The organism is Pantoea rodasii (genome assembly GCF_002095465.1).
Lineage (GTDB): Bacteria > Pseudomonadota > Gammaproteobacteria > Enterobacterales > Enterobacteriaceae > Pantoea > Pantoea rodasii.
Genome location: NZ_MLFP01000005.1, coordinates 57,672 through 115,342, shown reverse-complemented (window position 1 = coordinate 115,342; position 57,671 = coordinate 57,672). Strand labels below are relative to the sequence as shown.

Genomic DNA, 57,671 nt, shown 5'->3' with positions numbered 1-57,671 from the left:
AGCTCGCATCTGCGGTGACACATTCAGCCACTCACGCGTACGTGGCCCAATCGCGCCATCATCAGCTAATCCTTGCCAGTGCTGGAAGCGTTTGACGCCTTCAACTAGCGCGGCGTCATACACATTGTCACCCGCAGGCGCTGGATTCGCCGCCACGTTGCCGGTTGCAACAGGTGCCTGTGCCGATAAGTCGCTCACGCTGGCCGCTGACGGGCTTATCGCAATTGGCTGGTTACTTTGACTGACCGGCACCGGTGCCGTAGGAACCGCATCATCCGCGGGGGTCGGCGTTGTGCTGTGCGTCGCGGTTAACATGCCGGTACGCTGCAAAATCTCTCTTAATGCGGGCACATCATTACTGATTTGCCCCGGGCGCAGCGTGCCACTGTCGCGCAGCTGCGGCCACGCTCGGTTATCGGTCAATAAGGCTTTGAGTGCACTGTGCATCGGCGCATATTGAGGATGCTGCGGCGCCAGCGAGACGACAAACGCGCGGCTACCGCCCCCGTTTACCGCGTTCTCCCACTGATTGATCGCCGCTAATGCTGGCATCGTCAATTTATAAGGCACGTTGCTGTAGAGCCAGGTTTCACCCTGCGTCGGCACATTAGCGACAAATTGCAGATAACCCAGCATGGCATCGCTGAGGACAATATCGCGCGCCAGCCCTTTAATCTCTGGATTGGTGAGCAGTTCAACCCAGCGGGTAAACTGCGGCTGTACGCCTGACAATGCGACTTCCGCCAGCTGTTGCTGGAAAGCCTGCACGGCTTGCGAGTCTTGCCATAACGGCGCCATATTACGCGAGGCATAAATGCCCGCCAGGCCTGGCAAATAGAAAGGCTGTTCGCTGGGGCTAAACGCCTGCTGAATTTGATGCTGGCTCGCCGCTACTGACATGGTGCTATGCGACGTTCCGGGCATTGCGGCAATGATCGCGGCATGGCTGATAGCCAGCGGCGACAATACCAGTGAAACACTGAGTGCTAATAGTGCACGATTAATTCTGCTTCTTTTGTTCAGCCACATCCCTGCCCCCTTCTCACCTAAGACACCGCGCCCTGTTATCGCCGTGTACAGCCTTACTCTTATTGTTGAGTATACAAATAAAAAACGGCATCTGCCTCAGAGTGCAGATGCCGCTTACAGATTAAACGGTACGCTGTTTTTTAACCAGATTGCGCGTTACGTATTTTCTGTTTCTAAATCGATATCGCTGGTTTCACGTTTTGCTGGCGCAGTATCTGCTGAGAAGCCACGCAGACCGACCACATGCACGTGTTCCGTATTGTTAAACACTTTACGTACCAATTTGTAAGTGGTGCCTTTTTCCGGGCTGATGTTCTCTGGTGCAGCAATCACCAGCTGCATTTCCAGACGCTCACACAGCTCGAACAGCGTAGCGATAGAGCGAGCATCAAGACGCGCCGCCTCATCGAGGAACAGCAGACGACATGGCGAAATATCTTTGCCACGCAGACGACGCGATTCCTCTTCCCAGCTTTGTACCACCATCACCAGAATCGACATGCCGGTACCAATGGCTTCACCGGTCGACAAAGCACCACTCTCGGCACGCAACCAGCCATCGGAGCCACGGTTGACTTCCACTTCCATCTCAAGATAGTTGCGGTAGTCGAGCAGCTCTTCACCGATGGTTTGCGGTGTACGCTGTCCCATATCGATTTGCGGATTCAGACGCTGATACAGTTTTGCCAACGCTTCTGAGAACGTCAGACGATTGCTGGTAAACAGATCCTGATGCGCTTCATGCTGTTCCGATAGCGTATCCAGCAGCGTGGAGTGCGCTTCGCGAACGTTGACGTTGAGACGCACACTGCGTACCTGTCCAAAACTCACGGCCTGCAAGCCCTGGTTCAGCTGACGAATACGGTTCTGCTCACGTTGAATGGTCTTGCGAATAATATTCGCCGCGCTGCGTGAACTGATCGCCAGGGTTTGCTCGCGGGCCGTCAGCTCTTCCGTCAGACGATTCAGCTCGATCTCCATCTGTTCGATGGCTTCGACCGGATCATCAGTACGGATGATGTCCTGACGGATGCGCTCGCGCAGATGCTGGTATACCGCAATAAAGAACTGCACCTTGCGCTCAGGACGTTTCGGATCTTCCGACATGCGCAATACATCACGCAGATGTTCGTTATCCGCCACCGCCAGACGCAGCGCGCCTAACGCCTTATCCGACATTGAACGCAGCTCGTCACCGCCGAGATAGGCCATCTCACGACGATGCAGCCGACGTTCCATGCCGTTCTCTTTCACCAGACGCAGCACCGTGCACCAGCCGGCTTTCGCACTGACCACCTGTTCACGGTTCTGATGATAATCGCGCTCCAGCTTACGCAGATTTTTCTGCAGGCTGTCCATTTCGGCTTCGCAGAACGTCAGCTGTTTCTCCAACTGATTACGGCGGGCGCGGTTGTGGCTTAATGCGGTATAGAGTTCATCACGTCGGGCACGTGCACGCTCTTCGGCGCTGGCATCGGCATGCACGCCGATGTCCTGCATCTCTTGTTGCAACTCTTTCAGCATGTCGCGCTTGGCATCATAGGAACTTTTCAGCGATGCCAGCACTTGCGAATATTGCGTCAGCTGCGCCTGGTGCTCACGCAGACGTTCACGCGCACGGCTACGTTCGCCTTCCGCCTGCTCCAGACGCTGGCGCAGTTTCTCATTCAGATCGCTGTTACCGGTCAGCATGCCGGCAGAGTCTTCATAGCTGAAGTGAGCGCGGCGCTGTACCACTTCCGTCAGGGCAAAGGCTTGCTGACGCGCATCGCGCTGCTGCAGCTGCGCTTGCTGATAATCACGTTCCAGCTGGTCGTGCTGCTGTGGATCGCTCTGCAGCACGGACACCAGCGGCTCCAGCTTGCTGATTTTCGCGCCATGCTGATGCAGGAAGCGCGCCGCTTCCTGGGCTTCTTCAACGCGTTCACGGATCTCTTCGCAGCGATCGCCCAGCGAATCATCCAACAGCAGGTTCACACGCGGCAGCAGACGGTTCAGTTGGCTAACGCCCTCTTTCGCCTGTTCAAACTGCGCACGCTGCTGCTGGTTATCGTTTTCATGCTGCGCCAGACCCCGTTCCAGCTCGCCACGGCGGCTGTTCAGCTGGCGGATCAGCGCTTCTGGATCTTCATCAAAGGCCACAGCCAAATGACTGCCGATAAAACGGCTGAAGGATTGATGCAAACGCTGGGTTTTCTGCACGTCGAACGATAGCGTGGCAAAGCGTTCTGCCAACTGCTCGCGCTCATTGTTGAGCAGCTCCAGCTGATTTTCACGCGCAGCGCGGCCAAACAGCGGCACTTTCGGGAAGCGGGAGTAGCGCCATTGACGCTCAGCCACTTTCACCACCACCGCGCCTTCCAGCTCATCAACGCTGAACACGCTGTCATCAAACGCCTGCGGATCCCCTTCAATCAGGTAGAGATCTTCCGGGCAATCATCAAGGCCGTCCAGCAGATCGCGTACCAATGATAAATCCGGGACGACGATGGCATGGCGTGAAGGACCATACAGCGCCGAGAAGTACGGGGCGTCATCCAGCGTGACGTCATCGTAGATTTCCGACAGCAGCACGCCACCAAAACGCTCGGCGAGTTGCGTCAGGCGTGCATCTTCCGCGCCGCCAGGCTGACTTAAACGCTCAATCTGCTGCTCAACTTCCCGTTTACGGGCCGCCACATTGTCACGTTCAACGGTGGTTTCACGCTCACGTTCCAGCAGCTGCTGCATGAATTCGGTGATCTGCTGGCTGTTGCCCAGCGCTTGTCCGGTCTGCTCGCTGAGCTGCGTCAGGATCTCCTGCGCGGCCAGCCAATGTGGTGCACGTGCGGTCAGAGCGGTAATGCGTTCACGCAGCTGTTCCAGCTCCTGGCGCATCAGCATGCGACGCTCACCGGCGTCAGACACGCCTTCGTTTAGCTGTTCAATCTGTGCTTCCAGCTCACGCTGCAGCCCTTCCAGCGCGTCAGCATCGTACTGCTGGCCCTGACGTTTGCAGAAGTCAGCCAGGAGACGTTCGGCATCGTGCTGCTCGCGCAGGCGGGTTTCCAGTTCATTGAGACGCAGACGCAGCGAAGAGAGCTGATCGGCATGATGGCGCTGGTTGGCGGCATCACGCAGTAAGTCACGTCCCACTTGCCACGCATCCTGACGGCTCACTTCACCGGCGATGCTAGTGACCAGGGCGAGCGCCTGCTCGAACTGGCTGTGTGCCGCTTCGGCCACACTCAGTTTTGTTCCAGACGCAGCAGCTGTTCGGTGGCCTCTTCTTCACGCGCCTGGAAAGTTTCCTGCCATTCGGCGGCGTTCTGAATGCTTAAATCCGGCAACTGGCACTGCGCTCGCGCTTTTTCCAGCGCCTGCAGCGCTTGCTGATATTGGATGGCACGAGTTTGCTGCACATCAAGCGCCTGCTGGAAATCGGCCAGCTGGCTTTTCAGCTCATCGACTTCAATTTCAGCGGCTTCAGATCGCGCTTCGTTCTCTTCCTGCACTTCGCGGGCTTCCGCCACCACTTCGTTCTGTTCTTCCAGACGATAGGTCAGCTCTTCAAGATCGGCATCATAACGCGTGATCTTCTCCTGCTGACGCATGGCGGTTTGCACCAGATTCAGGTGATCGCTGGCGCCCTGGTAATCGGTTTCCAGATCGCTTTCTGCACCGGTGTGCTCAGAAAGTTCACGCGCCATTTCGATGTGACGATACTGCTCAGAAGCCAGCTGATTGCGGCTGGTGAACAGTTCGTTACGCAGCTGCAGCGCGCCATCGAGATGAATACGGCGCTCGTTGGCGTGACGCATGTAATCTGCCGACACATAACTGGTCGCTTCAGAGATCAAATGCTTGAAGAGATCGCGATCGGACTGCGTAACGCGAATGGCTTCCAGCGTCATGCGGTTCTCACGCAGCGCCGCTTCCATATCCTGGAAGGCTTTACGCACGCCGCCGTTTTCCGGCAACAGATAATCGCGCAGTGAACGGGTGATGGCGCTGGAGATACCGCCGTACAGCGAGGCTTCAATCAGACGATAGAACTTGCTGCGATCGCTGGCAGTGCGCAGACGACGCGGCACCACACCCAGCTCAAACAGGACGGCGTGGTAATCAGTAACAGAGTTGTACTGACGGAACTGCACGCCTTCCTGCGCTTCAACACGATCTTTCACTTCCGCCAGCGGCAATACACGCGCCTGACGGCTGTTGAGAATTTCGGTCAGCATATCGGTGGGCTGCGAATCGGTCGGCAGGCCATGGATACTGAAAGGTTTAATATCGACTTTTTTATCGCGACCGGCCACTTGCTGCAGACGCACGCCGACCACCACGCGCTGATGGCGTGAGTTAACCACATCCAGCACCGCATAACAGACGCCCGCACGCAGCTTACCGTGCAGACCTTTATCGCGGGAACCCGACGTCGCGCCAGCCTCGGTGGTGTTACGGAAGTGCAGCAGGGTTAAATCGGGGATCAGCGCCGTGACGAATGCCGCCATGGTAGTGGATTTACCCGCACCGTTACCGCCTGAAAGCGTGGTCACCAACTCATCGAGATCAAAAGTACGGGCAAAGAAGCCGTTCCAGTTGATCAGCGTTAGCGAACGAAATTTACCGCGTTCAATCATTCCTGTTCATCCTCCGCGTTATCACTCGCATCGCTTTCAATGTCATTCTCGTTGTCCGCCTCGTCACTCTCATTGGCCGCCGGCTTGCTTTCCAGCGTCATGGCCTCGCCATCGCGGATCAGTCGCAGCTGCGCTTCACGCGCATCATCGCCGCTACGGACATCCGCACCAAAGCGGAACACCGATTCCATAATGCGGAATTTGCTGCTGTCGTTGCCCATGTACCACACCATGCCTAAGCGGCGCAGGCGGCTGAGTGAAGCACGCATTTTTTCCTGCAGCTTGGCGCGATCCACGTCAGAACCGGTTGAGCGCTGATTCACCAGCTTGAGCAGTTTGCTCTCATCGGCCAGCGACAGCAGTTCGTCATAGAGTTCCTGCTGGGTGAAAATCCCCTCGTTCGCCAGACGTTCCGGGCTGAGGTAGAGATAACACAGGATTTTTCCGACCATCATGTCCAGTTCGGAAAGCACCGAACGAGGAATCAACGTAGTGGAGCGCGGGCGCAGATAGAAAAAGCCTTCTGGCGCACGCATCAGTTCAACGTTATAGCGCGCGTAGAACTCTTCCAGGTACTCCTGGTAATCCATCAGAAAAGCGTGATTATCCAGCTCTTCGATACCAATGTGGCGGCCCGCGCGTAACTGGCTATCGAGCGCCGGGAAAATCGGGTTTGCCAGTGCCAACGCCAGTTTGACGGGCATCACTTGTTCAATATTTGTCGATGACATGTGCCTGCACCTTGGCTCCGTAATCATTAATGGTCTGCCATTCTGCCGGCAGACCGGCTAAATCAGCTTCCGCCACACCCAGTCGCACGGCTTGATCGATGACGATACGCGCCAGATCAAAGTGGCGTGCTCGCGGATATTGCGACAGGTAGTCGCGCATTACCGCAGCAAGATGTAACGGTTTTGTTCTAACTTATAAACCAGCAGCGCCTCTTCAATCATCGCTGCGAGCTGTTCGCGAATTTCATTAAACTCTTCGTATTCCATCTCTGGCGGCAGTTCACCCATCACCTCGTCATTACGCAGCGTCATCTCTTCATCGCGCATGTCGTAAAGACGATCGGCATTGGCATAGGTCAGCGCCCAGGGTTGATCGAAGTAGTTCTGCACCGACAGACGTAAACGCTGGGCAAACACGCGATTCTTGTCCATGTCGATGGCGGTACGGATAAATTTGTGGACGTGCCGGTCGTAACCAATCCACAGGTCGATCGCCTGCTGGCCCCAACTGATGATGCGATCCAGTTTGTTTTGCAGATCAAACACCAGCTTATCGACAAAACCTAAATCCGGGCTGCTGAGCGTGGCATCCTGAATACGTAACAGATTGGCCTGCAACTTATCGCCTGCCGCTTCCAGCGTGTCCTGCAATTCGCGCAGCGTGCCGGAAGTCTCCGACAGCAACATCTCACAGCTGGAGATCGCTGCACGCCAGTCTTTGTTAAGCAGATCGGCAATATCGGTTTTCACCGTTTGCTGCTGCTCATCCATCAGACGCTGCGTCATATCGATGCTATCGAAAATCTCCGCCACTGAGTATTTCAACGGGGCGAAGACGTTGCGATGCCAGTGGAATTCGTCACCGTCTTCTTCGGCGGCATCTGCCGCACGTTTCAATTCCTGCGCCACAATTGACAACTGCATCGACAGACGCAGCGTGGAAAACTCCCGCTGGCGGATGTAGTAATCGGTGATGCCAATGGCAAGCGGCGTCAGGCGATAAATCGCATGACCTTCCGTTAACTCGCTGGTAAAGCGGTTGAGCAGACGCTGGCGCACCATGTCATTGATGGCGTTATTCGCACGCACCTGAACGGTTTCGTGGGTTTGTTCAAAGGCTTTACTGACATGACGGAAAGCGTCGATCAGTTCACCTTCACTCATCTCACCGTCCATACGCTCACCATTCAGGGTGGCGATAGCCAGTAAAAAGGCCAGACGCTCTACCGGCAACGCAAGTGAAAAGTCATTCTTGCGCGCCCATGCCACCAATTCGGGGACCGTCTGGGAAAATTCGCTCATAGTTGATCCTTCTACCTGGGTTTGCGCGCGGTCACGTGGATATAGCGCCCTAAACTTAAAAAGGGCTCCTGACGACAGTAGCGCCGTTCCATCTCAATTATCTCTTCAACGCTCTTTACGACGCCGGGCGGTGGCGGTTTCATGTAGTCACAAAACACGCGTATTCCGGCTCGCTGCTCAATTTCAAAGCCCGCATTATCCAGCCAGCGATTGACGTCCAAAGGATCGCGAGGGAAATCCGGCGACAGCGTGCGCTTTTTGCGTTTGGTCATATTGGCACGCAGATAACCGAAATTGCCGAGTTGCAGTGTGCGGAATGTCAGGGCATGTGCGTTGTAAAACATCAACGACAGCACACCACCGGGCTTCAGCGTATGCCACAGCGCTTGCAGCACCGCTTCGGGTTCTGCTACCCACTCCAACACAGCGTGAAACAATACCAGATCAACTGGCTGATCCAAATGTTCGCCAACCTGCTGCGCGCTAATTTGTTTGAATTGCATGTTGTGGCTCACACCCTCAGTGTGCGCGTGCGCCTCGGCCAGTTTCAACATCTCAGCGGAGAGATCGCACAACAGCACCTGATGGCCGCGCGCGGCTAATCCCGCTGAGATTTGTCCTACGCCGCCGCCTGCATCCAACACGGAGAGTGATCCCTCAGGTAACGTCGGCAATAGCGCATCAAGCTCGTCCCACAGGATCGCCTGACGCACCAGCCCTTTTCGGGTGCCATAAATGTTCTGCGAGAATTTGTCCGCCAGATCGTCAAAGTTACGATCCTGCATGATGATGGCTCCACTGTGCTGCATTCAACTTGTGCTATTTTGTCACAGGCTCAACAAGAATGAACCTTTCACGCCACAGTAACTGTCTGGCTGCTGTTTTTTCGGACAAAAGAGGCAATATTCGATGTTTTTTACGTTAAAAAAAGTAATCGGCGGGATGCTGTTACCTTTGCCACTGCTGTTAATGATGATGGCAGCAGGACTTTTGTTGCTCTGGTTCAGCCGCTGGCAAAAAAGCGGCAAAATAGTCATCTCTGTAAGCTGGCTTTTGTTGCTGTTGTTGAGCCTGCAGCCGATTGCCGATCGTCTGCTGCTGCCACTGGACAGCCACTATCCCACCTGGAACGGCAACGAACCGGTGGATTATATCGTGGTGCTGGGCGGTGGCTATACCTTCAATCCGAATTGGGCGCCGAGTTCCAATTTAATTAATAACAGCCTGCCGCGCGTGGCAGAAGGCGTGCGCCAGTGGCGACGCTATCCGCAGGCCAGGCTGATTTTTACCGGTGCCGCTGCCGGAAGTAATCCACGCAGCAGCGCCAGCGTAGCCGCAGAAGTAGCGGAAAGTCTCGGCGTGCCGCGCACGGCGATGATTTTGCTGGATCAACCGCGTGATACGCGTCAGGAAGCGCAGGCGGTAAAACAGGCGATTGGTCAACATCCGTTTTTACTGGTGACGTCAGCGAACCACCTGCCACGGGCGATGCACTTTTTCCAGAGTGCCGGGATGAACCCACTGGCTGCGCCAGCCAATCAACTGGCGATTACCTCACCGTTGAACGCCTGGGAGCGGGCGATACCCTCGCCGGTGTGGCTGAGCCACAGTGAACGCGCCATCTATGAAACGCTGGGTCAAACCTGGCAACGGCTGCACGGTGACGCCCCTGCCTCAGCCGAGCCAGGGGAGTAGCTGACTACGCGCGTGATCAAAGCGCGGACGGTCAAACTGTCCGCTGCTCACCAACGTATCGACACAATCCCACAGCTGGTATAACCATCGCCGCCAGATAAAACCTTCGGCTACCGGTGCGCGCTGCAGGTAATGATGCAACAGAGAAGCCTCTGCGCCGCTGTCCGCCAGCCTGATTAACTCATACTCACGTGGCGCCCACAGAATATTGCCCGGCTGCATCATCGCCACCAGCTGATCACTGCGCGCGTCTTTCAGCATGCTGGATAAGCGCAAATTGCCGTGCATCAGCACGCAGGGATCGTCAAAACCGTTGAACAGTTGCGTCAACTGCTGCCGGCTGCGGTATAAAATCTGTCGATCTTCCAGCGTAAAAAAGGGCGGTGACAGATAGCCCAGCGTGGCCCACAGCACTTCGACGCGCTGGTGATACCAGGCTGGCCAGTTGTTTTCCTGCACGCTATCCACTCGTCCCACCAGCCCGTGACTGTCGATACGATGCCAGCCGAGAACGCCTTCCACAATCTGTTCACACAGTTGCTCCCAGCGCATTGCGGTGCGGGTGGGCGCTTCGGCCGAGACGCCATTAAAGCGCGCCATCAGCAACATCTCATGCGCCGGCTGCTGCTGACTGAGGACCAAACCAAATACCGCAGGCACGGCCACTAAGCCATCATGGCTCAGCATAGTGAGTTTCCTGGCTTCCAATGCGGCGCGACCTTGATGACGGAAATACTTCGCCACCAGCGGCATGGGTTTGCCGTCGTTGTCATAGAGCGCGTACAGTCGCGATTGCGCCTGCTCGCTGATGGTTTCGAGGCGGCTGATACCTTCACCCAGTACCAACGCCAGTCTGAACGGAGCTGTTCCATGCGTTATCCTCCGCAGTCATGTGACTTCACTATCCTGGAGGTCATGGTGGCGCGAAACTTAGCGCCAGATCAAACTTTATGGCCAGCGCGAGCGGCTGGCCGGTCGGGCATTACCCCTGCATGGCCGCACGGACCCGAATCAGGTCCTCCGGTGTGTCCACGCCAACGCTCGGCACGGTTTGCGCCACGGCAACATGGATCTTCTCGCCGTACCACAATACGCGGAGTTGCTCGAGCAACTCAATATGCTCCAGCGGGCAAGGTTCCCAAGCAATATAACGACGGATAAAACCGGCGCGATAAGCATAAATTCCAATGTGGCGCAGCAGGGTGTCGCCAATCTGTTCACGTGATTGCGCATAGCGTTCGCGATCCCACGGAATGGTGGCGCGTGAGAAGTAAAGCGCATAGCCTTTCGCGTCCATCACCACTTTTACCGCATTGGGATTGAAGGCCTCTTCCGCATCGGCGATCGGCACAGCCAGTGTCGCCATCCCCGCATCGGCCTGCGCCAGATTGCTCGCCACCTGACGCACGATTTCTGCCGGAATCATCGGCTCGTCGCCCTGCACGTTGACGATAATGGTGTCATCGGAAAAATTATATTTCTCGATAACTTCAGCCAAACGCTCGGTACCTGACTGGTGGTCAGCACGCGTCATGCAGACTTCTCCGCCTGCTGCGGTAACCGCCGCCGCAACCTCAGGGTGATCGGTGGCCACAATCACGCGGTCGGCCCCCGACTCACGCGCGCGCTCCATCACGTGTATCACCATCGGTTTACCGTGAATATCAACCAGCGGTTTGCCAGGCAGACGCGTTGATGCGTAACGCGCCGGAATAATGGCGACGAAACTCATGGATGAATCTCTTCAACAGACAGCGTACGCGCTTCCACTTCCAGCAGTACCGGAATGCCGTCGCGTACTGGGTAAGCCAGGCCATCTGGTTTACAAATCAGCTCCTGCTGCTCTTTATTGAAATACAGTTTTCCGTTGCAAACCGGACAGGCAACAATCTCAAGTAAACGGTGATCCATAATTTTCTCCTTTCAGCACCGATTTGTCAGGCGCTTAGCATACCATAGCGTGTTCTGAGGCAGTGCGCCGGACACGGCAATATTGCGCTGAACTCAGTCAGTCACCACCCAATGCGGTGACCAGGCGGCAAGCAACTCGGCGGGGGCATTTTCAATCATCACCTCACTGGCACCCTGCCACTGCGCAAAACGATTAATCGCTTTTTGCACATCATTGAGGAATGCATTGCTGACACGCGTCCCCGGTTCCAGCCAAAAAGCACGGATGATGAGCTGTTGCGCCTGGCGATCCACTTTGGCATCGACACGCCCCTTCAGGGCACCCCGGTGCAAAAGCGGCAGGACAAAATAACCATAGACGCGCTTTTCGGCCGGCGTATAGCACTCAATGCGGTAATCGAAATTGAACAGTTCCCGTGCGCGACGGCGATCCCACACCACCGGATCAAAGGGTGACAGCAGCGCGGTATGTGTCGCGGTCGGGATCTTTTCCAACTGCGGTAACAAGCTGGCGTGCAACCACATCTCCCCTAACTGCTCCACTTCAACGCGCACGATGTCACCACGCGCTTCGGCATCGCTGATCCAGGATTGCAGCGGCACACGCTTCAGGCGATAGTAATCGGCCAGCCAGCCGGCACGAAAAATACCGAGACTGCGCGCACTGTGCTCTAGCATCGCCAGCACCGCATCCGCTTCACTGAGTGCATGTTGCCCGTCATCCCAATCTGGCATCACACGGCTGCGTAAATCATAGACTCGCTGGAAGTTACGGCGTTCAACTACCATGAGTTCGCCCGCGCTGAACAGATTTTCCAGATGGCGCTTATGCGGTTTCCATGCCCACCAGCCGGGTTGCGTCTGTCGATCATTGGCGAAATCGGCGGCGCGCACCGGGCCATTCTCGGCAATATGATTAAGCAGATCAGCGATTTCTTGCTGATGCTCTTCTACCCACTGTTGATTGTATTTCCAGCCCAGCCGCTGAGGCTCCAGCATGCGATGGCGCAGCAGTGGGTAATCTTCAAACGGAATAAAGCAGGCTTCATGCGCCCAATACTCAAATAGCGCACCGGATGACAGCGTCTGCTCGAGCCATTCAATCGGATAGGCGCCAAGGCGGCTGAATAACACCAGATAGGGACTGCGCGCGACCACGTTGATGGTATCGATTTGCAGCAGCGACATCTGACGCACGCAGGCGTGAATATCAGCAAAGCGCGCGCGGCGGCTCGCGGGACGTAATAATCCCTGAGCAGCCAGATGCAGATGGCGAGCGTGTTGTAGTGAAAGGGAAGACGTGATGGCCATAACTCGATTCCCTTAGACAGGTTTAGCGCGAACGACCGTCGCGTGCGGTATGGGGGAGTTGGGACAAGTCGTCAAGTAACGCGTCCAGCGATGCGCCTGATAAATCGGCATCCACCGGCAAATACCACCAATTATCGCGGGCAAAACTGCGGCATTTCACCGCATCTTTCTCGGTCATCAACAGGCACTGATGGGTTTGCGTCAACCGTTGCAGTTCTTCTTCGCTGTAAGCATGGTGATCGGCGAACGCGATTTCAGCCACTGGCTTCACCCCTTGCTGCTTCAAGGTATTGAAGAATCGCGGTGGATGGCCAATCCCGGCCATCGCGACCATTTCCGGCAGCTGTTCAAGGTTCGCAGTCTCACCGCTCACCAAATTAACCGCCTTGCCAGGCCGTAATGTCATGGCGATCTCACCCGCTTGCGCTTCACCGCCGTTCACGACAATGGCATTGACGCTTTGCAGGCGTGAAGCACGCTCACGCATTGGACCCGCGGGTAACCACCAGCCATTACCGAAGCGACGCACGCCATCCACCACCACAATTTCGCGATCGCGCTGCAACGCGTAGTGTTGCAGCCCATCGTCGGTGATGATCACGTCCAGATCCTGCGCGGCCAGTAAACCTTCTACCGCCATCCGCCGCTTTGGTGCGACGGCAACGGGCACCTGTGTCCGCTGCGCAATCAGCACAGGCTCGTCGCCAGCCTGACTGGTGGGCGTATCTGCCGTGACTAGCAGTGGATAGCGTTCTGCTTTACCACCATAACCGCGTGACACCACACCAACGCGCAGGCCGCGCTGTTGCAGCGCCTGAACCAGCCAAATCACCACCGGAGTTTTACCGTTACCGCCGGCAGTCAGATTACCCACCACTATCACCGGGCAAGGCGCACGCCAGCTTTTACGCCAGCCGCGCTGATAACTGAGCCGAATCAAGCAGCTGATCGCCCCATACAGCAGGCTGAGTGGCCACAACAGTAGCCACAACGGCGAGCGCCCGCTCCAGATGCGATCAATCATTGACCAAACTGCAGCTTGTGAAGTTGTGCGTAAGCGCCCTTCTCGGCCAGCAACACACTGTGCGTTCCGCGCTCGATGATACGGCCATCTTCCACCACCACAATCTCATCGGCTTTTTCAATGGTCGACAAGCGGTGCGCAATGACCAGCGAGGTGCGGTTTTCTGCAACTCATCCAATGCCGCCTGAATCGCGCGCTCGGATTCAGTATCCAGTGCCGAAGTGGCTTCATCGAGGATCAGGATTGGGCAATCACGCAGCAGTGCGCGTGCGATAGCAATACGCTGGCGTTGGCCACCTGAAAGCAATACGCCGTTTTCACCGATCACGGTATCCAGCCCGTTATCCATCTTCTTGATGAAGTCCATGGCATGGGCCATGGTGGCAGCCTGTTCAATCTGCTCGCGGGTGTATTCACCATTGCGTGCATAAGCAATGTTATTGGCAATGGTGTCATTGAACAGATGGACATTCTGGGACACCAGTGCCACCTGGTTACGCAGCGAACGCAGGGTGTATTCGCGCAGGTCGTGACCATCCAGCAGAATCTCACCGGAATCGATGTCGTAAAAGCGCGTCAGGAGGCTCGCCATGGTGGATTTACCCGAACCTGAGCGTCCCACCAATGCCACGGTTTTGCCCTCGGGCAGTGACAGATTAATATCACGCAGCGCCGGGACATCACGTCCAGGATAGGTAAAGGTTACATTGCGGAATTCCACGTCGCCTTTCGCACGTGCGATTTCACGCTTACCGTTGTCAACTTCCTGCTCGCTATCCAGAATGGAGAACAAGGTTTGGCAAGCCGCCATACCGCGCTGGAACTGGGCATTGACGTTGGTCAGTGACTTCAGCGGACGCATCAGGGCAATCATCGATGAAAACACAACGGTGATCGTACCGGCGGTCAGCGTTTCCATCACGCTTGGGAAACTGGCGGCATAAAGCACGAACGCCAGGGCCAAAGACGCAATCAGTTGAATCACAGGATCGGAAATTGAAGAAGCCGAGACCAGTTTCATGCCCTGCTGGCGCATTTTGTTGCTCACCTGCGCAAAGCGGCCGGCTTCAACATCCTGACCACCAAAGATCAGGACTTCTTTATGCCCTTTCAGCATCTGCTCAGCACTGGTAGTGACTTGTCCCATGGTGTTCTGCATGTTTTTGCTGATGCTGCGGAAGCGTTTGGACACCGTGCGGATAGCAAAAGAAACAATCGGTGCCAGCACAATCAGAATCAGCGACAGCTGCCAGCTGTAGTAGAACATCATGATGAACAGGCCAATGATGGAAGCACCTTCGCGCACCACCGTGACCAGCGCACTGGATGAGGAGGAAGCAACCTGCTCAGAATCGTAGGTAATGCGTGACAGCAAAGTACCGGTAGATTGCTGATCAAAGAACGCCACCGGCATGCCCATCATATGGCCAAACAGACGACGACGCATATTCATGACCACGTTGCCGGAGACCCACGAGATGCAATAACTGGAAATATAGCTGGTCACGCCACGCACCAGCATCAGGCCAATGACCACCAGTGGCATCCAAAGCATGACGGATCGATCGGCCTTGCCGAAGCCATCATCCAGTAAAGGTTTCAACAGCGACAGCATTAAGGTATCGCCAGCCGCATTGAGAATCAGCGCCACCGCAGATACAAACAGTCCTGCTTTGTGCGGCGCAATCATCGGCCAGAGTCGGCGGAACGTTTGCCACGTTGAGAGATCTTTGTCTTGATGCATTATTTATTCACGCTGTTTGAAATAGCCGCTCATTCTACCTGGATTCACGTTTGACGCCAAACCACTGATGATACCAGCGAGGTTTTATTTGCTCTCTCAACCCTTTAATTTGCCATTCACCCTGCCGAACGCCAATATGAATCTGCCCCGATTGTGCAGTGTCATACCAGATATAACCCTGCTGGCGATAACGATCCACCACCGCTGGGGCCGGCATGCGCCACGCATTGTAGCGTGCGACTGACGCCATCGCGCCCTTCCCTGCAACACTACGTAACAGTAATGGTCCAGATGAAGTCCGGCTGCCATGGTGAGGAACCTGTATCAGGGTGCTCGAAAGCTGTGCTTTTTCCAGGGCGACCAACTTTCTTTCCGCCTCTAACTCAATATCCCCGGTGAGCAGCAGGCTGACAGTGCCATCATCAACCCGCACGACACAGGAGTCATTATTTTGTCCTTGCGTGTTTCCCGCAGGCGGCCAAAGTGCCGTAAAGGTCAACTTGCCCCACTGCCATTTCTCGCCTCGCTGACAGGTAGATGCCCTGGTTTAGCCAACGCGCTACGGATCACCATGTTGGGATTGGCCTGGTGAAGAGAATCTACGCCTCCCTGATGATCCAGATGCTTGTGGCTGACGATAATCGAGCTCAAATTTCTTCCCTGATAATGCAGCCACGGCAGGATGACGCGCGCCCCTGCGTCGTCCTGGTTCCAGCGGGGCCCCGCGTCATATAACACCACCTCACGCCCCTGTGTAATGGCGATGGCTAATCCATGACCAACATCAATCATGTCAATTTGCCAGTCATCTTGTTCCGCCTGACTACGCCAGATAAAAATGGCCAGCGCACAACCACAGCAGGGCATCAGGGTGTAATAAATAACGCCACTGCGCCACAGCAGCAACCCGCCCCAAATGAATGCGATAGCAGGAACCGCGTCATTTAGCGGCCACCAGCCTGCAGGTAAGCGCGCGAGTCCTTGCATCACTTGGCTTACGGAGAGATCGGCCAGCCACCATAATCCCGTGGCGATGGGCATGACTGGCAGCAATAGTGCCAACAATATCAAAGGCACGGTAATCAATGAGACCACCGGTACTGCAAGGAGGTTCGCCAGTAACGCGCTCAGGCTTATTCCCTGAAACAAGAAAATCTGCAAGGGCGCCATCAGGATCATCATGCCTGCCTGCAAATGCAATAATCTCAACGGCAACCAACGCCAGGCTTTGCCATATCGCGCAGGCAGTGCAAACCATTGAAACCAGATGATCAACATCGCGACCGCCAGCGCTGACAGCCAAAAGCTTTCTGACAGCACGGTGAGAGGATCCAGCCATAACAATCCTCCCATGCACAGCGTCCAGACCTGCCAACCCGTTAATTGCCAGCCTGCAATGCGAATCATCATCCAGATCAGCAGCGCCACCATGCTCGCTGAGCCGGCGCATGGCTGCCAGAAAGCCAGCAATAGACCGCTGCCGTCACAACGCTGCCCACCAGAGGAAATATATAGCCAATGTAGCGAGCAGGAAGCAGCCATTGCAGGCCGCGCGCTATCATCCATCCGATGCTGGCCGCTAACGCAATGTGCATACCTGAAATCGCCATCAAATGTGCGGTCCCGGTTTCACGCAACAGTTGACGCTGCGGCTTGGTCATATTCTCCCGTTCACCAAATGCGAGCGCCTGCAAAATGGCGGATTGCTGAAGTGGCTCCAGAAGCGGCTGATGATAGCTGATTAACCGATCGCGCAAGTTACACTGCACCGATTCAACCTGTTGATGGATCACCCGTCCCTGTAAAGGCGTGTGGTTAGCCAGCGCAAAACGTTGCGCATCAAACCCTCCTTCATTGAGTCGGCCATGTACAGCTCGCAGGCGTAATGTCATTTTCCAGCGCTGCCCGGCACAGTATTTCAACTCAGTCGATCCCGTGTTAACGCTGACAAAAAGCGGAGGGAACTGATATTTCTCGCCGACACGGATAATTTGCGCCGTGAATTGCTGCTGCTTTTCTCTGACCTCGGTAATTCGCACTGTCATTTCAGTGGGTGCCGCTGAAAGTCGCTCTATGGAGTTCTGCATCTGACTTGCTTCAGCCAGTGCCCACGTCAGAAGCAGAATTCCCATGCTGGTGACACGTATCACTTGATGGGGGATCAGTCCAATAACGACGGCTGCCAGCGCCATGGCCGCTATGAATGCGGCAGTGGGTATTTGTGGTAATAATCCCAATGGTAAGGTAGCCAAAATCATCATTCTGGCGACGATAATCCCTGTTATACGCATCAACTCTCTCCCGTAAGGGTTAGAGTTTGCTTGCTGTTAACGTTAAAAGCTTTCAGGCGAAGTGCATTCTGGCAGGTGGGTTACATTAATTCAGCGGGATTTGCACGCTGGCAAATCAATTTGGAATGGAGTTCGCAACAGCCAATTTTAGGCAAAAAAAAACGACACCCGGAGGTGTCGCTTTATCGTTCGGTAACGGCTTAACCGTAGATGTTCGCACGGTCACGCAATTCTTTGCCTGGCTTGAAGTGGGGAACGTATTTACCTTCCAGATCCACTTTGTCACCCGTTTTCGGGTTACGACCAGTGCGCGGTGCGCGATAATGCAAAGAAAAGCTGCCGAATCCCCGGATTTCAATGCGCTCGCCCTGTGCCAACGTAGTGGCCATGTGCTCGAGCATCTCTTTGACCGCATCCTCAACGACTTTCGCCGGGATATGAGTATGCTGGCCAGCAAGTCTTTCAATCAGTTCTGACTTGGTCATGTAACCTCCGGTTAATCCCTATTTGGAAAGGTATGACAGCTTTTACCGAAACCGGACGATTTTCATCGTCCGGTGCCTCGGGTCGATTACTCGCCTTTAGCCGCTTTGAACGCTTCAGCCATAGCGCTAGAGAAGTTGCTTTCTTCCTGTTTGGTGTTAACAGTGTTGATTGCTTCTTTCTCATCAGCCTGGTCTTTAGCACGAACAGACAGGCTTACAACGCGGTTCTTACGGTCAACGCCGGTGAATTTAGCTTCAACGTCGTCACCAACACTCAGAACCAGAGTTGCATCTTCGATACGGTCCAGTGAAGCTTCTGAAGCGCGCAGGTAACCTTCAACGCCATCAGCTAATTCTACTGTAGCACCTTTAGCGTCTACTGCAGTCACTTTACCGTTAACGATAGCGCCTTTCTTGTTCAGGGTGATGTAGTTGTTGAATGGATCTTCAGCCAACTGCTTCACGCCCAGAGAGATGCGCTCGCGCTCTGCATCAACCTGCAGTACAACAGCAGCGATTTCGTCGCCTTTTTTGTACTCACGAACGGCTTCTTCGCCAGTCGCGTTCCAGGAGATGTCAGACAGGTGAACCAGACCGTCGATGCCGCCGTCCAGGCCGATGAAGATACCGAAGTCAGTGATTGACTTGATTTTACCTTCAACGCGATCGCCTTTGTTGTGGGTCTCAGCGAACTGCTGCCATGGGTTGTTTTTGCACTGCTTCAGACCCAGGGAGATACGACGACGTTCTTCGTCGATGTCCAGAACCATAACTTCAACAACATCGCCCACGTTAACAACTTTAGATGGGTGAATGTTTTTGTTGGTCCAGTCCATTTCAGAAACGTGCACCAGGCCTTCAACGCCTTCTTCGATTTCAACGAAGCAGCCGTAATCGGTCAGGTTGGTTACACGGCCAGTCAGCTTGGTGCCTTCTGGGTAACGCTTAGCGATAGCAACCCATGGATCTTCGCCCAGCTGTTTCAGGCCGAGGGATACACGAGTACGCTCGCGGTCGAACTTCAGCACTTTAACAGTGATTTCGTCGCCCACGTTGACGATTTCGCTTGGATGCTTAACGCGTTTCCAAGCCATATCGGTGATGTGCAGCAGGCCGTCAACGCCACCCAGATCCACGAATGCGCCGTAGTCAGTGAGGTTCTTAACGATACCTTTAACTTCCATGCCTTCCTGCAGGTTTTCCAGCAGCTGATCGCGTTCAGCGCTGTTTTCAGATTCGATAACTGCGCGGCGAGAAACCACCACGTTGTTACGTTTCTGATCAAGCTTGATGACTTTGAACTCAAGCTCTTTGCCTTCCAGGTGCAGAGTATCGCGAACCGGACGAACGTCAACCAGTGAACCTGGCAGGAACGCACGAATACCGTTCAGCTCAACTGTGAAGCCACCTTTAACTTTGCCGTTGATAACACCGGTAACAGTTTCAGCTTCTTCGTAAGCTTTTTCCAGCGTGATCCAAGCTTCGTGACGCTTAGCTTTCTCACGGGACAGCAGGGTTTCACCGAAGCCGTCTTCAACTGCGTCAAGCGCAACGTCAACTTCGTCGCCAACCTGGATTTCCAGTTCGCCGGCTGCGTTCTTGAACTGCTCTGCAGGAATTGCAGACTCAGATTTCAGACCCGCATCAACCAGGACTACGTCTTTGTCGATAGAGACAACAACGCCACGAACGATGGAACCCGGACGGGTTTCGATTTCTTTCAGTGATTCTTCAAATAGTTGAGCAAAAGATTCAGTCATATTGATAATCTTAGGATTCTTCAATTTAACGTCCACCTGACGTCATTGTCGGATGGGGTTGTTTCACATGCCCAGCACCGGGTCCATGGTACAGGGTTACTTCAATTCAGTTACCGAACAGATTAAACACCCAGCTTCTGGCGGGCATAATCAAGTGCCTTTTCAATCACTTGCTCAATGGACATACTGGTTGAATCCAGCACCAGAGCATCAGTGGCAGGCACTAAAGGTGCGATGGCGCGATTACGATCGCGGTCGTCGCGTTCCTTTATCTCGGATAAAAGGCGATCAAAGTTAACATTAAAGCCCTTCTCCTGCAACTGTAGCATACGACGATGCGCACGCTCTTCTGAACTTGCATCCAGGAAGATTTTTACGGGTGCATCCGGGAATACTACCGTTCCCATGTCACGCCCATCCGCGATCAAACCTGGCTCTTCGCGGAAAGCCCGCTGGCGGCGCAACAGCGCTTCACGCACACGTGGAAAGGCAGCAACACGCGAAGCCGTATTGCTCACTTCTTGCGTACGGATTTCACCAGTCACATCCTCACCTTCCAGAATCACCTGCATTTCGCCTTCTACAGACAAGAAACGCACGTCGAGGTGAGCGGCCATCGGCACCAGTGCTTCTTCAGATTCAATATCCACCTGATGATGAAGTGCAGCCAATGCTAATACACGATAAATGGCACCAGAATCCAGCAAGTGCCACTGCAATGACTCCGCCATCGCTTTACACAAAGTCCCTTTACCTGCGCCACTTGGCCCATCAATGGTAATTACCGGGGCGATTGCCGTCATTGTTTTCTCCTGTTGCTGCGTGCTTATTATCAGCCTTCTTGGCTGTCTGGATTGCGCGGCATTATACGCTGCCCGCGTCAGGTTCGTTACCCCTTCACGGAGACAGCGCTAGAATTTTAGACAGTTTCAGAAGAATTTCCGCCCATCAAGGCCAGAAAACAGCAAAGAAACCCGGCACAAGCGCACCGGGTAGACAAATCAGGCGGTTTTACTGATTTTCGCTAACTGCTGGAAGTAGTCAGGGAAGGTTTTCGCCGTACAGCCTGGATCCAGAATTGTGACGGGTGTGTCAGACAACGCGACCAGGGCGAAGCACATTGCCATGCGATGATCGTTGTAAGTCCCAATATCGGCATGCTGCAGCTGAACCGGTGGGGTTACGCGAATGAAATCATGGCCTTCTTCCACTTCAGCGCCCACTTTACGCAACTCTGTCGCCATCGCCGCCAGACGGTCGGTCTCTTTCACACGCCAGTTATAGATGTTACGCATCAGCGTCGTGCCCTCGGCAAACAGCGCCGCAGTGGCAATGGTCATTGCCGCATCGGGGATATGGTTCATGTCCATATCAATAGCCGTCAGTGAGCCACGTGTACAGGCAATGTAATCATCGCCCCACTCAATTACCGCGCCCATTTTTCCAGCACATCCGCAAAACGAATATCGCCCTGTACGCTGTTGCGACCAATACCGGTCACGCGCACCGTGCCACCTTTAATCGCGGCAGCGGCAAGGAAGTAAGATGCTGATGAAGCATCGCCTTCCACCAGATAATCGCCCGGCGCCTGGAACTGTTGCTGGCCCTTAACCACAAAACGCTGGTAGTTCTGATTATCAACTTCCACACCAAAAGTGCGCATCAGGTGCAAAGTGATATCAATATAAGGTTTCGAGACCAGATCACCTTTAATGGTAATCACGGTGTCTTTAGGAGCCAGAGGTGCGGTCATCAGCAGCGCGGTCAGGAACTGGCTCGATACGCTGCCGTCCACGCTCACTTCGCCACCCTCAAATCCCCCGTTGAGACGCACCGGTGGATAATCAGTCTGTTCCAGATAATCAATCTTTGCGCCGCCCTGACGCAGCGCATCGACCAGATGGCCAATTGGGCGCTCTTTCATGCGTGGCTCGCCGGTCAGCACGATTGATTGCTGGCCCAGACACAACGCAGCAGCCAGCGGGCGCATGGCGGTGCCTGCGTTGCCCAAAAACAGCTCTAAGGGCTGATCGCTGTGCAACGGGCCTGCATTACCCACCACTTCACACACGGTGCGATCGTCAGACAACGTATAGCTGACGCCCAACGCCTTAAGCGCATTCAGCATGTGTTTAACGTCATCGCTATCAAGCAAGTTGGTCAGGCGAGTTGTGCCGTTTGCCAGTGCAGCCAGTAACAGCGCGCGGTTAGAGACGCTTTTTGAACCCGGTAAGTTTACCGTGCCGTCAACGCGGGCAATCGGTTGTAGAGTCAGGGAGTCCTGCATGTGAAACCAAATCTCCAGAAAAGACATAACCCCGTTGTATAACGGGGCCTGTGGCCAGCCAGGCTGGCCTATGATAAGTCATTAGCCGTGGCGACGTTCGAAGTCGACCATAAACTCAGTCAGGGTTTTAACCCCTTCCAATGGCATTGCATTGTAGATCGATGCGCGCATGCCGCCAACCACACGGTGCCCTTTCAACGCATGCAGACCCGCCTGCAGAGACTCGTCGAGGAACACTTTATCCAGCGCAGCATCAGCTAACTGGAACGGCACGTTCATGCGTGAGCGGTTAGCCGCAGCGACATCGTTACGATAGAAGTTGCTGTTATCGATCACACCATAGAGAAGATCGGCTTTGGCCTGATTGATCTTATCCATCTCTGCAACACCGCCCTTCTCTTTCAGCCATTTGAACACCAGGCCAGAGAGATACCAGGCGAATGTTGGCGGCGTGTTGAACATGGATTCGTTCTCAGCCAACACTTTGTAATCAATAATGGAGGGCACATATTGTTGCGCTTTACCCAGCAGGTCTTCGCGCACCACCACCAGCGTTAAGCCAGCCGGACCGATATTTTTTGCGCACCCGCATAGATGACGCCGTAACGGCTGACATCGATGGGACGAGACAAGATCGTTGAGGAGAGATCCGCCACCACCACTTTGTCACCGAAGTCAGGTTCTTCATCAATGGCAATGCCATCAATGGTTTCATTCGGGCAAAAGTGCACATAGGCTGCGTCATCATTCAGCTGCCATTCACGCATTGGTAATAATGCACGTTTACCGTCAAGCGTGGTTTTGATGTCGATGGTGTTGGGTGAGCAGAATTTTTCCGCTTCTTTAATGGCACTGTGGGCCCAGTAACCGCCATCAATGTAATCAGCCGTTTTAGCGTTGCCCAGCAGGTTCCCTGGGATCGCCGCGAACTGCGCGCGTGCGCCGCCATGGCAGAATAAAACTTTGTAGTTGGCTGGGATCTTCAGCAGATCGCGGAAGTCCTGTTCTGCTGCTTCAGCCACGGCAATAAACTCTTTACTACGGTGACTGATCTCCATTACCGAAGTGCCTAATCCGTGCCAGTTTGTCAGTTCTTGTTCTGCACGACGGAGCACTTCTACCGGCAGCATCGCTGGGCCGGAACTAAAATTATAAACCTGCGTCATTTCCCCTCACCACTGTCATATCGAACGGTTATGAATACCCCATCGGTTTTATCATTGCCTCCGAATGGCTGCAATCATTAATCCGATAGCGATCACATTTCCGCAGCAGGCTTCACCGCAGCTTATGTCATAAATGCAATAAGCCACGGAATTTTGTGAGGGAGTTTCCTGAAGTAAAATCAGAATGTCGCCAGTGCTCGAAAAAGCCGTCACCATGCCGCGATAAATTTAGACCACTGAATAGCGAAGCAGGCGCAAAACCCGTATCATTGCGCGCTTTACGCCCACCCCATCGACTTGAGAGAGCGCCAACATGACGCAAACCTTCATTCCAGGAAAAGACGCCGCACTGGAAGACTCCATTGCACGCTTCCAGCAGAAACTGCAGGACCTCGGCTTCAATATTGAAGAAGCTTCCTGGCTTAACCCGGTTCCACACGTCTGGTCTGTGCACATCCGCGATCGCGACTGCCCGTTGTGCTTTACCAACGGAAAAGGCGCCAGCAAAAAGGCAGCACTGGCTTCCGCGTTAGGCGAATATTTTGAGCGCCTCTCAACTAACTACTTCTTCGCCGATTTCTGGCTGGGTGAAACCATCGCGAACGGCGATTTTGTTCATTATCCTAATGAGAAGTGGTTCCCCCTGACCGAAGATAACAGCTTGCCAGAAGGGATTCTGGATGCGCGTCTGCACAAATTCTACGATCCAGAAGAGAGCGTCAATGCCTCGGATTTAGTGGATCTGCAGTCAGGTAATGCCGATCGCGGCATCTGCGGCCTGCCATTTACCCGCCAGTCAGATCAGCAAACGGTTTATATTCCGATGAACATTATCGGTAACCTGTACGTGTCTAACGGCATGTCTGCAGGTAACACGGCCAACGAAGCCCGCGTTCAGGGCCTGTCGGAAGTCTTCGAACGTCACATCAAGAATCGCATTATCGCGGAATCCATCAGTCTGCCCGAAATTCCTGCGGAAGTGATGCAGCGTTATCCTGGCGTGATCGAAGCAATTGATCGTCTGGAAGCAGAAGGCTTCCCGATTTTCTCCTACGATGCGTCGCTCGGTGGTAATTACCCGGTGATCTGCGTGGTGTTGTTCAATCCAGCTAACGGCACCTGCTTCGCTTCCTTTGGCGCACACCCTGACTTCGGCGTTGCGCTGGAGCGTACAGTCACCGAACTGCTTCAGGGCCGTGGTCTGAAAGATCTCGATGTGTTTACGCCACCCACCTTCGACGATGAAGAAGTGGCAGAGCATGCCAACCTGGAAACCCACTTTATCGACTCCAGCGGTTTGATTTCCTGGGACATGTTCAAAGACGACGCGGATTATCCGTTTGTTGACTGGAGCTTCGCGGGAAGCACGCATGAAGAGTTTGATACGCTGATGGCCATCTTCCGCGCGGAAGATAAAGAAGTTTATATTGCCGACTATGAACATCTGAGCGTTTACGCCTGCCGCATCATTGTGCCGGGCATGTCAGATATTTATCCGGCGGAAGATTTACTGCTGGCGAATAACAGCATGGGCGCACCGCTGCGTGAAACGCTGTTGGCGCTGCCTGCGACTGAGTGGGAACCAGAAGCTTACCTGAATTTGATTGAACAGCTTGACGAAGAAGGTCATGACGACTTCACGCGTGTCCGTGAGCTGTTAGGTCTGGCGTCTGGTAAAGACAATGGCTGGTACACCCTGCGCATTGGTGAACTGAAAGCCATGCTGGCATTAGCGGGTGGCGATTTGGATCAAGCATTGATCTGGACTGAATGGACGATGGAATTTAACCAGTCAATCTTCAGCGAAGAACGTGCCAATTATTATCGTTGTCTGCAAACACTGCTGTTGTTGGCGATGGAAGAAGAACGCGATCCGCTGCAATACCATCGCGCCTTTGTTCGTATGTATGGTCAGGCAGCCGTGGAAGCTGCTTCTGCCGCGATCAGCGGTGAAGCGCCATTCTACGGCCTGCAGGCTGTTGACCTCGATCTTAAAGCCTTCCCATCACATCAGGCTTTGTTGGCCGCGTATGAAAAATTACAGGCAGCCAAGCGTCAATACTGGTCGAAGAAGTAATCTCAAACGCCCAGCGCACTATTTTTAGCTGACGTTTCAATTGGCACTGATTAACTTCAGTGCTTTTTTTTGCCATAAAAACGCCACCGTTCACACTGACTATTGGTTATTAACAGTTCAGCTTCATTAGTTAACCTTAGTTAACATTCCATCGTGTAATCCTGGCGGGCATTAAACTTATTTTGTATAAATTAAAAATTATTTATATCATTAATTTCAATGAGTTAATCTTAAAACAAGCACCTTGACGCCTCGCTTACTCCTGAGCTTCCTGCCATTTATGATCCACATCAATTCCTGACCTATACTCCTTTGTTAGTATCTTTACAGACAATTTTCAGGAGAGCGTTAGTGTGAAAGCTGACAACCCTTTTAATGCATTATTACCTGCGGCCATGGCGAAAGTTGCTGAAGATGCCGGCGTCTATAAAGCGACTAAACATCCTTTAACCACCTTCTTCCTTGCCATCACCGCTGGCGTATTTATTTCCATCGCATTCGTTTTTTACATTACCGCGACCACCGGCAGTGGCGCCATGCCTTATGGCATCGCAAAACTGATTGGCGGTATCTGTTTCTCGCTGGGTTTGATGCTGGTCGTGGTGTGTGGCGCAGACCTGTTTACTTCTACCGTTTTGATTGTGGTCGCGAAAGCCAGCGGACGCATCACCTGGATGCAACTGGGCCGTCACTGGCTGTACGTCTATATCGGCAACCTGTTTGGTGCACTGTTCTTTGTCGTGCTGATTTGGCTCGCGGGTGAACATATGGTCGCCAATGGCGCATGGGGGTTAAACGTCCTCCAGACCGCTGACCATAAAATGCATCACACCTTCGTTGAAGCCGTGAGTCTGGGCATACTCGCCAACCTGATGGTTTGCCTGGCCGTATGGATGAGTTACTCCGGCCGCAGCCTGTTCGACAAAATGTTCGCGATGATTTTGCCTGTCGGCATGTTTGTTGCCAGTGGCTTCGAACACAGTATCGCCAACATGTTTTTAGTCCCTATGGCTATCGTTATTCGCGATTTCGCCAGCCCGGAATTCTGGCAAATGGCAGGCTCCAGCGCCGCACAGTTTCCGTCTCTTAGCGTTGGCGACTTTATTGTTAACAACCTCATTCCCGTGACTATCGGCAACATTATCGGCGGTGGATTGTTAGTAGGTTTGACCTACTGGGTTATCTATCTGCGTGGTGATGATCCGGTGCATTAAGTAATTGATACGGGCGTGCTCAAGAGCGCAACCGTCAAAGTCTCCCTAAATAAGGCAGGTATATCATGTCCGAACTTAACGAAAAATGGCGTCAGCTGGGAAGGATTTAGCGCCGGCGAATGGCAGAAAGATGTCAACGTGCGTGACTTTATCCAGAAAAACTACACTCCGTATGAAGGTGATGAGTCCTTCCTGGCGGGCGCCACACCTGCCACCACCAAGCTGTGGGACAGTGTGCTGGAAGGCATCAAAATTGAAAACCGCACCCATGCACCGGTGGATTTCGATACTGACCTGGCTTCAACCATCACCTCGCACGATGCCGGTTACATTAATAAGTCGCTGGAGACCATCGTGGGTCTGCAGACTGAAGCTCCACTGAAACGCGCCATCATCCCGTTTGGTGGCATAAAAATGGTCGAAGGCTCTTGTAAGGTTTATGGCCGTGAACTCGACCCGGCCCTGAAAAAAGTCTTCACCGACTATCGTAAAACCCATAATCAGGGTGTCTTTGATGTTTACACTCCAGACATCATGCGCTGTCGTAAATCCGGTGTCCTGACCGGTCTGCCAGATGCATATGGTCGTGGTCGTATCATCGGTGATTATCGTCGTGTCGCGCTGTACGGCATCGATTATCTGATGAAAGATAAAGTGGCGCAGTTCAATTCACTGCAAAGCGATATGGAAAATGGTGTCAACCTTGAAGCCACCATTCGCCTGCGTGAAGAAATCTCCGAGCAGCATCGTGCGCTTGGTCAGATCAAAGAGATGGCGGCCAAATATGGTTCTGACATCTCTCTGCCAGCCACCACCGCGCAAGAAGCTGTGCAGTGGACCTACTACGGCTATCTGGCTGCCGTGAAATCACAGAACGGCGCGGCGATGTCATTTGGTCGCGTATCCACCTTCCTCGATGTCTATCTCGACCGTGATATCAAAGCAGGCAAACTGACTGAAGAAGGCGCGCAGGAGTTAATCGACCATTTGGTGATGAAACTGCGCATGGTTCGCTTCCTGCGCACCCCAGAATATGACGAACTGTTCTCCGGTGACCCCATCTGGGCAACCGAGTCGCTGGCCGGTATGGGTGTCGATGGCCGCACTTTAGTCACCAAAAGTACCTTCCGCTTCCTGAACACTTTGTACACCATGGGCCCGTCACCGGAACCGAACATGACCATCCTTTGGTCAGAAAAACTGCCGGTCAACTTTAAAAAGTATGCGGCCAAAGTCTCCATCGATACGTCTTCATTGCAGTACGAGAATGACGATCTAATGCGCCCTGACTTTGATAACGATGACTACGCGATTGCCTGCTGCGTCAGCCCAATGATTGTCGGCAAACAGATGCAGTTCTTCGGCGCACGTGCCAACCTGGCAAAAACACTGCTGTACGCAATCAACGGTGGCGTGGACGAAAAACTGAAAATGCAGGTTGGCCCGAAAGAGGCGCCAATTACTGATGAAATTCTGGATTTCGATACCGTGATGGCAAGTATGGATCACTTTATGGATTGGCTGGCAAAACAGTATGTCACTTCTCTGAACATCATCCATTACATGCACGATAAGTACAGCTACGAAGCTTCGCTGATGGCACTGCATGACCGTGACGTCTATCGCACCATGGCTTGTGGTATTGCAGGTTTGTCAGTGGCGGCGGATTCCCTGTCTGCTATCAAGTACGCCAAAGTGAAAACCGTGCGTGATGCGGACGGCCTGGCGGTTGATTTTGAAATCGAAGGCGAATATCCGCAGTTCGGTAACAACGACTCCCGCGTTGATGACATGGCGTGCGATCTGGTTGAACGTTTCATGAAGAAAATTCAGAAACTGCAAACTTACCGCAATGCAGTCGCGACACAGTCAGTGCTGACCATCACCTCTAACGTGGTGTACGGTAAGAAAACCGGTAACACTCCAGATGGTCGCCGTGCCGGTGCGCCGTTTGGACCAGGTGCTAACCCAATGCACGGTCGCGATCAGAAAGGGGCGGTTGCCTCACTGACCTCGGTTGCCAAACTGCCGTTTGCCTATGCGAAAGATGGTATTTCATACACCTTCTCCATCGTGCCAAATGCGCTGGGTAAAGATGACAACGTGCGCAAAACCAACCTTGCGGGCCTGATGGATGGCTACTTCCACCATGAAGCCAATATCGAGGGCGGTCAGCACCTTAACGTCAACGTGATGAACCGTGAGATGCTGCTGGATGCGATGGAGCATCCTGAGAAGTATCCGCAGCTCACCATCCGCGTTTCCGGTTATGCTGTGCGCTTTAACTCGCTGACGAAAGAGCAGCAGCAGGATGTGATTACCCGTACTTTCACTCAGTCACTGTAATCCTCCCTGAGATTAAAAGGCTCCTGCGGGAGCCTTTTCTCCAGAGTCTGTTTTGCCAGTGTGCCGTGAACGACAGCCTGGCAAAATCGACTTTCATCTTAGAGCACAACAGAGATTGTGCCGCCTGATGTTGAGGCTAACCCGGAGAATACATCGCAATGTCAACCATCGGTCGTATCCACTCATTTGAATCCTGCGGCACCGTTGACGGTCCCGGCATCCGCTTTATCACCTTCTTCCAGGGCTGCCTGATGCGCTGCCTCTATTGTCATAATCGTGATACCTGGGACACGCACGGGGGTACTGAAGTCACGGTAGAGGATTTAATGAAGGATGCATTATCGTATCGCCACTTCATGAATGCCTCTGGCGGCGGGGTGACGGCTTCCGGTGGCGAAGCTATCCTGCAGGCCGAGTTTGTGCGTGATTGGTTTCGTGCCTGCAAGGCGGAAGGCATTCATACCTGTCTGGATACCAATGGGTTTGTGCGCCGTTACGATCCGGTGATCGACGAATTGCTGGATGCCACTGACCTGGTGATGCTCGACCTGAAACAAATCAATGATGACGTGCACCAGATTTTGGTTGGCGTTTCCAATCATCGCACCCTCGACTTTGCGCGCTATCTGCAGAAGAAAGGCAAACGCACCTGGATTCGCTTTGTGGTGGTGCCCGGCTATTCCGATGATGATGCCTCTGCGCATCGCCTGGGTGAATTCACCAGGGATATGGAAAACGTCGAGAAAATTGAATTACTGCCCTACCACGAATTGGGCAAGCACAAATGGATTGCCATGGGAGAAGAGTACAAGTTGGATGGAGTAAAACCTCCGACTAAGGAGACCATGGAGCGTGTTAAAAATATTCTCGCGGGTTACGGTCACGAAGTGATGTACTGACAAAAAAGGGGAGCTTTGCGGCTCCCCTTCTCAATGGCATCACTTAGTCGTTAAGCATGTGCAATCGGAGTGGCGTGACGATCGGCTTTACGCAGCAACATCACTAAATACACCAGAGCCACCGCCGCAATCATCACAAATAGCAGGCGATCGGAGTAATTCTGCATCAGCATTGACGTCATGCCAGGCCCAACCAAACTGCCTACGGTGTAGCTGAACAACAATGCCTGATTCATCGCCACCAGTTCATGGTGCGCCACGGTTTCACATGCCCATGACATCGCCACCGGATAGAGAGTAAAGCCGGCCAGGCCCAGAATAAACAGCGCGGGTGCCATGGCGGTATCACCCAGCATGGCGATAGCACCTAAAATCACCACAAAAACTTGAACGCGCAACACCATCAGGCGGCCAAAGCGATCGGCAAGACGCCCAACGGGCCACTGACCCACGATGCCAGAACTCACCAGCAACGCCATCCAGTATCCCACGTTGGCGTCACTCATGCCCTGATGCGACAAATAAAGCGGCATCAGACCGTACAGTGAACCGAGCACAATACCGGAAATCACACAGCCGTTAATCCCGAGACGTGAACTGCGACGGCGCAGCATGGTCCAGATGTGACCGGTAGACGCTTCTTCTGTGGCCGTACCGGCATTAACCCGCAAGAACACGACCGGCAGCACTGCACAAACAATCAATGCGGTCACCCACGGAATCACATGCAGGAGTTCAGTCGATACGCGGCTGACCAGCAGCTGACCCGCCACGGTGCCGAGGTAGTAGATAATCATATAGGCAGCCAGCAATTGACCGCGGTTACGCACCGTGCCACTGCACAGCAACGCACTCTCCACCACGACCCAGATCAGGGCGCAACCTACGCCTGCGACAAAACGCAGCGCGGTCCAGCTGTAGAAGCCCTCTAACAACATCATTCCCATGGTTGCCAATGCAAAGAGCACGCTCGCCAGATAGAAACAGCGGTTAAATCCGTGGCGATTGATCAACAAGCCGGCCAGCAAGGTCCCTAACAGGTTCCCGGTGTAATAAGCTGAGCTGGCCATACCCACCTGCCACGTTGGCAGTTGATCATGAGTAAGCCAAAGCGGCACCAGCGTATTAAGCACAGCAATAGACACCGTCATTAGCATTAAGCCGCAAAGCAGCAACACGACGGGGCGCGACCAGGTAGACATAGGGATAAAAAACCAAAGAAATGGAGATAATTGCGCGCAGTTTGCCATCCGCTATTTTAAAGTCAACGGGCAAAAAATCATCGCCGCACAATTTGCTGCTGAACAATTTATTATTTTTATCTTCAGCGGGTTACAGGAGATATATCATCGTTGATGCCTGACGCTATCTTCATGAATTTGTAGATTTTAGTCTTTTGAGGAAGTCTGCTGTCGATAACGTTTATTTCTGATTAATTCTTATTAAAAATTAATCGCTAAATCGCTGGCAATAAAAAACCCGGCATCGCCGGGTTTTCTTTAAGAACGCATCGCTTAACCAATAAATTCCAGACCGCCCATATACGGGCGTAATACTTCTGGCACTTCGATACGGCCGTCAGCCTGCTGATAGTTTTCCAACACGGCTACCAGCGTACGTCCTACCGCCAGACCTGAACCGTTCAGGGTATGCACCAAACGGGGTTTCTTATCGGTTTTGCTGCGGCAGCGAGCCTGCATACGACGCGCCTGGAAATCCCACATGTTGGAACAAGAGGAGATTTCGCGATAGGTGTCTTGTGCGGGCAGCCACACTTCCAGGTCGTAGGTTTTGGCAGAACCAAAGCCCATATCACCGGTGCACAGCAGCACTTTACGGTACGGCAGGTTAAGTAATTGCAGCACCTTCTCAGCGTGACCTACCAATTCTTCCAGCGCATCCATCGAGGTCTCAGGCGCAACAATGTGCACCATCTCAACTTTGTCGAACTGGTGCATGCGAATCAGTCCGCGCGTGTCGCGTCCGTATGAACCCGCTTCAGAACGGAAGCACGGCGTATGCGCAGTGAGTTTGATCGGCAGATTTTCTTCTTCAACGATCTCGTCACGCACCAGGTTAGTCAACGGCACTTCTGCCGTTGGAATCAGCGCATAATTGCTGCTGCCCGCTTCTTCACCCAACGGCTTGGTGTGGAACAGGTCTTCACCAAATTTCGGCAACTGACCCGTGCCAAACAGCGTCTCATGGTTGACCAGATACGGCACGTAGGTTTCGAGATAACCATGTTGCTGCGTATGCAAATCAATCATGAACTGGCTAAGCGCACGGTGCAGACGCGCGATTTGTCCCTGCATCACGATAAAACGTGAACCGGTCAGTTTCACCGCAGCGGCAAAATCGAGGCCTTTAAGTGCTTCACCCAGCTCAACGTGATCTTTTACCGGGAATTCAAACTGGCGCGGCTGGCCCCAGCGACTAACTTCCTGGTTCTCACTGTCGTCTTTACCCAGCGGCACTTCATCAACCGGCAAGTTAGGCAGTGACAGAGCAAAATCGCGGATGGTGTTTTGCAAGGTATCCAGCTCAACCTTGGCCGCATCCAGGCGTTCGCCCAGCACGTTCACTTCCTGACGCAGTGGCTCGATGTCTTCCCCACGCGCTTTGGCCTGACCGATGGATTTGGATCGGGAGTTACGCTCTGCCTGCAAATTTTCAGTTTCGACCTGCAGTACTTTACGACGCTCTTCGAGCGAACGCAGCGTTTCCACATCCAGTTTAAATCCTCGGCGTGCCAGTTTTTCAGCGACTGCGTCTGGCTCATTACGCAGCAGATTGGGATCGAGCATGCTTATCCTGTGTAATTAAGGTTGATTGATCGAATGAAGGGATGCATCCCACTGGAATGCATTGAAATACTTGCTCACCTTACCGTAAGGCGTTTATCAGCGGTAGCGTTTTATCGGGCTATTTTGATCCTGTTCAGCCAACCAGGCGAGTTTTTCGCCTATTTTCCCTTCAAGCCCCCGATTGGTGGGCTGATAGTAGCGCGTTTGCGCCATTTCCGGTGGGAAGAACACTTCTCCAGCCGCATACGCATTGGGTTCATCGTGCGCATAGCGATACTCTTTGCCCAGCCCCATCTCTTTCATCAATTTGGTGGGGGCGTTACGCAGATGTTCGGGCACATCGTAATCGGGAAATTCGCGCGCATCTCGCATCGCGGCCTTGAAAGCCGTGTAAACGGCATTACTTTTAGGCGCACAGGCAAGATAAACAATCGCTTGGGCAATCGCGCGTTCGCCTTCGGCAGGTCCAACGCGAGTGAAACAATCCCACGCCGAAATAGCTACCTGCATGCCGCGTGGATCGGCATTGCCCACATCTTCTGAAGCGATCGCCAGCAAACGGCGCGCAACATAAAGAGGATCGCCACCGGCAGTGATAATGCGCGCATACCAATAGAGTGCCGCATCTGGAGCCGAACCGCGCACGGATTTATGCAACGCTGAAATCAAATCGTAAAAACGGTCACCTTTATTATCAAAACGCGCCGCCCTTTCGCCGGACACTTCATTCAGTAACTGCGGTGTTAGCTCACGCAAGCCCTGTGCGTTGCTCTCGGCCATGTCCGCCATCATTTCCAGCGTGTTCAAGGCACGACGCGCATCACCGTTGACCAGTTCAGCAATCATGCGCCGGGTATTATCTGGCAGCAGGATGTCGCTGTCACCGTAGCCGCGCGCACTGTCTTGCATCGCCTGCACCAGCACCTGCTCAATATCTTCCGTGGTGAGGGATTTCAGCAGATAAACGCGTGCACGTGAAAGCAGTGCTGAATTGAGTTCAAAAGAGGGATTTTCGGTGGTCGCGCCAATGAAAGTGATGGTGCCATCTTCAATATGCGGTAAAAACGCATCCTGTTGGCTTTTGTTAAAGCGATGGACTTCATCCACGAACAGGATAGTCCGTCGACCCAATTGGCGATTTTGCCGCGCACGTTCGATGGCTTCACGGATCTCTTTCACGCCGGAAGTCACGGCTGAAATGCGCTCTACATCGGCTTTGCCATAGTGCGCGATGATCTCGGCAAGGGTTGTTTTACCTGTTCCTGGTGGCCCCCACAGAATCATTGAATGCAGATGTCCAGCCTCAATCGCACGCGGTAACGGTTTGCCCGCCGCCAGCAGATGCTGCTGCCCGATATACTGCTGCAATGTGGCTGGCCGCATACGCGCGGCCAGAGGTTGGAACTCATTTGAAGAGGCGAAATCCAGGGACAGGTTACTCACCGCGACCTCACTGACGTTGATCGTCCACCGTTACCCCTTTTGGCGGCGTAAAGGTGAATTTATCCGGGCTAATCGCCCCATTTTTCTGGCTCTTCAGCTGATAGTCACTGTGCTGGCCATCTTGCTCAATCGCGCTGAATTTGTTGATTGTACCCGCTGAGGAAACGCTGATGGTGAATTGCTTCAAATTGCCATCGCTGCTTTTCGGCGTCAGCTCGAAATTATCGCCTTGTTGTTTGATGTTGTACTGCTGCCAGTCGCTTGGCTGGTTGCGGGCAATCAACATAAAGGGCGTATTGCTGGTAGCATTTTGCAGCAAGCTAACGCTGGCCTGCTCGACAAACGGATTATAGAACCATAGGTTTTACCGTCGGAGATAATCACGCTTTCGTCTGGCGCAGTCATATGCCAGTTGAACAAGCTTGGGCGCTTAACCCACAGCTCGCCTTCCCCATCCTGCACATTCGCGCCGCTGCCATCGGTGACTTTCTGACTAAAGCTGGCATGGAAGCTGTTCACTTTATTCAGACGCTGTTGCAAATCACTCGACGCATCCGCCAATACCGATGCAGAAACAAAACTGGCCATCAGGCCGAAGGCAATAACGCGTAATTTCATCTGATTCGATTCCTTATTCATGATTTCCCGACACTTACTGCATTAACCGTAGTTGCCGCTCTGTCTGTTCGACAGGAGAAACAGCCGAAAGCTCCCGAAGATATGGGGATCGTTCTGCAGATAAACAACGGGCCAGTGTTAACTGGCCCAGAAGTAAGTCATGGCGTGCGTAAGGTTACATCTCGTGCGGCGGCGGCGACAGCACTTCGCGGTTGCCATTGTGGCCCGGTTCAGAAACGATGCCCTGCGCTTCCATCTGTTCAATGATGCGCGCGGCTCGGTTGTAACCGATACGGAATTGGCGCTGCACCCCGGAAATCGAAGCACGTCGTTTTTCCACCACGAACGAAACTGCCTGATCGAACAGCTGATCCAGCTCTTCATCACCGTCTAGTCCCCCCGCTGCGCTTTCACTCTCTTCGCCTGCGGTAATACTTTCGATGTATTGCGGACGTCCACGCGCTTTCCAGTCCTGCACTACCGCATGCACTTCCTGATCGCGCACGAAGGCACCATGGACACGCACCGGCATGGAGGAGTTAGGCGGCATGTAAAGCATGTCACCCATTCCCAAAAGCGATTCCGCGCCGCCTTGATCAAGGATGGTGCGTGAGTCAATTTTACTGGAAACCGTAAAGGCGATACGCGTTGGGATGTTGGCTTTGATCAAGCCGGTGATCACATCCACCGACGGACGCTGCGTCGCCAACACGAGGTGAATACCCGCTGCTCGCGCTTTCTGCGCCAGGCGCGCAATCAACTCTTCGACTTTCTTGCCAACCGCCATCATCAGATCGGCGAATTCATCCACCAGCACCACAATGTACGGCAGTTTTTCCAGTACCGGCGGCGTGGTATCCATGCTGTCACCCGGCTTCCAGAAAGGATCCGGAATTGGGCGACCCATCGCGGCAGCCTGTTCAATCTTCTCGTTATAACCCGCCAGATTTCGCACGCCCAGCGCGGACATCAGCTTGTAGCGACGTTCCATCTCACCCACACTCCAGCGCAGCGCATTGGCGGCATCTTTCATGTCGGTGACCACTTCAGTCAGCAAATGCGGAATGCCTTCATAAACTGACAGCTCCAGCATTTTCGGGTCAATCATAATAAAGCGCACTTCTTCTGGCGTGGCTTTATACAGCATGCTGATGATCATGGTGTTAACGCCGACGGACTTACCGGAACCGGTGGTACCGGCAACCAGTAAATGCGGCATTTTCGCCAGATCGGCCACCACCGGTTGCCCCGAAATATCTTTACCCAACACCACTGCCAGTGGTGAAGGATTATCGCGGAACTTGTCGCAATCCAGAACTTCGCGCAGATACACGGTTTGACGATGCTTGTTAGGCAATTCCAGCCCGACATAGGGCTTACCGGGTATGACTTCCACCACGCGCACGGCAACCGCAGATAGCGAACGAGCCAAATCGCGTGACAGGTTGGAAATACGCGCAGCTTTGACACCCGGCGCAAGGTCAAGCTCAAAGCGGGTGATAACCGGACCCGGTGAGATGCCGACGACTTCAGCTTTCACGCGGTAGTCAGCCAGGCGGGCTTCCACCAGGCGCGCCGTTTGCTCAAGCGCAAACATATCCACCGGCTCTTCTTCTGAAGGCGGTGATGTCAGCAGATCCAGCGTCGGTAACGGCGTGGAAGGTCGCTCCAGCGGACGCTCGTGGCGAACCAGGAACGGATGGAACAGACTATCCTGTGCGGGCGCAACGGGTTGAGGAGCTTCTGCTGGAGGCGTATAGCTGTCCGCTTCCGGTGACGACCACGGGCTGTTTTCGGCGCTCAGTGACGGCATAATTTCCGGCTGCGGAGCGGCCGGTTGCTGCCACTGGGCAGGCGCTTCTGGCTGTGGGACCGCCGATTGCTGCCACTGGGCAGGTGCTTCTGGCTGTGGGACCGCCGGTTGCTGCCACTGGGCAGGCGCTTCTGGCTCAGGCGTAGCCGCAATGGTAAACAGCGGTTCACTTGGGCTGTCATCGACCAGGTCTTTCATCGGTGAAAAATCAAAGGCAGATGACGTGTCGAGATTGAATACCGGACCTGACTTCGCCTCAGGCTGCTCATAGCGGTGTTGCTGCTGCGCCGCAAACTGATTAGCCAACTGAGCCTGATGCAAGGCTTCTTCATCGTCCTCAGGTTGATACTGTTCGCTCTCTGCATATCGCTGCTGTTGCTGAGACGCGAATGCTGCGCGCAATTGTGCTTCCTGCAGCGCAGCATCGTCTTCATGATCGTGTGACGGTTCATGATAGGTCGCCGTCATCTCAGGCATTTGCTGTTCAGCTTCTTCTCGCGCTTTATCTTCAGCCATGCGCTGTGATGGCAGCTTGATACCATAAGACGCCATCTCACGACGCGTTGGCAGCTTCACTTTATTTGGACGCGGTAACTCTGGTCCAATGCCTTGTTTCACCTGTGGGTTGTAATCACGCTCAGGCACCACATCAAAGGCCGGCGTGTAAGCGGAAGCCGTTTTAGCGGCTGCGGCACCGAATGCCGCAGCAGCAGCGGTGTTCAAGCCTGCTGAGGATTGGGCAGCATCCTGCCAGTTCCCCATGCTTGGGCCATCATCCTCATCCGCCAGCGAGAACGGTGATGGAGCAGGTTCGCTTGGTACTTCAAAGCGATACGTTGGGGGAGCAGGCTGAATAACCGGTTCAGGCGCCGCCGTTACCGCTGGCGCTTCAACTGCCACCTGTGGAATCTGCGCGGTTGGTAAGGGTTCTGGCGGTGTATTCACGACGGGTTGGCTGACTACCGGTGCCTGTTGTGCAGCCTCGGTCGTCACCGCAATGGCGGCAGCCGTCGCGGCGCTGGCCTTCGCCAGCAGCGGATCATCGGGTAACTGCTCATTAAGCGGTTCGACAATTTTGCGTGGTTTTGCCAACAGGACATCAGCATCATCATCCTGAGCTTGCGCTGCACGTAAAGGAGGTGCGGCCTCTTCAGCAAGCTCTTCCTCTTCGTACTCGTCGTCTTCCTGCCAGGGTTCGTCATGACGTGAACGGTTGCTGGCGAAGGTCAGCACACCCATCACCACACCGCCGATTCTCTCGGCAATGGTTAGCCATGACCAACCGGTATACAACGTGATACCTGCCGCCCAGACGCACAATAAGGTCAATGTGCCGCCGGCAGAACTGAACCATGGCGCCATGGCATTACTGACCAGACTGCCAATGACACCGCCGGAAGCGAAATACCAAATGTCATCGACATTCAGCGCAGCCAGGCCACAGGTGGTCACCACCAGTGCCAACACGCCAATTAAGCGCAAGCCGACGGCAAAATAGTCGATGTAATCCTGGCCATCGCGCTGACGGAATGTAATCCAGCATAAGCCAATGATGACAGGAGGAATGGCATACGCCATTACGCCAAAAATGAAGAGCAGCGTGTCAGCCAGCCATGCGCCAACGCTGCCACCCAAATTATGGATCGGCTCATGCCAGGCGGTCTGCGACCAGCTTGGATCGGAAGGATTGAAGCTAACCAGCGACACCATCAAATAGATGGCGAACAGGGCCACAAGGATGAGCAACGCTTCCAGCAGCCTGCGACCACTGCTCAGCGGTTGTAACGAAACGTCTTTATCTTCTGTATATTCCTGGCTCAAGAGAACTCTCCAGGTGCCTGTAAATTAAGAAGGCAACAGCGCCGGGCAAGCCCGACGCTGGTCCTGTATGAATTCACAGGAGTGTACCGAATTCCTGCAAGCTTTGCACCTGCCCTGCATTAGCGGGTTTTGATCACCAGACGATTGCTCTGTTTGACCTCTTCCATCACTACGTAAGTACGGGTGTCATTTACGCCCGGCAGGCGTAGCAAGGTTTCACCCAGAAGCTTACGATAGGCGGACATGTCCGGCACACGCGTTTTCAGCAGGTAGTCAAAGTCACCGGAAACGAGGTGACACTCTTGAGTTTCCTCAAGTTTTTGCACGGCGGCGTTAAATTGCTCAAACACATCGGGCGCACCACGATTCAGAGTAATCTCAACGAACACCAGCAGTGAAGCATCCAGATAATGTGGATTCAGCTGCGCGGTATAACCCAGAATGAAACCCTGACGCTCCAGGCGACGCACACGCTCAAGACACGGCGTAGGTGATAAGCCAACACGTTTCGAAAGCTCAACATTGGAAATACGACCGTCTTTTTGCAATTCATTCAGAATGTTTCTGTCGATACGGTCCAGATCTTTTCCGGGGCGTTTCTTATTGTCTACCATTATTATTGTCTCTCTTAATTCCTTCCCTTTACCTGCCACACCCTGAAAACGCTCATTGTTCAGGGCCTTACTGAAGTGAAGTCTATAAGTCTGTGCAGTAATGCGACCATCCGTATGACGCATGTTGTCTGTCCACATCATGCGTCATTACCAATGTCAGACTGAGTTTATTTGGCAAAAAAGCCCAAAACAGCAATGAAATCCTGTTTTGACCCGCTAAATATTCTCCGCTTCTGGTAATGTTTTCGCAAAACAGCAGGCGATTGTCAAAGTAAAACATCCAAATTCAGTACAAGATGCCAGATAGAGTTCTGGGTTGCTGTTTTCTAATGAGAATTTTTATACTGCTGCACCAGAAATTGCCGAGCATTGCCCCCTTTTGGCGCAAATCGCGTGCAAAAACGTCGCTCATCGTCTACGCCGCTTGCAGCGATTGTTAACAAAATTGCTGAAACCTTTTTTTGCGGCGTTAATTTCCCTACAATCAAAAACTATGTTGTCAGAAAAAAACTGAGGAACGCATGAGTACGGCCAAACACAGTAAGCTGCTCATTTTGGGCTCCGGCCCTGCCGGATATACCGCGGCAGTCTATGCCGCGCGCGCTAACCTGAATCCGGTATTGATTACCGGGCTGGAAAAAGGCGGTCAGCTCACCACTACCACTGAAGTTGAGAACTGGCCAGGCGACCCGAACGATCTGACCGGTCCGGCGTTGATGGAACGTATGCAAGAGCATGCTGAGAAATTCAACACCGAAATCCTTTTCGACCATATTCACACGGTAGATTTGCAAAATCGCCCCTTCCGTTTAACGGGTGACAGTGGTGAATACACCGCTGACGCGCTGATCATTGCGACCGGCGCCTCCGCACGCTATCTCGGCCTGCCTTCTGAGGAAGCGTTCAAGGGTAAAGGCGTTTCCGCCTGTGCGACCTGTGACGGTTTCTTCTATCGTAACCAGGAAGTTGCGGTTATCGGTGGCGGTAATACCGCGGTGGAAGAAGCGCTTTACCTGGCAAATATCGCGGCGAAAGTTCATTTGATTCACCGTCGTGATAGCTTCCGCGCAGAAAAAATTCTGATCAATCGGCTGATGGAAAAAGTGCGCAACGGCAATATCGTGTTGCACACTGACCGCACGCTGGAAGAAGTGGTAGGCGATCAGATGGGCGTGACCGGGGTAAAACTGCTGTCGACGAAGGATGAAGAGCCTGAATTGCTTGAAGTGGCAGGCTTGTTTGTCGCTATCGGCCACAGCCCGAACACCGCGATTTTTGACGGCCAGCTGGCACTGGAAAATGGCTATATTAAAGTTCAGTCCGGTCTGCAGGGCAATGCGACGCAAACCAGCATTCCTGGCGTATTCGCTGCCGGCGATGTGATGGACCATATCTATCGTCAGGCAATCACCTCTGCTGGCACGGGTTGTATGGCCGCGCTGGATGCAGAACGCTACCTGGATGGGCTTGTTAAAACCGATCTGTAACTTGTTAATAAGCTGATCATAATTGCTAATAGGCGACCTGTTTTGGTCGCCTTTTTTATTGCCTGCATGCTAAAGTTCATGCGCTTAATATCTCCGGACACTTTATCCGGTTTTGCCTCTCTCCATCAGTGATCAAACGGCTTCGCATGGAAAAATCACGGCAGCAACATCTTCTCCGCTGGCTTCGACAGCAACGACTTCACGGCGGGCATGCATTGCGTGCAGCCTCTCTGTTCGGCTTTGCCGGCGCATTGGTGATTATTGCCCAGGCGTGGTTACTGGCATCGCTACTTCAAAATCTGATTGTCGCGCAACAACCGCGCGGCACATTATTAACCGATTTTATGCTGCTGTTGCTGTGCTTTGTACTGCGCGCCGGGCTGCACTATGCGCGTGAGATGGCAGGTTACCGCGCGGGCGTGACGATACGTCGCGCGTTGCGCAAACAGGTACTGGATCGACTTAACGAGTTGGGGCCAGCCTGGATTCAGGGCAAACCTGCGGGGAGTTGGGCGACCTTACTTTTAGAGCAAATCGAAGAGATGCAGGAGTATTACGCACGTTATTTGCCACAAATGTCATTAGCGGCGTTTATCCCGTGCGCCATCCTGGTTGCCATCTTCCCGGTGAACTGGGCTGCCGGCTTGATTCTGCTGGCTACCGCACCGCTGATTCCACTGTTTATGGCGATGGTTGGCATGGGAGCCGCCGAGGCAAATCGTCGAAACTTTCTGGCACTGGCTCGTTTGAGCGGTGATTTTTATGATCGATTGCGTGGCCGAGAAACATTACGTTTGTTCCATCGCGCGGCCGCTGAACAGCAAGCCGTCGCCGCCAGTACCACCGATTTCCGTCAGCGCACCATGGAAGTTCTGCGCCTGGCGTTTCTCTCTTCAGCTGTGCTGGAATTCTTCGCTTCACTGGCGATTGCCGTGGTCGCAGTCTATTTCGGCTTTTCGTATCTTGGCGAACTCAACTTTGGCCATTACGGTACTGGCGTAACCCTGTTTGCCGGATTCCTCGCGCTCATCTTAGCCCCCGAATTTTTCCAGCCGCTGCGCGATCTTGGCACTTTCTATCACGCCAAAGCGCAAGCCGTAGGCGGTGCAGATGCATTGGAGCGCTTCCTGACTGAGAGTCCGGATATCTCCGCACCTTCACCCAACTCTACGATGCGCTTTGACACGCCCCTGAGCCTTGAAGCACACGAGTTGGTAGTCCTCTCGCCCAAGGGTGACCTGTTATCCCAGCCGCTGAATTTTACCCTTGCGGCAGGCCAGCGTGTGGCCCTGGTGGGTCAAAGTGGCGCGGGGAAATCGGCATTGATGAATGTGCTGCTCGGTTTCCTGCCCTACCAGGGATCGTTACGCGTCAATGGCTATGAGCTACGGGATTTAAGCCGAGATAACTGGCAGCAGCATCTGGCATGGGTTGGCCAAAACCCGCACTTGCCGGCAGCCACGCTGCGAGAAAATTTACTGCTCGATAATAAGGCCAATGAGGAAATGCTGCAGCGTGCGTTGCAGCAAGCCAGAGTGGATGAGTTTTAACACGTATGCCACAAGGCCTGGATACGCCTCTCGGCGATGGCGCATTTGGCCTGTCGGTTGGCCAGGCACAGCGCGTGGCCGTGGCGCGCGCACTATTGAAACCCGCGCAGTTGCTGTTGCTGGATGAACCGGGTTCAGGACTGGACAGCCAAAGTGAACAGCATGTGATGCGCGCGCTCAATCAGGCGGCAACACAGCAAACCACCTTAATGATTACCCACCAGCTTGATGAACTCTCTCGTTGGGATGAGGTGTGGGTAATGCAGTCGGGACAATTGGTACAGCAAGGACACTGGCAACAGCTGGTGGCTCAGGATGGACCATTGCGTGCCATGGCTAAGCATCGCCAGCAGGAGATTGTCTGATGAGAGATTTATGGCCGTTTCTGCGCCTGTTTAGCCGCCACCCCTGGCGTTTAGGGCTGGGTATTATCCTTGCCGTCGCTACCCTGCTGGCCAGCATTGGCTTGCTGACGCTATCTGGTTGGTTCCTGGCCGCGTCCTCATTGGCCGGCGTGGCTGGGCTGTACAGCTTTAACTATATGCTGCCTCCCGCAGGGGTGCGTGGTGCGGCGATCATCCGCACTGCATCGCGTTACTTTGAGCGTTTAGTCAGTCACGATGCCACCTTCAGGGTGTTGCAGCATCTGCGGGTGTTCACCTTCGGCAAGCTGATCGCTTTGGCACCCGAACAACTGGCGCGCTTCCGCCAGGGTGAACTCCTCAATCGCTTCGTCAGTGATGTTGATACGCTGGACCACCTTTATCTGCGGGTGATCTCACCGCTGATTGGGGCCGCCGTGGTGATCGTTGTGGTCACCTGCGGATTAGCGATGTTGGATATGCCACTGGCGCTAATGCTCGGCGGGATCATGCTGCTGACGCTCTTGCTGATGCCGCCACTCTTCTGGCGACTGGGAACCACAGCCGGCCAGCAAATTTCGCAGCATCAGGCCAGCTGGCGTTTGCAACTCACACAATGGATTACCGGGCTTGGCGAACTGCAGATTTATGGCGCAGCGGCATTATGGCGCCATAAGCTGGATGCCGGAGAAATCGCCTGGCAGCAGGCGCAGCAGCGTCAACATCGCCTGCAAGCCTGGCGCAGAGCCTGCTGCTGTTAATTAGCGGGACAACCGTGGTCATGCTCCTTTGGCTATCAGCCTCTGGCGTGGGGGCAAACAGTTCACCCGGCGCGTTTATCGCAATCTTTGTGTTCTGTGGTCTGGCCGCATTTGAAGCACTGGCCCCGGTGGCGGGCGCATTTCTGCCTCTGGCTCAGGTGACCGGCGCGGCACAGCGTGTACAAGAGATCATTGAGCAAGAACCGCTTATCCATTTTAACCCCCTCCTCACTCCTTCCAGTTCAGGCATCAGTTTAAAGCTGGATAATCTCACGTTTAGCTACCCGCAACGCCCGGAGCCGGTATTACGCCACTTTTCACTTGAACTCCAACAGGGCGAACATCTGGCGCTGCTCGGCCCCACCGGCTGTGGTAAATCAAGCCTGCTGTCATTAATCACGCGCGGCTGGGAGCCGCAGCAGGGTGAAATCTGGCTCAATAACACTCCCCTCGCTGAGTGGGATGAAACCAGCCTGCGTCAACGCATTAGCGTGGTCACTCAGCGCGTACATCTGTTTAGTCAGACGCTACGCGATAATTTGCTACTGGCGTGTCCATCGGCCAGTGACGAACAGTTGAGTAGCGCATTGCATCAGGTGGGGCTCTCCCATTTAGCTGAACATGATGAAGGGCTCAATGCCTGGATGGGAGAAGGTGGTCGCCCGTTGTCCGGTGGTGAACTGCGTCGCCTCGCCATTGCACGGGCGCTGCTGCATAACGGCGATTTATGGTTGCTGGATGAACCCACCGAAGGGCTTGATGCCACCACCGAACAGCAAATACTGACGTTGTTGCGTGAGGTGAGTCGTGGAAAAACGATGATCATGGTGACGCATCGATTGAGTGGCCTGGCGGCGATGGATCGTATTTGCGTATTGGATCAGGGACAGATTAGCGAATCCGGCACCCACGCCGAATTAATCTCAAAAGCAGGACGCTATTGGCGTTTCCACCAGCGCTTTGCGCTATAGTCTTAGCGAACAGCCCGAAGGGTAATTGACGCAATGAGACTGGTACAACTTTCACGGGATTCGCTTAACTTTCCCCCGCCGGAGATGGCGCTACGCGAGCCCAACGGACTGCTGGCGATGGGGGAGATCTCTCCCCTGCCCGCCTGATGAATGCCTATCAGCGTGGCATTTTTCCGTGGTTCTCACCCGGCGATCCCATTCTGTGGTGGTCGCCCGATCCTCGCGCCGTGATGTTACCCGAGTCGTTCCACCTCAGTCGCAGCATGGCGCGTTTTCATCGCCGTTCGCCCTATCGTGTGACGATGAATCATGCTTTCCCGCAGGTGCTGGAAGGATGCGCCAGCGGCAGGCAGGAAGGCACCTGGATCACCTTCGAAGTGAAGCGTGCCTGGTTGCGTTTATACGAACTGGGCCACGCGCATTCAATTGAAGTCTGGAGCGATCATCGACTGGTGGGCGGCATGTACGGCTTAGCGCTCGGGCAGATTTTTTGTGGTGAGTCGATGTTTAGTCGTCAGGAGAATGCGTCGAAAACCGCGCTATGGGTGTTCTCTCAGCACTTCCTCGTCCATCAAGGGCGTTTGATTGATTGCCAGGTGCTGAACCCCCACACCGCGTCACTCGGGGCACTGGAAATCCCGCGTGTCGATTATTTACAGTATGTGCAAACACTGGCGTGGCAACCCGTTTTGAGCGGTTGCTGGCAAACACAAACCCTTTTTTGACCATCCCCGCAGATGTTTTGCACACAATTCCCGACAAAAGTGATACAATAAGCGAGTTTGGTATGTCGTCCGCGCTTCGCTGTGGCGAGCCGGAATTGCCAGGTTGGGAATCTCATCCATTTCCCGAAGCTGTCACAGTGATGCACTCGATGCAGATTGCGACAGATTCTTAGCCCGCTAATCCCCCGCAGACGTCAATAAACACCCGAATTTTTCCGTAATGCACGCGCAATGGCGCGACGCACGGCGAAGCGTTGGCAAAATCACCAACGGTTCTTTACATAAATCATGGAATTCGGCATTATCTTGCCGGTTCAACAGTTTGGTAGTTCACCCCAGAGGATTCGATGGCCAAAGAAGACAATATTGAAATGCAAGGTACCGTACTGGATACGTTACCTAACACCATGTTCCGCGTAGAACTTGAAAACGGGCACGTGGTTACCGCTCATATCTCCGGTAAAATGCGCAAAAACTACATCCGCATCCTGACGGGCGACAAAGTGACTGTCGAGTTGACCCCGTACGACCTGAGCAAAGGCCGCATTGTCTTCCGTAGTCGCTAAGTTGTTGCCCACATCTCGCGTTTGTGGCAAGTAACTGAGCGCGAAAAAAAAGGCCGGATTCGCATCCGGCCTTTTCTTATCTACGACTCAGCACATCAGTGCACAGTCCCTTCGGTTTTACGTTTTTCCGCACTCAGGAAGTGGTAGGTCAGCTGGTTTTTCTCTTTATCCAGCGCCACCGAGACTGATCCGCCATCCACTAATGAACCAAACAGCAGCTCGTTAGCCAACGGTTTCTTCAGGTTTTCCTGAACGGCACGCGCCATTGGACGGGCACCCATCGCTTTGTCATAGCCTTTATCTGCCAGCCAGTCACGGGCATCGTCACTCACTTCCAGTGACACGCCTTTCGCATCCAACTGCGCCTGCAACTCCACGATGAACTTATCAACGACCTGATGAATCACCGTGGTATCCAGGTGACGGAACCAGATAATGTTGTCGAGACGGTTACGGAACTCTGGCGTAAAGATCTTTTTGATCTCTTCCATTGCATCAGTGCTGTTGTCCTGATGAATCAGACCAATCGATTTACGCTCAGTTTCACGCACCCCGGCGTTGGTGGTCATCACCACCACCACATTACGGAAGTCCGCTTTACGGCCATTGTTATCGGTCAGCATGCCGTTATCCATCACCTGCAGCAGCAGGTTAAAGACATCCGGGTGCGCTTTCTCGATTTCATCCAGCAGCACGACCGCATGCGGATGCTTGATCACTGCATCAGTGAGTAAACCGCCCTGGTCGAAGCCCACATAGCCTGGAGGCGCACCAATCAAACGACTGACGGTGTGACGCTCCATATACTCGGACATATCAAAACGCAGCAGTTCAATGCCCAGTGCTTTCGCCAGCTGAACGGTGACTTCCGTTTTACCAACACCGGTCGGCCCAGCAAACAGGAATGAACCCACCGGTTTACGATCCTGACCCAGACCAGCGCGACTCATTTTGATTGCTTCAGTCAGCGCTTCAATCGCGTTGTCCTGACCGAACACCAGCATTTTCAGACGGTCACCGAGGTTTTTCAGCGTATCGCGATCGGTTGCCGACACGCTCTGCTCAGGAATACGTGCAATACGCGCCACCACCGTTTCGATGTCTGAAACGTTGACGGTTTTCTTGCGCTTACTCACTGGCACCAGACGCGCACGCGCACCGGCCTCGTCAATGACGTCAATGGCCTTATCCGGCAAGTGACGATCGTTGATGTATTTCACCGCCAGCTCAACCGCAGCACGCACCGCTTTCGCGGTATAACGCACATCGTGGTGCGCTTCGTATTTCGGTTTCAGGCCGTTAAGGATCTGCACCGTCTCTTCAACAGAAGGCTCGGTGATATCTATCTTCTGGAAACGACGCGCCAGCGCACGGTCCTTCTCAAAGATATTGCTGAACTCCTGATAAGTGGTAGAACCCATCACGCGGATTTTCCCACCGGAGAGCAACGGCTTGATCAGGTTAGCCGCATCCACCTGGCCACCAGACGCCGCACCCGCACCAATAATGGTGTGGATCTCGTCGATGAACAGAATGCTGCTGGTGTCTTGTTCAAGCTGTTTCAACAGCGCTTTAAAACGTTTTTCAAAATCACCACGGTACTTGGTACCGGCAAGCAGCGAACCGATGTCGAGTGAGTAGATGGTGCAATCCTTCATCACTTCCGGCACGTCACCCTGCACAATACGCCAGGCCAGCCCTTCCGCGATGGCGGTTTTACCGACGCCCGATTCACCCACCAACAGCGGGTTATTCTTACGACGACGGCACAATACCTGAATGGCACGCTCCAGCTCTTTATCGCGGCCGATCAGCGGATCGATTCCGCCGACACGAGCAAGCTGATTAAGATTGGTGGTGAAGTTTTCCATACGTTCCTCCCCGCCTGCTTGCTCTTCGTTAACCGGATTCTCCGCATTGTTCTGCGGCTGGCCCGGTTCGTCTTTACGCGTACCATGGGAGATAAAGTTCACCACATCAAGGCGGCTCACTTCGTGTTTGCGCAGCAGATAAGCCGCTTGCGACTCCTGCTCGCTAAAGATGGCAACCAACACGTTCGCACCCGCAACTTCGCTGCGACCGGATGACTGGACATGGAATACCGCACGCTGCAACACGCGCTGGAAGCTGAGCGTCGGTTGCGTATCGCGCTCTTCTTCACTGGCCGGCAGCACCGGAGTGGTTTGTTCGATGAAGGCTTCGAGTTCCTGACGCAGAGCCACGATATCTACCGTACAGGCTTCCAATGCCTCTCTGGCCGACGGGTTGCTAAGCAATGCCAGCAACAGATGCTCGACGGTCATAAACTCATGACGGTGCTCGCGCGCTCTGGCGAAAGCCATGTTTAAACTGAGTTCCAGTTCTTGATTGAGCATTTGGCACCTCCCCCAATTATCGCTCTGACGACCTTTCCCCTATATGGAGACGGGCTCAGGCTTTTTCTAGCGTACACAGCAACGGATGTTCATTATCTCGTGCGTAATTGTTCACCTGGACGACTTTGGTTTCCGCCACTTCTGCAGTGAATACACCACAGATCGCCTTTCCATGGTAGTGAACTTTCAACATCAGCTGCGTTGCACGTTCAATATCATAAGAAAAGAACTTTTGCAGAACGTCAATAACAAATTCCATAGGTGTATAATCGTCATTATTCAGAATGACTTTATACATCGAAGGCGGCTTTAACCCTTCGCGTACTTTATCTTCGGCTAAATGTTCAAAATTAAGCCAGTCGTTTGTGTTTGCCATAATGTTCCGTAGAAATTCTGCGTTACGATTGTGCGCATTTCTGCGCCCATTCCTAAGTTTAACATGTCTGTCAAGCCACCTTTCCTCAAAGAAAAAACGGGTCTAAAAGCACATGCGCGACCTGTATCACAAAATTTGCAATAGCGTTAACTGCCTCAAATTTTGATGAATTTCTCCCCATGCGTCAGGGCCGTTTGCTTGACGATAAGGACCGTTTCTCTACATTCTACTTACACAAGCTGATTGAGTTTTAAACAAACTCGACTCACAGCTTCAATGACCTCACCTACTGTTCAAAATGTCTTGCGAGGGAAGTAAAAGCATGGAGACGGGTACTGTTAAATGGTTCAACAACGCCAAGGGCTTCGGCTTTATCTGTCCGATTGGCGGCGGCGAGGATATCTTCGCGCACTACTCCACGATTCAGATGGAGGGATACAGAACGCTGAAGGCCGGCCAGCAGGTTCAGTTCGATGTCCATGAAGGGCCAAAAGGCAATCACGCCAGCTTGATTGTGCCCTGTGAAGTCGCGCAAGTCGCCTGACACGCGCCTCTTCATTCATTCTGACCACTCCCGAAAAAAATGCCAGCCGCAGATGCTGGCATTTTTCTTTTGCGAATTTAACCCATCACTCAATCTGCCCGACCGCGCGCCAACCACATCACGCGAGCAAACAGCTGATCCAACAGCGGCGGAATAGCCTCCGGCCCACGCTCAGCGGCGGCCATCGCTACCGCAATCGCCAGCTCAGGTTTCGAGCTGTGTTGAATCGCTTTACTAATAATACGCCGCGCATTCATCGGCACGTTTAACGGCAGGTGCGCCACCTCATGATAAACATCGCGGAATCCTTGCTTATAAAGAAAATGCTCGATATCAGGTGCCGGGAACTGCGTGAGATGATCGCCTTCCTGTTCATGCGCTTGCAGCTGGCTGCGCGCGCCCGCAGCATATTTATTGCCCGCTTCGTCACCGTCTGTCAGCACGTGCCAGGCAATACCCATGCGCCGTGCAAATTTCAACAGCGGTTTCAGACCCGATTGAGCGAACTCGATCACTTTGACCCCTTCCGCCGCAAAGTGATAGCCACGTTGCCGCGCCAGCTCATTGATAATCCACACTTCAGTTTCGCCCTCGACCAGTAACCAGCAGCGGGCAAACAGTGCTGAGGGGCGATTCACGCGGATGTGGAAACCAATGCGCCGGCTCTCCTCGGCGCTCAACCCTTCCGGACCAATACGCCATGCCGCAACGCGCGTGGGTTCTCGCACCAGACGACAAATATTCTCCAGCGGCACCTGTGACAACAGTTCACCCGAATTGGTGGTGGTGACTTTCTGCAGCGGCATCAAGTCCAACAAATTCCACGCCACCGACAGCATGATGGGATGCAACCGCGTTTCCGGATCTTCCACCAGCAACAATGGATGTGCCCCCGCAGGCAATGCTTCATTGCCGTGCGCCTGAATCAGCAGCGAGAACATGCGCAGCAGAATCACCTGACGGCTACGCGATTCGGTCCCCGCAATCAGATGATTGAGTTTATCTAGCGAACGCCAGCCCTGAGAGCCATCACGCCTTTCTGGCGCCATACGCGCCGCGCTGCTGCCCGGTTGCTGCACGAGGAAATAGTGTTCCAGCAGTTGCTGCATGGTGTGCAGACCCTGCCGCAACAACTCATCGCTAAGCGTTTGTGGGCGTATCACTAAATCACGCGTCAACTTTTCAACTTCCTGCGTCAGCTCACTCAACGTGGAGGCCCGACGCTCGCCATCGGGCTCACTGTGTCGCCCTCGCCGACCAAAGCGTGCATCGCGCAGTCGTAGCACCGGATAGTAGGCACGCAGATGCGCCAGCGCCGCCTCCGTGCCCTCCATCGGTAACACATCGCCATGCTGATCGATAAAACGCCAGGTGGTTTTCACGCCACGTTCATTTCGTCGTGCTCGGGTACTAAAACGGATAAAACGCCCATGCTCTTCCCGCTGCCAGAAGGGTTGCAACACGGCAAGATCATCGTCTTCCTGCGCGCGAAAGCGAAACACCAGCTGCAACTGGCGCAGGCGTGCATCCAGTTCTCCAGGCGGGAAATGAAAATCCTTTTCAGTAAACTGATAAGGTTCGGCAGCGGGTGCCAGGATTAAGGTTAACGCGTCCAGCAGACTGGACTTACCCCAGGCATTTTCGCCAATCAGCAGGTTGGTCTCGGTCAACGGCAATGACAGCTGGTTGATACCGCGAAACCCGGTAATGTCGATGTGTTCCAGAATCATCTTTCTATCCCTTCGCTGTTTTGCCTGAGCATGGTTTGCGCCGTTAAGTTGGTCAAGTTATCGGCAGGGGGAAAAGGTTTACACTTCAAGTGTTTTTCGCTAGCGTGACGGCCCCCACCACGGATGGAATCTCACTATGTATGGCTTAATCATTATTTTACTGCCGCTGATTTTCGGCTATTTGCTGCACATCAGGCGTGCCAATTTGCTGCACGGCGTAGCCGCATGCTTAGCGCGTTGGTGTATATCATTCTGTTCTTTATGGGCACCAGCCTGGCATTTCTGGACAATCTCAGCACGAATTTGCTGACCATCTTCCACACCGCTTTGATCAGCATGCTGTGCATTCTGGCCTGTTCACTGCTGGCCTTTTGGCTGTTGGAAAAGCGCGTGCCGTGGCATCACACGCACAAGCAACAGGCCCTGCCTTCTCGTCTGCATATGGCATTGGAATCACTCAAGTTGTGCGGTTCTGTGTTAGGGGGATTTCTGCTGGGATTGAGCCAGTGGTCACCGCTGCGTCACGCCTCGACAGTGAGCGAATATGCCCTGATGCTGATGTTGTTTTTAGTGGGCATTCAGTTGCGCAGCAGCGGCATGTCGTTACGTCAGATCACGCTTAACCGTCGCGGCATGCTGGTGGCTGCGGTGTCACTGTGCAGCGCCCTCATCGGTGGCATGCTGGCGGCGCTGTGGCTCGATTTGCCGATCAAAACCGGTCTGGCCCTCGCCAGCGGCTTCGGTTGGTACTCGCTGTCCGGCATCCTGATGACCGAATCCTTTGGCCCGGTGATCGGCAGTGCGGCCTTTTTCAACGACCTGCTGCGGGAGTTAATCACCATCATGCTGATCCCACTGCTGATCAGCCGTCAGCGCAGCATGACGCTGGGCCTGAGCGGCGCCACGTCGATGGATTTCACCTTGCCCATTCTGCAGCGGACCGGCGGCATGGAGATTGTTCCGGCGGCGATTGTGCACGGTTTTATCATGAGCCTGCTGGCACCGATCCTGATCGCGCTGTTTTCCGCCTGAGCGTACAGCGCATTTTTTCACGGCTGCGCACGCATTCCATCGTCTACGCTTTCTGACTGACACGTTTCCGCCATCAGGATGGATGGCCTAACACCAGAAAGGAGCGAACGATGAAGCAAACTGTGGCAGCGCTGCTGGCCAAAACCCTTGAAAGTGCCGGTGTGAAACGCATTTGGGGCGTCACCGGCGATTCTCTTAATGGGCTGAGTGACAGCCTCAATCGCATGGGGACCATCGAATGGATGCCGACCCGGCATGAAGAAGTGGCAGCCTTTGCAGCCGGTGCCGAAGCGCAAATCAGCGGTGAACTGGCGGTGTGTGCCGGTTCCTGCGGTCCAGGCAACCTGCATCTGATTAACGGTCTGTTTGACTGCCATCGCAACCATGTACCGGTGCTGGCGATTGCCGCACATATTCCTTCCAGTGAAATCGGCAGCGGTTACTTCCAGGAAACCCATCCGCAAGAACTGTTTCGTGAGTGCAGCCACTATTGTGAGCTGGTGTCTAACCCGGAACAGCTGCCGCAGGTGCTGGGCATTGCGATGCGTAAAGCGATCCTCAATCGCGGCGTGTCAGTGATCGTCATCCCCGGCGATGTGGCATTGAAACCCGCACCCGAAGGCGCGCGCAGCGAGTGGTATCCACCGCAATTGCCGCATATCGTGCCCAACGCCAGCGAAATTGCTCGCCTGGCCGAGACGCTTAATGAGGCGAAAAATATCACGCTGATGTGCGGTAGCGGCTGCGCAGGTGCTCACGCTGAAGTGGTAAAACTGGCTGAAACGCTGAAAGCGCCGGTAGTGCATGCCATGCGCGGCAAAGAACACATTGAGTATGACAATCCCTACGATGTCGGGATGACCGGCCTGATAGGCTTCTCCTCGGGCTATCACGCCATGATGAACGCCGACACCTTAGTGTTGTTGGGCACGCAGTTCCCGTATCGGGCGTTCTATCCTGCTGACGCAAAAATTATCCAAATTGATATTAACCCTGCCAGTCTGGGTTCCCACAGCCACGTAGATATGGCGCTGGTGGGCGACATTAAAGCCACGTTACAGGCGCTGCAGCCCCAGCTCAGCAGCAAGAATGACCGTCACCACCTCGACAGCGCGCTTGAGCATTATGTCGATGCCCGCAAAGGCCTCGATGACCTGGCCACGGCCAATGACAAGCAGGCGATTCATCCACAGTATCTGGCGCAGCAAATCAGCCATTATGCCGCCGATGATGCCATTTTTACCTGCGACGTCGGTACACCGACCGTTTGGGCCGCGCGCTATCTCAAGATGAATGGCAAACGTCGTCTGATCGGCTCGTTTAATCACGGTTCGATGGCCAACGCCATGCCGCAAGCGTTGGGCGCCCAGGCGCTTGATAAGCAGCGCCAGGTTGTAGCGCTGTGTGGTGATGGTGGATTCAGCATGTTAATGGGCGATTTTATCTCCGTCGCCCAACTGAAATTGCCGGTCAAACTGGTGATTTTTAACAACAGCGTCCTCGGTTTCGTGGCGATGGAAATGAAAGCCGGTGGCTATCTGACCGATGGAACTGACCTGGAAAACCCGGATTTCGCCGCAATTGCCACAGCCTGTGGCATTAAGGGCATGCGCGTTGAAAAAGCCTCGGAGCTTAATAGCGTGCTTGAGCAGGCGATTGCCCATGATGGCCCAGTGCTGATTGATGCCATCACTGCCAAAGAAGAATTGTCGATGCCGCCGCAGATCAAAGCGGAACAAGCCAAAGGATTCAGCCTGTATATGCTGCGCGCCATTCTCAATGGGCGAGGCGATGAGATTGTTGAACTGGCGAAAACCAACTGGCTGAGGTAAAACGGATAACCCTGCCAGATTAATAACAACGCGGGCGCTCAGCCCGCTTTTTTGTTTCAGGAGAGCAATGTGATCGATTTACGCAGTGATACCGTAACCCGCCCAAGTGCCGCCATGCTGGATGCGATGATGGCCGCCGAAACTGGCGATGATGTCTATCGCGATGATCCCACTGTCCATGCCCTTGAAGTCGAAGCCGCGCGTTTGAGCGGGAAAGCGGATGCGCTGTTCTTCCCCACCGGAACCCAAGCCAACCTGGTTGCGCTGTTGTGCCACTGCCAGCGCGGCGATGAGTATATTGTTGGTCAGCAGGCGCATAATTATAAATACGAAGCCGGCGGTGCGGCGGTGCTGGGCAGCATCCAGCCACAGCCGATTTCACATGCTGAAGATGGCTCGCTGCCGCTGACCGATATCATTGCGGCCATTAAGCCGGATGACATCCACTTCGCCCGTACGCGCCTGCTGAGCCTGGAGAACACCCATCACGGCAAAGTGCTGCCGCTCAGCTATCTGGAGCAAGCATGGAACCTGACGCGCGAACGCAAACTGGCACTGCACATTGATGGCGCACGCATTTTCAACGCGGTGGTGGCGCAAAATGTTGAGCTGAAAGATATCGCCCAATTCTGCGATACGCTGACCATTTGTCTGTCCAAAGGGCTGGGCACACCGGTGGGTTCACTGTTGTGTGGTGATGAAGCCTACATTGAGCAGGCGCGTCGCTGGCGCAAGATGACCGGCGGCGGCATGCGTCAGGCGGGGATTCTGGCGGCAGCGGGTCTGTATGCGCTGAAGCACAACGTCACGCGCCTGAAAGAGGATCATGACAATGCCGCATGGCTGGCTGAACAGCTCAGCGCCATTGGTGTTGAGGTACTGAATCAGCACACCAATATGCTGTTTGTGAAAGTACCGGCGGATCAGGTTGACGCACTGAAAAGCTGGATGCACTCCGGCGATGTGCTGATGAGCGTGGGCCCGGTGACGCGTATTGCCACCCATCTCGATGTCAGCCGTCAGGACTTACAACGTCTGGTTGCTCACTGGCAGGCGTTTCTGGCTTAACAGAGCGCAGGTTGCCTTGCTGGGACGGCCTTCGGGCCGTCCATAAGCTCACCAACGCGCGCCCCAACTTCAGCCGCACCGTATTTCGCCAATAGCGCCCGAGCTATCGCCAGCATTTCTGCATCGGCGATGTCATACACCGGCTCTTCACTGCCTGCGCCGTATTTCGCCAGCAGCGTCCGAGCTATCGCCAGCATTTCTGCATCGGCGATGTCATACACCATCTCATCACTGCGCCGCACCGTATTTCGCCAGCAGCGCCTGAGCTATCGCCAGCGTTTCTGCATCGGCGATGCCTCGATAATCCCGCGCACGGAAGTGCATCTGAAACGCCGCAATCAGCTTACGCTGCATTTGTGGGGTATCGGCAGCAGCCACGTCATAGCCATAACGCTGGAGCGCCCCCAGCAGTTCGGCCTGATCGATGGGAGCATCAGCAGCGCGCCCATTGAGATAGCGCTGCACCGTGGCGTGATCGGGCCATGCGCCCAACCCTTGTTCGGCCAACTGCTGCCACGGGAATAGTGGGCCAGGATCCTGTTTACGCTGCGGCGCAATGTCGCTGTGCCCCACCAGATTTTCAGGCGTGATGGCATAACGCTGCGTGATATCTTTCACCAGCGCCACCAACACGCTGATTTGCGCTGGCGTAAACGGCTGCCACTCCACACCAGTTAATGTCCGCGTGTAGCCACGATTGACGATCTCAATGCCGATTGAGGTGTCATTGATGCGCGTCGCGCCGCGCCAAAAGCTGGGTCCGGCATGCCACGCCAGTTCGCTCTCCGGCACCAGTTGCCAAATTACGCCCTGACCGCTTTTCTGCGCGGGCTGCTGCGGGATTAAATAGTGGGCACTGACTTCACGATCGGTCAGCGTCGCCAGCGAGGAAGGCAAATCCTCGGCGGTATAGTGGATCACCACCACTTTAATGCGAGGCCGCGCGCCCTGCGCCGGATGTGCCGTATCCACCCAGTAGCCGTGGCGCGGCTCAACAGACGACTGACAGGCACTCAATAAAAAACGCCAGCGCCAGCAGAACAGCAAGGCGCATCAGCGAATAATCACTGCGGTACCGGTGACGCTCACCATCAGCATGCTGCTGTCTTTGCCCACGGTTTCATAATCGATGTCGATGCCGACAACCGCATTTGCGCCCAGCGCTTTAGCCTGCTCTTCCAGTTCCTCAAAGGCGATCTGCCGTGCTTTGCGCAGCTCCTTTTCATAAGCACCGGAACGGCCGCCAACGATATCGCGAATACCGGCGAAGAAATCACGGAAAATATTGGCCCCGAGAATCGCTTCACCGGTAACCACACCGCAATATTCAGTGATGCTGTGCCCTTCTAACGTGGGCGTGGTGGAAAATTTCATCGCGGTCTCCTTGTTTGAGTGAGGTCAATTTGTACCCTCAATAATTCAAGAGGCAGGAAGGCGGCAAACAAGTGACTCCCGATGAGCTTACTCCGGTAAGTGATTCGGGCGAATGCGTGCGGCCGACGCACCTGCATGACGGGTACAGCTCGTACGGCGTAAAAGCAAGACTATACTCTATGTTAAAAATGGCGCTTTGCCAGTGAACAATAAGGAAATCGAGATGAGAAACAATGCCTTTGCGCTGCTTGTTCCCGCTGCGTTGCTGCTGAGTGCCTGTACCACCGTTGAACCGGTGATCAAGGATAACGGACCGCGCACTGCCAGTTGTGTCGATGGCGGTCCAGACAGCGTCGCCCAGCAGTTTTACGATTTACGCATTAGCCAGCCCACTCAGGGGTTACCTAATAGCAGCACCCTGGCAAAATATCGCCCTTACCTGAGCGATCGCCTGTATCAAAAACTGCTGAGTGCCAGCTCGCAGAGCAGTAAGCCTGCCTCGTGGAGCCAGGGCGATCTGTTCTCCAGCCTTGCTCAGGGCCCAACCTCCGCGGATGTTGCCAGCGCCTCAACCATCCCGAACCGCGATGCACGCAATATCCCGCTACGGGTAGCGTTGAACCGCGAGGGTAAAAGCTGGCACGACGAAGTGTTGATGATTAAGGAAGGGACCTGCTGGGCCGTGGATGATATTCGCTACGTCGGCGAAGTGCCGCACGCCGGGGGTGGATCGCTCAGCCAACTGTTGGAAGAGAAGAAATAACCGCTCACTTTTACAACACTCAGTTTCAAACTTAAGCGCGCCGCATCTTTGCGGCGTTTTTTGTTAATTTTTTCTCATCCCCTTGTTGCGGCTGGGCCCTTTTCGGCCTTGAACTGCCCGATATTGTGCTACGCTTTTGGGACTTCACTGCTGTTTAATAAATTTTAACCCACCACATTTGCATAACTATTCTGGTGACGTTAAGATTCGCGGCACTAATTACTATTCATATTTTGCGCATGAGTATTCAACTAAACGCCATTAACTGTTTTTACGGTGCCCATCAGGCACTGTTCGATATCAACCTGGCATGTCCGCAGGGAGAGACGCTGGTGTTGCTCGGGCCGAGTGGCGCGGGTAAAAGTTCGCTCCTGCGCGTCCTCAATCTGCTGGAGCAGCCGCGTTCCGGTAGCCTGCAGATTGCCGGAAACCATTTTGACTTCAGCAAAGCGCCGTCAGATAACGCGATCCGTGAACTACGTCAAAACGTGGGCATGGTGTTTCAGCAATACAATCTGTGGCCGCATCTCACCGTGGTGCAGAACCTGATTGAAGCGCCGTGTCGCGTGCTCGGTCTTAGCAAAGAAGCCGCGCGTGCACGTGCCGATAAATTGCTGGATCGCCTGCGCCTGACGCAATTTGCCGATCGATTCCCGCTGCACCTCTCTGGTGGCCAGCAACAGCGCGTGGCGATTGCCCGAGCGCTGATGATGGAGCCGCAGGTGCTGTTATTTGACGAACCTACCGCCGCACTCGATCCCGAAATCACCGCGCAGATCGTCAGCATCATTCGTGAGCTGGCGCAGACGCAGATCACTCAGGTGATTGTCACCCATGAAGTTGAAGTGGCGCGTAAAACCGCCAGCCGTGTGGTGTACATGGAGAACGGTCATATCGTTGAGCAAGGCGATGCCAGCCACTTTACACAGCCGCAAACCGAAGCGTTTGCACATTATCTATCGCACTAAGTCAGGATGCATCTAATGAAAAAAGTCGTACTTGCTGCACTGCTTGCCAGTCTGAGCCTGAGCGCTTCTGCTGCGCAGACCCTGCGTTTTGCCACCGAAGCGTCCTATCCTCCGTTTGAGTTTGTCGACTCTGACAACAAGATTCAGGGCTTCGATGTCGATCTGGCCAATGCGCTG

34 protein-coding genes and 14 pseudogenes (2 of these 48 cut by a window edge) are annotated in these 57,671 nt (G+C 54.1%); 17 read left to right on the top strand and 31 right to left on the bottom strand.

From position 1 onward, the window contains the following. The 5 genes and pseudogenes from ldtD to cmoM all read right to left on the bottom strand — a co-directional run. A protein-coding gene (ldtD, locus tag HA45_RS08775) for a L,D-transpeptidase (RefSeq protein ID WP_100702598.1) crosses the window boundary here: on the bottom strand, nt 1–1,029 show its 5' portion. The gene continues 783 nt to the left of window position 1, outside the view; 1,029 of the gene's 1,812 nt are visible here — the first part of the coding sequence; it begins with the start codon at nt 1,027–1,029; its stop codon lies off the left edge, out of view. A gap of 156 nt (nt 1,030–1,185) precedes the next feature. Then, nucleotides 1,186–5,651 (bottom strand): annotated as a pseudogene (mukB, locus tag HA45_RS08770) (chromosome partition protein MukB). Then, the gene (mukE, locus tag HA45_RS08765) at nt 5,648–6,382 is read right to left on the bottom strand and encodes a chromosome partition protein MukE (RefSeq protein WP_100702596.1); all 735 of its coding nucleotides are present in this window, start codon (nt 6,380–6,382) and stop codon (nt 5,648–5,650) included. The pseudogene mukB and the gene mukE overlap by 4 nt, the downstream one beginning before the upstream one ends. Continuing rightward, a pseudogene (gene mukF / locus HA45_RS08760) lies at nt 6,363–7,684 on the bottom strand (chromosome partition protein MukF). Before mukF ends, mukE begins: the two are co-directional and overlap by 20 nt. Before the next feature lie 11 nt (nt 7,685–7,695). Further along, nucleotides 7,696–8,469: a tRNA uridine 5-oxyacetic acid(34) methyltransferase CmoM gene (gene cmoM / locus HA45_RS08755; RefSeq protein WP_100702594.1), complete on the bottom strand. Its 774-nt coding sequence runs from the start codon at nt 8,467–8,469 to the stop codon at nt 7,696–7,698. Between the two features lie 124 nt (nt 8,470–8,593). Here cmoM and elyC point away from each other — a divergent pair, with 124 nt between their 5' ends. Continuing rightward, a complete protein-coding gene (gene elyC, locus HA45_RS08750) occupies nt 8,594–9,379 on the top strand; it encodes an envelope biogenesis factor ElyC (RefSeq protein WP_100702593.1) in 786 nt (261 codons plus the stop codon). Here elyC and HA45_RS08745 read toward each other — a convergent pair. The 14 genes and pseudogenes from HA45_RS08745 to serC all read right to left on the bottom strand — a co-directional run bounded on the left by HA45_RS08745 (nt 9,359) and on the right by serC (nt 23,358). After that, nucleotides 9,359–10,251, bottom strand: a pseudogene (locus HA45_RS08745) (YcbJ family phosphotransferase). The gene elyC and the pseudogene HA45_RS08745 sit on opposite strands and share 21 nt — an antisense overlap. Before the next feature lie 110 nt (nt 10,252–10,361). Then, a complete protein-coding gene (gene kdsB / locus HA45_RS08740) occupies nt 10,362–11,111 on the bottom strand; it encodes a 3-deoxy-manno-octulosonate cytidylyltransferase (protein WP_100702591.1) in 750 nt (249 codons plus the stop codon). Further along, nucleotides 11,108–11,290 carry a Trm112 family protein gene (locus tag HA45_RS08735; protein WP_007887424.1) on the bottom strand — a complete coding sequence of 61 codons (183 nt, stop codon included), beginning with the start codon at nt 11,288–11,290 and terminating at the stop codon, nt 11,108–11,110. The genes kdsB and HA45_RS08735 overlap by 4 nt, the downstream gene beginning before the upstream one ends. 93 nt (nt 11,291–11,383) lie before the next feature. Next, complete coding sequence (locus HA45_RS08730) at nt 11,384–12,601, bottom strand: winged helix-turn-helix domain-containing protein (protein ID WP_100702590.1); 1,218 nt, start codon at nt 12,599–12,601, stop codon at nt 11,384–11,386. 22 nt (nt 12,602–12,623) lie between these two features. Further along, on the bottom strand, nt 12,624–13,625 hold the full coding sequence (gene lpxK / locus HA45_RS08725; RefSeq protein WP_100702589.1) for a tetraacyldisaccharide 4'-kinase: 1,002 nt from the start codon (nt 13,623–13,625) through the stop codon (nt 12,624–12,626). Then, nucleotides 13,622–15,369: pseudogene (msbA, locus tag HA45_RS08720) on the bottom strand (lipid A ABC transporter ATP-binding protein/permease MsbA). The gene lpxK and the pseudogene msbA overlap by 4 nt, the downstream one beginning before the upstream one ends. 34 nt (nt 15,370–15,403) lie before the next feature. Next, nucleotides 15,404–15,619 carry a hypothetical protein gene (locus tag HA45_RS28995; RefSeq protein ID WP_366557329.1) on the bottom strand — a complete coding sequence of 72 codons (216 nt, stop codon included), beginning with the start codon at nt 15,617–15,619 and terminating at the stop codon, nt 15,404–15,406. Between the two features lie 245 nt (nt 15,620–15,864). After that, a pseudogene (locus tag HA45_RS28990) lies at nt 15,865–17,030 on the bottom strand (DNA internalization-related competence protein ComEC/Rec2). Between the two features lie 195 nt (nt 17,031–17,225). Continuing rightward, nucleotides 17,226–17,561 (bottom strand): annotated as a pseudogene (locus HA45_RS28985) (competence protein ComEC); the annotation flags it as partial. 299 nt (nt 17,562–17,860) lie between these two features. Then, the gene (gene ihfB, locus HA45_RS08710; RefSeq protein WP_003849360.1) at nt 17,861–18,145 is read right to left on the bottom strand and encodes an integration host factor subunit beta; all 285 of its coding nucleotides are present in this window, start codon (nt 18,143–18,145) and stop codon (nt 17,861–17,863) included. Nucleotides 18,146–18,231: 86 nt separating this feature from the next. Further along, nucleotides 18,232–19,905, bottom strand: coding sequence for a 30S ribosomal protein S1 (gene rpsA / locus HA45_RS08705; protein WP_034820570.1), 1,674 nt, complete (start codon nt 19,903–19,905; stop codon nt 18,232–18,234). 122 nt (nt 19,906–20,027) lie between these two features. Continuing rightward, nucleotides 20,028–20,708, bottom strand: coding sequence for a (d)CMP kinase (gene cmk, locus HA45_RS08700; protein ID WP_100702586.1), 681 nt, complete (start codon nt 20,706–20,708; stop codon nt 20,028–20,030). 198 nt (nt 20,709–20,906) lie between these two features. Then, nucleotides 20,907–22,192 (bottom strand): annotated as a pseudogene (gene aroA, locus HA45_RS08695) (3-phosphoshikimate 1-carboxyvinyltransferase). A gap of 81 nt (nt 22,193–22,273) precedes the next feature. Next, a pseudogene (serC, locus tag HA45_RS08690) lies at nt 22,274–23,358 on the bottom strand (3-phosphoserine/phosphohydroxythreonine transaminase). Between the two features lie 313 nt (nt 23,359–23,671). Here serC and ycaO point away from each other — a divergent pair. From ycaO to pflA, 4 genes and pseudogenes are all read left to right on the top strand, one after another. Then, on the top strand, nt 23,672–25,435 hold the full coding sequence (gene ycaO / locus HA45_RS08685) for a 30S ribosomal protein S12 methylthiotransferase accessory factor YcaO (RefSeq protein WP_100702583.1): 1,764 nt from the start codon (nt 23,672–23,674) through the stop codon (nt 25,433–25,435). 353 nt (nt 25,436–25,788) lie between these two features. Further along, the gene (gene focA / locus HA45_RS08680; protein ID WP_100702582.1) at nt 25,789–26,649 is read left to right on the top strand and encodes a formate transporter FocA; all 861 of its coding nucleotides are present in this window, start codon (nt 25,789–25,791) and stop codon (nt 26,647–26,649) included. Between the two features lie 65 nt (nt 26,650–26,714). Beyond that, a pseudogene (gene pflB / locus HA45_RS08675) lies at nt 26,715–28,995 on the top strand (formate C-acetyltransferase). A gap of 158 nt (nt 28,996–29,153) precedes the next feature. Next, nucleotides 29,154–29,894: a pyruvate formate lyase 1-activating protein gene (pflA, locus tag HA45_RS08670; protein ID WP_100702580.1), complete on the top strand. Its 741-nt coding sequence runs from the start codon at nt 29,154–29,156 to the stop codon at nt 29,892–29,894. A gap of 50 nt (nt 29,895–29,944) precedes the next feature. Here pflA and HA45_RS08665 read toward each other — a convergent pair whose 3' ends face one another. The 6 genes and pseudogenes from HA45_RS08665 to lrp form a co-directional block, all read right to left on the bottom strand. After that, the gene (locus HA45_RS08665) at nt 29,945–31,096 is read right to left on the bottom strand and encodes an MFS transporter (RefSeq protein WP_100702579.1); all 1,152 of its coding nucleotides are present in this window, start codon (nt 31,094–31,096) and stop codon (nt 29,945–29,947) included. Between the two features lie 312 nt (nt 31,097–31,408). Further along, a complete protein-coding gene (gene serS / locus HA45_RS08660) occupies nt 31,409–32,701 on the bottom strand; it encodes a serine--tRNA ligase (RefSeq protein WP_100702578.1) in 1,293 nt (430 codons plus the stop codon). A 96-nt stretch (nt 32,702–32,797) separates the two neighbouring features. Then, nucleotides 32,798–34,144, bottom strand: coding sequence for a replication-associated recombination protein A (locus tag HA45_RS08655; RefSeq protein WP_100702577.1), 1,347 nt, complete (start codon nt 34,142–34,144; stop codon nt 32,798–32,800). 7 nt (nt 34,145–34,151) lie between these two features. Then, a pseudogene (gene lolA, locus HA45_RS08650) lies at nt 34,152–34,762 on the bottom strand (outer membrane lipoprotein periplasmic chaperone LolA). A gap of 175 nt (nt 34,763–34,937) precedes the next feature. After that, a complete protein-coding gene (locus tag HA45_RS08645) occupies nt 34,938–38,396 on the bottom strand; it encodes a DNA translocase FtsK 4TM domain-containing protein (RefSeq protein WP_100702575.1) in 3,459 nt (1,152 codons plus the stop codon). Nucleotides 38,397–38,515: 119 nt separating this feature from the next. After that, nucleotides 38,516–39,010: a leucine-responsive transcriptional regulator Lrp gene (lrp, locus tag HA45_RS08640; protein WP_006118610.1), complete on the bottom strand. Its 495-nt coding sequence runs from the start codon at nt 39,008–39,010 to the stop codon at nt 38,516–38,518. A 521-nt stretch (nt 39,011–39,531) separates the two neighbouring features. On the opposite strand from lrp, the gene trxB reads away from it, so the two are divergent. The 5 genes and pseudogenes from trxB (at nt 39,532) to infA (ending at nt 45,432) form a co-directional block, all read left to right on the top strand. After that, on the top strand, nt 39,532–40,497 hold the full coding sequence (gene trxB, locus HA45_RS08635) for a thioredoxin-disulfide reductase (protein ID WP_100702574.1): 966 nt from the start codon (nt 39,532–39,534) through the stop codon (nt 40,495–40,497). A 146-nt stretch (nt 40,498–40,643) separates the two neighbouring features. Next, nucleotides 40,644–42,412: pseudogene (gene cydD / locus HA45_RS08630) on the top strand (heme ABC transporter permease/ATP-binding protein CydD). Continuing rightward, nucleotides 42,412–44,141 (top strand): annotated as a pseudogene (gene cydC, locus HA45_RS08625) (heme ABC transporter ATP-binding protein/permease CydC). Before cydD ends, cydC begins: the two co-directional pseudogenes overlap by 1 nt. Nucleotides 44,142–44,174: 33 nt before the next feature. Then, nucleotides 44,175–44,866 (top strand): annotated as a pseudogene (gene aat / locus HA45_RS08620) (leucyl/phenylalanyl-tRNA--protein transferase). 347 nt (nt 44,867–45,213) lie between these two features. Continuing rightward, complete coding sequence (gene infA / locus HA45_RS08615) at nt 45,214–45,432, top strand: translation initiation factor IF-1 (RefSeq protein ID WP_002211347.1); 219 nt, start codon at nt 45,214–45,216, stop codon at nt 45,430–45,432. A gap of 95 nt (nt 45,433–45,527) precedes the next feature. Here infA and clpA read toward each other — a convergent pair whose 3' ends face one another. Together clpA and clpS are read right to left on the bottom strand one after the other, a co-directional pair. Next, on the bottom strand, nt 45,528–47,807 hold the full coding sequence (clpA, locus tag HA45_RS08610; RefSeq protein ID WP_100702570.1) for an ATP-dependent Clp protease ATP-binding subunit ClpA: 2,280 nt from the start codon (nt 47,805–47,807) through the stop codon (nt 45,528–45,530). A 55-nt stretch (nt 47,808–47,862) separates the two neighbouring features. Next, a complete protein-coding gene (gene clpS / locus HA45_RS08605; protein ID WP_100702569.1) occupies nt 47,863–48,183 on the bottom strand; it encodes an ATP-dependent Clp protease adapter ClpS in 321 nt (106 codons plus the stop codon). 322 nt (nt 48,184–48,505) lie between these two features. On the opposite strand from clpS, the gene cspD reads away from it, so the two are divergent. After that, the gene (gene cspD / locus HA45_RS08600; protein WP_100702568.1) at nt 48,506–48,727 is read left to right on the top strand and encodes a cold shock-like protein CspD; all 222 of its coding nucleotides are present in this window, start codon (nt 48,506–48,508) and stop codon (nt 48,725–48,727) included. 89 nt (nt 48,728–48,816) lie between these two features. Here cspD and HA45_RS08595 read toward each other — a convergent pair whose 3' ends face one another. Beyond that, on the bottom strand, nt 48,817–50,457 hold the full coding sequence (locus HA45_RS08595) for an ATP-dependent nuclease (protein WP_100702567.1): 1,641 nt from the start codon (nt 50,455–50,457) through the stop codon (nt 48,817–48,819). Nucleotides 50,458–50,593: 136 nt separating this feature from the next. Between HA45_RS08595 and HA45_RS08590 the strand changes: the two are divergent. The 3 genes and pseudogenes from HA45_RS08590 (at nt 50,594) to ltaE (ending at nt 54,389) form a co-directional block, all read left to right on the top strand. Continuing rightward, nucleotides 50,594–51,489, top strand: a pseudogene (locus HA45_RS08590) (LysO family transporter). A 110-nt stretch (nt 51,490–51,599) separates the two neighbouring features. Then, complete coding sequence (poxB, locus tag HA45_RS08585) at nt 51,600–53,321, top strand: ubiquinone-dependent pyruvate dehydrogenase (protein WP_100702565.1); 1,722 nt, start codon at nt 51,600–51,602, stop codon at nt 53,319–53,321. A 69-nt stretch (nt 53,322–53,390) separates the two neighbouring features. Next, nucleotides 53,391–54,389 carry a low-specificity L-threonine aldolase gene (gene ltaE / locus HA45_RS08580; protein ID WP_100702564.1) on the top strand — a complete coding sequence of 333 codons (999 nt, stop codon included), beginning with the start codon at nt 53,391–53,393 and terminating at the stop codon, nt 54,387–54,389. Here the strand turns inward: ltaE and HA45_RS08575 are convergent. From HA45_RS08575 to HA45_RS08565, 3 genes are read right to left on the bottom strand one after another with little or no spacing between them, the layout of a single operon-like run. Beyond that, entirely contained in the window at nt 54,386–54,631 is a 246-nt protein-coding gene (locus HA45_RS08575) for a hypothetical protein (protein WP_128598913.1), read from the bottom strand. The genes ltaE and HA45_RS08575 overlap by 4 nt on opposite strands. After that, nucleotides 54,618–55,406, bottom strand: a complete 789-nt coding sequence (locus tag HA45_RS08570) for an N-acetylmuramoyl-L-alanine amidase (protein ID WP_280174504.1) — start codon at nt 55,404–55,406, stop codon at nt 54,618–54,620. Before HA45_RS08570 ends, HA45_RS08575 begins: the two co-directional genes overlap by 14 nt. 36 nt (nt 55,407–55,442) lie before the next feature. Further along, a complete protein-coding gene (locus HA45_RS08565; protein WP_100702561.1) occupies nt 55,443–55,763 on the bottom strand; it encodes a heavy metal-binding domain-containing protein in 321 nt (106 codons plus the stop codon). 223 nt (nt 55,764–55,986) lie between these two features. Here HA45_RS08565 and HA45_RS08560 point away from each other — a divergent pair, with 223 nt between their 5' ends. From HA45_RS08560 to artJ, 3 genes are all read left to right on the top strand, one after another. Beyond that, complete coding sequence (locus HA45_RS08560) at nt 55,987–56,526, top strand: lipoprotein (protein ID WP_100702560.1); 540 nt, start codon at nt 55,987–55,989, stop codon at nt 56,524–56,526. 239 nt (nt 56,527–56,765) lie between these two features. Continuing rightward, nucleotides 56,766–57,494, top strand: coding sequence for an arginine ABC transporter ATP-binding protein ArtP (gene artP / locus HA45_RS08555; RefSeq protein WP_100702559.1), 729 nt, complete (start codon nt 56,766–56,768; stop codon nt 57,492–57,494). Between the two features lie 15 nt (nt 57,495–57,509). Next, nucleotides 57,510–57,671 carry the start of an arginine ABC transporter substrate-binding protein gene (gene artJ / locus HA45_RS08550; protein ID WP_100702558.1) on the top strand. 570 nt of this gene lie beyond the right edge of the window, so the window shows 162 of its 732 coding nt (coding positions 1–162); the start codon lies at nt 57,510–57,512; its stop codon lies beyond the right edge, outside the window.

Bases quoted from the DNA above. Each gene is read 5' to 3' on its own strand.
- clpS (WP_100702569.1), bottom strand. From the start codon at position 48,183: ATGGCAAACACAAACGACTGGCTTAATTTTGAACATTTAGCCGAAGAT.
- ycaO (WP_100702583.1), top strand. From the start codon at position 23,672: ATGACGCAAACCTTCATTCCAGGAAAAGACGCCGCACTGGAAGACTCC.
- lrp (WP_006118610.1), bottom strand. From the start codon at position 39,010: ATGGTAGACAATAAGAAACGCCCCGGAAAAGATCTGGACCGTATCGAC.
- HA45_RS08735 (WP_007887424.1), bottom strand. From the start codon at position 11,290: ATGGATCACCGTTTACTTGAGATTGTTGCCTGTCCGGTTTGCAACGGA.
- pflA (WP_100702580.1), top strand. From the start codon at position 29,154: ATGTCAACCATCGGTCGTATCCACTCATTTGAATCCTGCGGCACCGTT.
- elyC (WP_100702593.1), top strand. From the start codon at position 8,594: ATGTTTTTTACGTTAAAAAAAGTAATCGGCGGGATGCTGTTACCTTTG.
- HA45_RS08565 (WP_100702561.1), bottom strand. From the start codon at position 55,763: ATGAAATTTTCCACCACGCCCACGTTAGAAGGGCACAGCATCACTGAA.
- cspD (WP_100702568.1), top strand. From the start codon at position 48,506: ATGGAGACGGGTACTGTTAAATGGTTCAACAACGCCAAGGGCTTCGGC.
- artP (WP_100702559.1), top strand. From the start codon at position 56,766: ATGAGTATTCAACTAAACGCCATTAACTGTTTTTACGGTGCCCATCAG.
- kdsB (WP_100702591.1), bottom strand. From the start codon at position 11,111: ATGAGTTTCGTCGCCATTATTCCGGCGCGTTACGCATCAACGCGTCTG.
- lpxK (WP_100702589.1), bottom strand. From the start codon at position 13,625: ATGATTGATCGCATCTGGAGCGGGCGCTCGCCGTTGTGGCTACTGTTG.
- rpsA (WP_034820570.1), bottom strand. From the start codon at position 19,905: ATGACTGAATCTTTTGCTCAACTATTTGAAGAATCACTGAAAGAAATC.
- clpA (WP_100702570.1), bottom strand. From the start codon at position 47,807: ATGCTCAATCAAGAACTGGAACTCAGTTTAAACATGGCTTTCGCCAGA.
- HA45_RS08730 (WP_100702590.1), bottom strand. From the start codon at position 12,601: ATGGCCATCACGTCTTCCCTTTCACTACAACACGCTCGCCATCTGCAT.
- poxB (WP_100702565.1), top strand. From the start codon at position 51,600: ATGAAGCAAACTGTGGCAGCGCTGCTGGCCAAAACCCTTGAAAGTGCC.
- ihfB (WP_003849360.1), bottom strand. From the start codon at position 18,145: ATGACCAAGTCAGAACTGATTGAAAGACTTGCTGGCCAGCATACTCAT.
- HA45_RS08665 (WP_100702579.1), bottom strand. From the start codon at position 31,096: ATGTCTACCTGGTCGCGCCCCGTCGTGTTGCTGCTTTGCGGCTTAATG.
- mukE (WP_100702596.1), bottom strand. From the start codon at position 6,382: ATGTCATCGACAAATATTGAACAAGTGATGCCCGTCAAACTGGCGTTG.
- cmk (WP_100702586.1), bottom strand. From the start codon at position 20,708: ATGACGGCAATCGCCCCGGTAATTACCATTGATGGGCCAAGTGGCGCA.
- cmoM (WP_100702594.1), bottom strand. From the start codon at position 8,469: ATGCAGGATCGTAACTTTGACGATCTGGCGGACAAATTCTCGCAGAAC.
- infA (WP_002211347.1), top strand. From the start codon at position 45,214: ATGGCCAAAGAAGACAATATTGAAATGCAAGGTACCGTACTGGATACG.
- serS (WP_100702578.1), bottom strand. From the start codon at position 32,701: ATGCTCGATCCCAATCTGCTGCGTAATGAGCCAGACGCAGTCGCTGAA.
- HA45_RS28995 (WP_366557329.1), bottom strand. From the start codon at position 15,619: ATGGCGTCAGTCGCACGCTACAATGCGTGGCGCATGCCGGCCCCAGCG.
- HA45_RS08560 (WP_100702560.1), top strand. From the start codon at position 55,987: ATGAGAAACAATGCCTTTGCGCTGCTTGTTCCCGCTGCGTTGCTGCTG.
- trxB (WP_100702574.1), top strand. From the start codon at position 39,532: ATGAGTACGGCCAAACACAGTAAGCTGCTCATTTTGGGCTCCGGCCCT.
- HA45_RS08595 (WP_100702567.1), bottom strand. From the start codon at position 50,457: ATGATTCTGGAACACATCGACATTACCGGGTTTCGCGGTATCAACCAG.